At 55.0% G+C, this 50,093-nt stretch carries 49 protein-coding genes; 34 read left to right on the top strand and 15 right to left on the bottom strand.

What is annotated here, in order from left to right:
- A partial coding sequence (locus tag IMQ56_RS00725; RefSeq protein ID WP_196063547.1) for a LysR family transcriptional regulator occupies window positions 1–358 on the bottom strand: 358 nt, incomplete at its 3' end.
- A gap of 175 nt (window positions 359–533) precedes the next feature.
- Between IMQ56_RS00725 and IMQ56_RS00720 the strand changes: the two genes are divergently transcribed.
- The 6 genes from IMQ56_RS00720 to uspE all read left to right on the top strand — a co-directional run bounded on the left by IMQ56_RS00720 (window position 534) and on the right by uspE (window position 7,409).
- A complete protein-coding gene (locus IMQ56_RS00720; protein WP_048220130.1) occupies window positions 534–1,844 on the top strand; it encodes a M20 family metallo-hydrolase in 1,311 nt (436 codons plus the stop codon).
- Complete coding sequence (locus IMQ56_RS00715) at window positions 1,844–3,289, top strand: M20 family metallopeptidase (protein WP_017384571.1); 1,446 nt, start codon at window positions 1,844–1,846, stop codon at window positions 3,287–3,289. Before IMQ56_RS00720 ends, IMQ56_RS00715 begins: the two co-directional genes overlap by 1 nt.
- 44 nt (window positions 3,290–3,333) lie before the next feature.
- Window positions 3,334–4,860, top strand: a complete 1,527-nt coding sequence (gene abgT / locus IMQ56_RS00710; protein ID WP_032104209.1) for a p-aminobenzoyl-glutamate transporter — start codon at window positions 3,334–3,336, stop codon at window positions 4,858–4,860.
- A 9-nt stretch (window positions 4,861–4,869) separates the two neighbouring features.
- Window positions 4,870–5,385: a methylated-DNA--[protein]-cysteine S-methyltransferase gene (gene ogt, locus IMQ56_RS00705; protein WP_015570643.1), complete on the top strand. Its 516-nt coding sequence runs from the start codon at window positions 4,870–4,872 to the stop codon at window positions 5,383–5,385.
- Window positions 5,386–5,568: 183 nt separating this feature from the next.
- Complete coding sequence (fnr, locus tag IMQ56_RS00700; RefSeq protein WP_000611906.1) at window positions 5,569–6,321, top strand: fumarate/nitrate reduction transcriptional regulator Fnr; 753 nt, start codon at window positions 5,569–5,571, stop codon at window positions 6,319–6,321.
- A gap of 137 nt (window positions 6,322–6,458) precedes the next feature.
- Entirely contained in the window at window positions 6,459–7,409 is a 951-nt protein-coding gene (gene uspE, locus IMQ56_RS00695; RefSeq protein ID WP_006808916.1) for a universal stress protein UspE, read from the top strand.
- A 40-nt stretch (window positions 7,410–7,449) separates the two neighbouring features.
- Here the strand turns inward: uspE and IMQ56_RS00690 are convergent, their stop codons facing one another.
- The 3 genes from IMQ56_RS00690 to pntA all read right to left on the bottom strand — a co-directional run bounded on the left by IMQ56_RS00690 (window position 7,450) and on the right by pntA (window position 11,594).
- The gene (locus IMQ56_RS00690) at window positions 7,450–8,559 is read right to left on the bottom strand and encodes a mechanosensitive ion channel family protein (protein ID WP_017694101.1); all 1,110 of its coding nucleotides are present in this window, start codon (window positions 8,557–8,559) and stop codon (window positions 7,450–7,452) included.
- 106 nt (window positions 8,560–8,665) lie between these two features.
- A complete protein-coding gene (gene pntB, locus IMQ56_RS00685; protein ID WP_003857541.1) occupies window positions 8,666–10,054 on the bottom strand; it encodes a Re/Si-specific NAD(P)(+) transhydrogenase subunit beta in 1,389 nt (462 codons plus the stop codon).
- Between the two features lie 10 nt (window positions 10,055–10,064).
- Window positions 10,065–11,594 (bottom strand): Re/Si-specific NAD(P)(+) transhydrogenase subunit alpha, encoded by a 1,530-nt coding sequence (gene pntA / locus IMQ56_RS00680; protein WP_045329760.1) that lies wholly within the window; start codon window positions 11,592–11,594, stop codon window positions 10,065–10,067.
- A gap of 535 nt (window positions 11,595–12,129) precedes the next feature.
- Here pntA and ydgH point away from each other — a divergent pair.
- The 3 genes from ydgH to folM all read left to right on the top strand — a co-directional run bounded on the left by ydgH (window position 12,130) and on the right by folM (window position 15,404).
- Window positions 12,130–13,074 (top strand): DUF1471 family protein YdgH, encoded by a 945-nt coding sequence (gene ydgH / locus IMQ56_RS00675; RefSeq protein ID WP_000769339.1) that lies wholly within the window; start codon window positions 12,130–12,132, stop codon window positions 13,072–13,074.
- Window positions 13,075–13,259: 185 nt separating this feature from the next.
- Window positions 13,260–14,642: an amino acid permease gene (locus IMQ56_RS00670; RefSeq protein WP_003857548.1), complete on the top strand. Its 1,383-nt coding sequence runs from the start codon at window positions 13,260–13,262 to the stop codon at window positions 14,640–14,642.
- A gap of 39 nt (window positions 14,643–14,681) precedes the next feature.
- Entirely contained in the window at window positions 14,682–15,404 is a 723-nt protein-coding gene (folM, locus tag IMQ56_RS00665) for a dihydromonapterin reductase (RefSeq protein WP_003857550.1), read from the top strand.
- On the opposite strand, the gene IMQ56_RS00660 is transcribed toward folM, so the two are convergent.
- Complete coding sequence (locus IMQ56_RS00660) at window positions 15,401–15,736, bottom strand: GlpM family protein (protein ID WP_015570648.1); 336 nt, start codon at window positions 15,734–15,736, stop codon at window positions 15,401–15,403. The genes folM and IMQ56_RS00660 overlap by 4 nt on opposite strands.
- A 127-nt stretch (window positions 15,737–15,863) precedes the next feature.
- Here IMQ56_RS00660 and rstA point away from each other — a divergent pair, with 127 nt between their 5' ends.
- The 3 genes from rstA (at window position 15,864) to IMQ56_RS00645 (ending at window position 17,996) form a co-directional block, all read left to right on the top strand.
- A complete protein-coding gene (rstA, locus tag IMQ56_RS00655; protein ID WP_015570649.1) occupies window positions 15,864–16,580 on the top strand; it encodes a two-component system response regulator RstA in 717 nt (238 codons plus the stop codon).
- 390 nt (window positions 16,581–16,970) lie between these two features.
- Window positions 16,971–17,390, top strand: coding sequence for an anti-adapter protein IraM (iraM, locus tag IMQ56_RS00650; protein WP_015570651.1), 420 nt, complete (start codon window positions 16,971–16,973; stop codon window positions 17,388–17,390).
- A gap of 387 nt (window positions 17,391–17,777) precedes the next feature.
- Window positions 17,778–17,996 carry a cold shock domain-containing protein gene (locus IMQ56_RS00645; protein WP_017384577.1) on the top strand — a complete coding sequence of 73 codons (219 nt, stop codon included), beginning with the start codon at window positions 17,778–17,780 and terminating at the stop codon, window positions 17,994–17,996.
- Window positions 17,997–18,157: 161 nt separating this feature from the next.
- Here IMQ56_RS00645 and IMQ56_RS22955 read toward each other — a convergent pair whose 3' ends face one another.
- Window positions 18,158–18,322, bottom strand: a complete 165-nt coding sequence (locus IMQ56_RS22955) for a YnfU family zinc-binding protein (RefSeq protein ID WP_213083756.1) — start codon at window positions 18,320–18,322, stop codon at window positions 18,158–18,160.
- Between the two features lie 151 nt (window positions 18,323–18,473).
- Here IMQ56_RS22955 and IMQ56_RS00640 point away from each other — a divergent pair, with 151 nt between their 5' ends.
- The 3 genes from IMQ56_RS00640 (at window position 18,474) to tus (ending at window position 21,285) form a co-directional block, all read left to right on the top strand.
- Complete coding sequence (locus IMQ56_RS00640) at window positions 18,474–18,701, top strand: hypothetical protein (protein ID WP_017384578.1); 228 nt, start codon at window positions 18,474–18,476, stop codon at window positions 18,699–18,701.
- A gap of 281 nt (window positions 18,702–18,982) precedes the next feature.
- Complete coding sequence (gene rstB / locus IMQ56_RS00635) at window positions 18,983–20,281, top strand: two-component system sensor histidine kinase RstB (RefSeq protein ID WP_023303638.1); 1,299 nt, start codon at window positions 18,983–18,985, stop codon at window positions 20,279–20,281.
- 74 nt (window positions 20,282–20,355) lie between these two features.
- Complete coding sequence (gene tus / locus IMQ56_RS00630) at window positions 20,356–21,285, top strand: DNA replication terminus site-binding protein (protein WP_045911672.1); 930 nt, start codon at window positions 20,356–20,358, stop codon at window positions 21,283–21,285.
- Here tus and fumC read toward each other — a convergent pair whose 3' ends face one another.
- Both fumC and fumA read right to left on the bottom strand, forming a co-directional pair.
- A complete protein-coding gene (gene fumC, locus IMQ56_RS00625) occupies window positions 21,286–22,680 on the bottom strand; it encodes a class II fumarate hydratase (protein ID WP_017693543.1) in 1,395 nt (464 codons plus the stop codon).
- 182 nt (window positions 22,681–22,862) lie between these two features.
- On the bottom strand, window positions 22,863–24,509 hold the full coding sequence (gene fumA, locus IMQ56_RS00620) for a class I fumarate hydratase FumA (RefSeq protein WP_196063546.1): 1,647 nt from the start codon (window positions 24,507–24,509) through the stop codon (window positions 22,863–22,865).
- Window positions 24,510–24,708: 199 nt separating this feature from the next.
- Here fumA and manA point away from each other — a divergent pair, with 199 nt between their 5' ends.
- Both manA and IMQ56_RS00610 read left to right on the top strand, forming a co-directional pair.
- Entirely contained in the window at window positions 24,709–25,884 is a 1,176-nt protein-coding gene (manA, locus tag IMQ56_RS00615; protein WP_032648147.1) for a mannose-6-phosphate isomerase, read from the top strand.
- 99 nt (window positions 25,885–25,983) lie between these two features.
- A complete protein-coding gene (locus tag IMQ56_RS00610; RefSeq protein WP_023296462.1) occupies window positions 25,984–27,510 on the top strand; it encodes a YdgA family protein in 1,527 nt (508 codons plus the stop codon).
- 100 nt (window positions 27,511–27,610) lie between these two features.
- On the opposite strand, the gene IMQ56_RS00605 is transcribed toward IMQ56_RS00610, so the two are convergent.
- Complete coding sequence (locus tag IMQ56_RS00605; protein WP_017384586.1) at window positions 27,611–28,639, bottom strand: Mal regulon transcriptional regulator MalI; 1,029 nt, start codon at window positions 28,637–28,639, stop codon at window positions 27,611–27,613.
- A gap of 179 nt (window positions 28,640–28,818) precedes the next feature.
- On the opposite strand from IMQ56_RS00605, the gene malX reads away from it, so the two are divergent.
- The 3 genes from malX (at window position 28,819) to add (ending at window position 32,728) form a co-directional block, all read left to right on the top strand.
- Window positions 28,819–30,411: a maltose/glucose-specific PTS transporter subunit IIBC gene (gene malX, locus IMQ56_RS00600; RefSeq protein WP_015570659.1), complete on the top strand. Its 1,593-nt coding sequence runs from the start codon at window positions 28,819–28,821 to the stop codon at window positions 30,409–30,411.
- A gap of 49 nt (window positions 30,412–30,460) precedes the next feature.
- On the top strand, window positions 30,461–31,633 hold the full coding sequence (locus tag IMQ56_RS00595) for a MalY/PatB family protein (protein WP_033487087.1): 1,173 nt from the start codon (window positions 30,461–30,463) through the stop codon (window positions 31,631–31,633).
- 96 nt (window positions 31,634–31,729) lie between these two features.
- Entirely contained in the window at window positions 31,730–32,728 is a 999-nt protein-coding gene (gene add, locus IMQ56_RS00590) for an adenosine deaminase (protein WP_033487089.1), read from the top strand.
- A gap of 56 nt (window positions 32,729–32,784) precedes the next feature.
- Here add and IMQ56_RS00585 read toward each other — a convergent pair whose 3' ends face one another.
- Entirely contained in the window at window positions 32,785–33,825 is a 1,041-nt protein-coding gene (locus tag IMQ56_RS00585) for an oxidoreductase (protein ID WP_032648137.1), read from the bottom strand.
- Between the two features lie 239 nt (window positions 33,826–34,064).
- On the opposite strand from IMQ56_RS00585, the gene blr reads away from it, so the two are divergent.
- The 12 genes from blr to gstA all read left to right on the top strand — a co-directional run bounded on the left by blr (window position 34,065) and on the right by gstA (window position 44,249).
- Window positions 34,065–34,190 carry a division septum protein Blr gene (gene blr / locus IMQ56_RS00580; RefSeq protein WP_151884424.1) on the top strand — a complete coding sequence of 42 codons (126 nt, stop codon included), beginning with the start codon at window positions 34,065–34,067 and terminating at the stop codon, window positions 34,188–34,190.
- Between the two features lie 229 nt (window positions 34,191–34,419).
- Window positions 34,420–34,635, top strand: a complete 216-nt coding sequence (gene ydgT, locus IMQ56_RS00575; protein ID WP_000217941.1) for a transcription modulator YdgT — start codon at window positions 34,420–34,422, stop codon at window positions 34,633–34,635.
- A gap of 85 nt (window positions 34,636–34,720) precedes the next feature.
- A complete protein-coding gene (locus tag IMQ56_RS00570; protein WP_033487090.1) occupies window positions 34,721–35,161 on the top strand; it encodes a DUF2569 domain-containing protein in 441 nt (146 codons plus the stop codon).
- A 76-nt stretch (window positions 35,162–35,237) separates the two neighbouring features.
- Window positions 35,238–35,819, top strand: coding sequence for an electron transport complex subunit RsxA (gene rsxA, locus IMQ56_RS00565; RefSeq protein WP_000133206.1), 582 nt, complete (start codon window positions 35,238–35,240; stop codon window positions 35,817–35,819).
- Complete coding sequence (rsxB, locus tag IMQ56_RS00560; protein WP_015570664.1) at window positions 35,819–36,397, top strand: electron transport complex subunit RsxB; 579 nt, start codon at window positions 35,819–35,821, stop codon at window positions 36,395–36,397. The genes rsxA and rsxB overlap by 1 nt, the downstream gene beginning before the upstream one ends.
- Complete coding sequence (gene rsxC / locus IMQ56_RS00555; RefSeq protein ID WP_015570665.1) at window positions 36,390–38,411, top strand: electron transport complex subunit RsxC; 2,022 nt, start codon at window positions 36,390–36,392, stop codon at window positions 38,409–38,411. The genes rsxB and rsxC overlap by 8 nt, the downstream gene beginning before the upstream one ends.
- Window positions 38,412–39,464, top strand: coding sequence for an electron transport complex subunit RsxD (gene rsxD, locus IMQ56_RS00550; protein ID WP_015570666.1), 1,053 nt, complete (start codon window positions 38,412–38,414; stop codon window positions 39,462–39,464).
- Window positions 39,465–39,474: 10 nt separating this feature from the next.
- Entirely contained in the window at window positions 39,475–40,095 is a 621-nt protein-coding gene (gene rsxG / locus IMQ56_RS00545) for an electron transport complex subunit RsxG (protein WP_196063545.1), read from the top strand.
- Between the two features lie 2 nt (window positions 40,096–40,097).
- On the top strand, window positions 40,098–40,784 hold the full coding sequence (locus tag IMQ56_RS00540) for an electron transport complex subunit E (protein ID WP_003857592.1): 687 nt from the start codon (window positions 40,098–40,100) through the stop codon (window positions 40,782–40,784).
- Window positions 40,781–41,416, top strand: coding sequence for an endonuclease III (nth, locus tag IMQ56_RS00535; RefSeq protein ID WP_015570668.1), 636 nt, complete (start codon window positions 40,781–40,783; stop codon window positions 41,414–41,416). The genes IMQ56_RS00540 and nth overlap by 4 nt, the downstream gene beginning before the upstream one ends.
- A 613-nt stretch (window positions 41,417–42,029) precedes the next feature.
- Complete coding sequence (dtpA, locus tag IMQ56_RS00530) at window positions 42,030–43,538, top strand: dipeptide/tripeptide permease DtpA (protein WP_003857596.1); 1,509 nt, start codon at window positions 42,030–42,032, stop codon at window positions 43,536–43,538.
- A gap of 105 nt (window positions 43,539–43,643) precedes the next feature.
- Window positions 43,644–44,249, top strand: a complete 606-nt coding sequence (gene gstA / locus IMQ56_RS00525; protein WP_003857598.1) for a glutathione transferase GstA — start codon at window positions 43,644–43,646, stop codon at window positions 44,247–44,249.
- A 90-nt stretch (window positions 44,250–44,339) separates the two neighbouring features.
- Here the strand turns inward: gstA and pdxY are convergent, their stop codons facing one another.
- The 5 genes from pdxY to anmK form a co-directional block, all read right to left on the bottom strand.
- A complete protein-coding gene (gene pdxY / locus IMQ56_RS00520) occupies window positions 44,340–45,200 on the bottom strand; it encodes a pyridoxal kinase PdxY (protein WP_032670041.1) in 861 nt (286 codons plus the stop codon).
- Between the two features lie 66 nt (window positions 45,201–45,266).
- Window positions 45,267–46,541 (bottom strand): tyrosine--tRNA ligase, encoded by a 1,275-nt coding sequence (tyrS, locus tag IMQ56_RS00515; protein ID WP_017384594.1) that lies wholly within the window; start codon window positions 46,539–46,541, stop codon window positions 45,267–45,269.
- A 125-nt stretch (window positions 46,542–46,666) separates the two neighbouring features.
- Window positions 46,667–47,323 (bottom strand): pyridoxamine 5'-phosphate oxidase, encoded by a 657-nt coding sequence (gene pdxH / locus IMQ56_RS00510; RefSeq protein WP_003857601.1) that lies wholly within the window; start codon window positions 47,321–47,323, stop codon window positions 46,667–46,669.
- Between the two features lie 57 nt (window positions 47,324–47,380).
- Window positions 47,381–47,710: a C-type lysozyme inhibitor gene (mliC, locus tag IMQ56_RS00505; RefSeq protein ID WP_085929692.1), complete on the bottom strand. Its 330-nt coding sequence runs from the start codon at window positions 47,708–47,710 to the stop codon at window positions 47,381–47,383.
- An 87-nt stretch (window positions 47,711–47,797) separates the two neighbouring features.
- On the bottom strand, window positions 47,798–48,922 hold the full coding sequence (gene anmK, locus IMQ56_RS00500; RefSeq protein ID WP_047726945.1) for an anhydro-N-acetylmuramic acid kinase: 1,125 nt from the start codon (window positions 48,920–48,922) through the stop codon (window positions 47,798–47,800).
- Between the two features lie 255 nt (window positions 48,923–49,177).
- Here anmK and slyB point away from each other — a divergent pair, with 255 nt between their 5' ends.
- Both slyB and IMQ56_RS00490 read left to right on the top strand, forming a co-directional pair.
- The gene (gene slyB / locus IMQ56_RS00495; RefSeq protein WP_003857604.1) at window positions 49,178–49,645 is read left to right on the top strand and encodes an outer membrane lipoprotein SlyB; all 468 of its coding nucleotides are present in this window, start codon (window positions 49,178–49,180) and stop codon (window positions 49,643–49,645) included.
- 192 nt (window positions 49,646–49,837) lie between these two features.
- Window positions 49,838–50,093 (top strand): MASE4 domain-containing protein (locus tag IMQ56_RS00490; RefSeq protein WP_196063544.1); only part of this gene is annotated, 256 nt, incomplete at its 3' end.

Raw genomic sequence — 50,093 nt, 5'->3', positions numbered from 1 at the left:
GCGCATGAAAACGCGTAATAACGGCTGGCATCAGGCTGCGTGAAATACTGGCCCCCATCCCAATATTGATCTGCCCGGCAAGTTCGCCCTGCCGCTGGCGGATGTCATCCTGCGCTGCACGCAGCTCTTCCAGAATCAAATTAGCGCGGTGATAAAACCCTTCCCCGCACTCGGTCAGCGCGACGCCTTTACTCCGGCGCACAAATAGCTGGGCCGCCATACCCTCCTCCAGCTCTTTAATGGATTTGGTCAGCGCGGGCTGCGAAAGATTAAGCGTCCGGCTGGCGCCGCGAATGCTGCCCTGACGCGCCACTTCGACAAACGCCCTGATTTGATGAAATTTAATCTGAAATGACATAACGCGACCGATAACCGTTGTTTATCAGAGTAAAGAAACTGTCATCTACTTTAATGGAAACGGATGTGCGAGGGTAATTCCTGAACGGTTAAAACTGTGAAAAAACGATTAGTGATAAGTAAAAACTATCACAGCGTGAAGCAGTTCACATATTTTAATGATGACAGGAAAAGATATGAACGCACTGGCGCAGTACATCCAGACATTAGCCCCACAACTGAGCGCATGGCGTCGCGATTTCCACCATTTCGCGGAATCCGGCTGGGTGGAGTTTCGAACAGCTGCGAAAGTCGCGGAGATCCTCGACTCGCTGGGCTACGAACTGGCGATGGGGCGCGACGTGGTCGATGCCGAAAGCCGTATGGGACTGCCCGATGACGCCACCCTTTCACGAGAGTTTGCCCGCGCCCGGGCACAGGGCGCGCCGGAGAAATGGCTGGCGCCGTTTGAGGGCGGGTTCACCGGCATTGTCGCGACCCTGAATACCGGACGTCCGGGCCCAACGCTGGCGTTTCGGGTAGACATGGATGCACTTGATTTAAGCGAAGCGCTTGACGACAGCCACCGACCGTACCGCGACGGGTTTGCCTCCTGCAACCCGGGCATGATGCACGCCTGTGGCCACGACGGGCATACCACCATTGGTCTGGGGCTCGCGCAGGTGCTTAAGCAGCATGAAGCGCAGCTCAACGGCACCATCAAACTGATCTTCCAGCCTGCCGAAGAGGGTACGCGCGGCGCGCGGGCTATGGTCGCCGCAGGCGCGCTGGACGGCGTGGACTACTTTACCGCCATTCATATCGGGACCGGCGTTCCGGAAGGGACGGTGATCTGCGGCAGCGATAACTTCATGGCGACCACCAAATTTGACGTGCGCTTTACCGGGGTCGCCGCACACGCTGGCGGTAAACCAGAAGAGGGCCGTAACGCCCTACTCGCGGCTGCCCAGGCCGCCATCGCGCTGCATGGCATCGCACCACACAGCGAAGGCGCGTCCCGGGTTAACGTCGGGGTCATGCAGGCGGGCAGCGGACGCAACGTGGTTCCGGCTGGTGCGTTGCTTAAGGTTGAAACCCGCGGCGAAAGCGAGGCTATTAATCAGTATGTCTTTGAGCGCGCACAGGCGGTAATTACCGGCGCGGCGGCGCTCTACGGCGTAACAGCCGGGGTAAACCTGATGGGGGCGGCGACCTCCAGCGCCCCTTCCCCGGCCTGGGTCGATTATCTGCGCGAACAGGCAAGCCAGGTGCCCGGCGTGACTCATGCCATTGATAAGGTCAAAGCGCCTGCGGGCTCCGAAGATGCCACGCTAATGATGGCCCGCGTACAGCAGAACGGCGGCATGGCCTCGTATATGGTCTTCGGCACCGAGCTGAGCGCCGGACATCACAACGAAAAATTCGATTTTGATGAGCAGGTGATGAACGTTGCCATCGAAACGCTGGCGCGAACTGCGCTTAATTTCCCGTGGACGCGAGGTGTGTAATGCAGGAGAACTACGCTTTTATCGCCGATGCCATCGACACGCGATGTCAGACGTTTACCGATATTGCCGACGACATCTGGGATCATCCCGAAACGCGCTTCGAAGAGTTCTGGTCCGCCGAACGGCTCGCCAGTGCGCTGGAAGCCGAGGGCTTTGCCCTGACGCGGGAAGCCGGAGGCATTCCCAATGCCTTTATTGCCAGCTACGGCAGCGGCAAGCCCGTTATCGCCCTTCTGGGCGAATACGATGCCCTGGCCGGGCTAAGCCAGCAGGCGCACTGCGCGACGGCGCAATCCGCCACCCCGGGGGCGAACGGCCACGGCTGCGGGCATAACCTGTTAGGCACTGCTGCCTTCGCCGGGGCGGTGGCGGTGAAAAGCTGGCTGGAACAACACGGCGGCAGCGGAACGGTACGATTTTACGGCTGCCCCGGCGAGGAAGGCGGCTCCGGTAAAACCTTTATGGTACGTGAAGGGCTGTTTGACGACGTGGACGCTGCCGTGACATGGCACCCGGAGGCCTTTGCCGGGATGTTTAACGTCAGCACGCTGGCCAATATTCAGGCCGCCTGGCGGTTTAAGGGGATCGCCGCTCATGCCGCAAACTCCCCACATCTGGGGCGCAGCGCGCTGGATGCCGTGACGCTGATGACCACCGGTACAAACTTCCTCAACGAACACATCATTGAAAAAGCGCGCGTTCATTACGCCATCACCGATACCGGCGGGATTTCGCCCAACGTGGTACAGGCCCAGGCCGAGGTGCTGTACCTGATCCGCGCCCCGGAGATGGCCGATGCGCAGCAGATCTACGCGCGCATCGAGAAAATCGCCCAGGGTGCGGCGATGATGACCGAAACCACCGTCGAGTGCCGCTTTGATAAAGCCTGCTCCAGCTATCTGCCGAACCGTACGCTCGAAGCGGCGATGTACCGCGCATTGCAGCATTATGGCACGCCGGCCTGGACGGAAGAGGAACGCGAATTTGCCCGTGAAATCCGCGCCACGCTCACGGCAAACGACCTGCAAAACAGCCTGAAAAACATTGCCGCAACGGGGGCCGAAGAGGGAAAAGCGTTTGCCCGACGCCATCAGGAGACGCTGCTGGTGGATGAAGTTGCCCCTTACGCCATCACCGATAACGTGCTGGCAGGCTCCACCGATGTGGGGGATGTCAGCTGGAAGATGCCTGTTGCACAGTGCTTTAGCCCCTGTTTTACCGTCGGCACCCCACTGCATACCTGGCAACTAGTGGCGCAGGGGCGTACCTCAATTGCCCATAAAGGCATGTTGCTGGCCGGAAAAGTGATGGGCGCGACCGCGCTGCATCTGCTTCAGGATGCCGACCTGTTGCGAAAATGCCGGGAAGAGTTCGAACAACACATAACAGAAAAACCGTACGAGTGTCCGATCCCGCAGGGCGTGACGCCGTCACCTTTAAAATAAAAAAACACAACACAACAACACAACAACAGTCCCGAGGAACGCCCATGAGTATGTCTTCCATACCTTCGCATTCCCCATCCGGTAAGCTCTATGGCTGGGTTGAAAGGATCGGCAATAAAGTGCCGCACCCTTTCCTGCTTTTTATCTATTTAATTGTCATCCTGATGGTCGCGACGGCCGTGCTGTCCGCCTTTGAGGTGAGCGTGCGCAGCCCGGCCGACGGCAGTATGGTAGCAGTGAAAAACCTGCTCAGCGTTGAAGGGTTGCACTGGTTTTTGCCGAACGTGATTAAAAACTTCAGCGGTTTTGCGCCGCTGGGCGCCATCCTGGCGCTGGTGTTAGGCGCGGGACTGGCCGAACGCGTGGGTCTGCTGCCCGCGCTGATGGTGAAAATGGCCTCGCACGTCAGCGCGCGTTATGCCAGCTATATGGTGCTGTTTATTGCCTTCTTCAGCCATATCTCGTCCGACGCGGCGCTGGTGATCATGCCGCCGATGGGGGCGCTGATTTTCCTCGCCGTTGGCCGTCATCCTGTTGCGGGCCTGCTGTCGGCGATTGCGGGCGTCGGCTGTGGGTTTACCGCTAACCTGCTTATCGTGACCACCGATGTGCTGCTCTCCGGCATCAGTACGGAGGCAGCCAGCACCATCGATGCGACTATGCACGTCAGCGTGATCGACAACTGGTACTTTATGGCCAGTTCGGTGATTGTCCTGACGATTGTCGGGGGGCTGATTACCGATAAGATCATTGAGCCGCGCCTGGGTAAATGGGAAGGCCGGAGCGATGAAAAGCTGGAGACGCTGAGCAAAGAGCAGCAGTTCGGCCTGCGCGTAGCCGGGATCGTCTCGCTGGCGTTCATTGCGGTGGTGGCGCTGATGGTGGTGCCGGAAAATGGCGTGCTGCGCGATCCGATCAAACACACCGTACTGCCCTCGCCGTTTATTCAGGGCATTGTGCCGCTGATAATTCTCTTCTTCTTCGTCGTTTCGCTCGCGTTCGGCATCGCCACCGGCAAAATCCGCCGTCAGGGAGATCTGCCGCACCTGATGATCGAGCCGATGAAGGAGATGGCGGGTTTTATCGTGATGGTGTTCCCGCTGGCGCAGTTTGTCGCCATGTTTAACTGGAGCAATATGGGCAAGTTTATGGCCGTGAGCCTGACGGACGCGCTGGAGGCGGCGGGGTTGAGCGGTGTTCCGGCGTTTGTCGGCCTGGCGCTGCTGTCGTCCCTGCTGTGCATGTTTATTGCCAGCGGGTCGGCCATCTGGTCGATTCTGGCGCCCATCTTTGTCCCCATGTTTATGATGCTCGGCTTCCATCCTGCGTTCGCCCAGATCCTGTTCCGTGTCGCCGATTCCTCGGTGATCCCGCTGGCGCCCGTGTCACCCTTCGTTCCGCTGTTTTTAGGCTTCCTGCAACGCTACAGACCGGAGGCTAAGCTGGGTACCTATTATTCGCTGGTTCTGCCCTATCCGCTTATCTTCTTAGGGGTATGGCTGGTGATGCTGGTGGCGTGGTATCTTGTCGGCCTGCCGATTGGACCGGGTGTTTACCCGAGGCTGAACTAAGGAGTACTGATGCTGAGATTACTCGAAGATAAGATTGCGACGCCGCTGGGGCCGCTGTGGGTTATCGCGGATGAAGCGTTCAATCTGCGCGCGGTTGAATGGGAAGAGCACAGCGACCGGATGGTAGAGCTGCTCAACATCCATTATCGCGCCGAGGGTTACGAGCGTATTACTGCCCGTAATCCTGGCGGGCTGAGCGATAAACTGACGGCCTACTTCGAGGGCGATCTCAGCATTATTAATACCCTGCCAACCGCCACGGCGGGCACCCCTTTCCAGCGCGAGGTGTGGCAGGCGCTGCGTAATATTCCCTGCGGGCAGGTGATGCACTACGGTCAGCTGGCAGAACAGCTTGGCCGTGCCGGCGCGGCGCGCGCGGTCGGTGCGGCAAATGGCTCTAACCCCGTCAGCATTGTGGTGCCTTGCCATCGCGTGATCGGGCGCAACGGCACCCTCACCGGCTATGCCGGGGGCGTACAGCGCAAAGAGTGGCTGCTGCGTCACGAAGGGTATTTTCTGTTGTAATTCCCAGGCTTTTTGTGCTTAATTTTCTTCCTGTTAGGTTCATAATCCTTAATCATTCTGTGGAATTTCAAGGAGATGGCAACACGCTGCCGTCTCTTGTCTTTATTGGGGGTTTGCCAGACTTACGTCCTTACCAAAAAGATGTTAAAATTGACCAATATCAATTAAGGCTTGAGCAAACCTATGATCCCGGAAAAGCGAATTATACGACGCATTCAGTCTGGCGGTTGTGCTATCCATTGCCAGGATTGCAGCATCAGCCAGCTCTGTATCCCGTTTACTCTGAATGAGCACGAACTCGATCAGCTTGACAATATCATCGAGCGCAAAAAGCCTATTCAGAAAGGGCAGACGCTGTTTAAGGCGGGAGACGAACTGAAATCGCTCTATGCTATCCGTTCTGGCACCATCAAAAGCTACACCATTACCGAACAGGGCGACGAGCAGATCACCGGCTTCCATCTGGCAGGCGATTTAGTCGGCTTTGACGCCATCGGCAGTGGCCATCACCCGAGCTTTGCTCAGGCGCTGGAAACCTCTATGGTCTGCGAAATCCCGTTTGAGACGCTGGACGATCTGTCCGGTAAGATGCCGAACCTGCGTCAGCAGATGATGCGTCTGATGAGCGGTGAGATCAAAGGCGATCAGGATATGATCCTGCTGCTTTCCAAAAAGAATGCCGAAGAGCGTCTGGCCGCCTTTATCTATAACCTCTCCCGCCGTTTCGCGGAGCGTGGCTTCTCCCCGCGTGAATTCCGTCTGACCATGACGCGCGGTGATATTGGTAACTATCTGGGCCTGACCGTGGAAACCATCAGCCGTCTGCTGGGTCGCTTCCAGAAGAGCGGAATGCTGGCGGTTAAAGGTAAGTACATCACCATCGAAAACGGTGAAGCGCTGGCCATTCTGGCGGGTCACTCACGTAACGTGGCATAACTCTCCCGGATATCTTATGCCAGGTCGATAAATTTTCATGATTATTGATCTGGCAAAAACTTCCCCCCTGTTTCATTCAAGATATATAGGTTACTCTTTTACTTACAGACTGTGGTGACAGTAGTAAGGAGACCTGTATGGCAAAGTATCAAAACATGCTGGTGGCTATCGATCCTAACCAGGACGATCAGCCGGCATTACGACGTGCTGTGTATTTACATCAACGGATTGGTGGCAAAATTAAAGCCTTTTTGCCGATTTATGACTTCTCATACGAGATGACCACCCTTCTGTCGCCTGACGAGCGCACCGCTATGCGTCAGGGAGTGATCAGCCAGCGTACCGCGTGGATCCGCGAGCAGGCGAAATATTACCTGGAAGCGGGCGTACCGATTGATATCAAAGTGGTCTGGCACAACCGACCTTTCGAAGCCATTATTCAGGAAGTGGTGGCCGGTGGGCATGACCTGCTGCTGAAAATGGCGCACCAGCATGACAAACTGGAATCCGTGATTTTCACTCCAACCGACTGGCACCTGCTGCGCAAATGCCCTTGCCCGGTATGGATGGTGAAAGATCAGCCATGGCCTGAGGGCGGGAAAGCCGTCGTGGCGGTGAATCTGGCCAGCGAAGAGGATTATCACAATTCGCTGAACGAGAAGCTGGTGAAGGAAACCATCCAGCTTGCCGACCAGGTTAACCACACCGAAGTCCATCTGGTGGGCGCCTATCCGGTTACGCCAATCAATATCGCCATCGAGCTGCCTGAATTTGACCCGAGCGTGTATAACGACGCGATTCGCGGTCAGCATCTGCTGGCCATGAAAGCGCTGCGCCAGAAATTCAGTATCGATGAGAATATGACGCACGTAGAAAAAGGGTTACCGGAAGAGGTTATTCCGGATCTGGCGGAGCATTTGCAGGCCGGGATTGTGGTGCTGGGCACCATTGGCCGGACCGGTATCTCTGCCGCGTTCCTGGGAAATACCGCCGAGCAGGTGATCGACCACCTGCGCTGCGACCTTCTGGTCATCAAACCGGATCAGTATCAAACGCCGGTTGAACTGGACGATGAGGAAGACGATTGACCCCAAAATGAAAGCCCGCCGGTAACGGCGGGCTTTTTTATTACGCTTCGCTCAACCGCTGCGTCGGTGCCTCGTCGCCGGCATTCATCCAGGGCGCGTGCAGAACCATGCTCGGCAGCGCCAGCTTGATCTCCTGCTGGTTCAGCCCCTCCAGAATACGGATATTGATCTCCTGCTGAATATCCATGTACTTGTTGTAGTCCGCCGTATTAACGATATGGACCACCTCGAAGGTCAGGCGATCGCGATCGAAGCCCAGGAAATGGGCGCGGTCAAACTTCGTTTCCCCGACGTCGGTAATGATCTGTTTGACCATATCACCCACTGAACGCAGTTTGTCCGGCGCCGTGTCGCTGGCAACCCCGAAGGTAAAGACGATCCGGCGCGTTTGCATCCGTTTGTAGTTATGCAGCGTCTGTTGCAGCAGAATGGCGTTCCCGCAGACAATCTGCTCCCCGCTCAGGCTGCGGATACGGGTGGTTTTCAGGCCAATGTGCTCTACCGTCCCGGCGACATCGTTAAACACCACAAAATCGCCAATTTCGAACGGCTTATCAAAACCGATGGAAAGCGATGCAAACACGTCGCTCAGGATCGTTTGCACCGCGAGGGCGATTGCAATACCCCCTACCCCAAGGCTGGCAACCAGAGCAGTGATGTTGACGCCCGCGTTAGCAAGAATAGACAGCAGCATCACTGACCAGACTATGGCACGGAGGATAAGCCCCGTGATCACCAGCGTCACCGGGTTTTTATGGCTTCCCGGCGCCAGCATGACGTGACGAAGCCACGACACCACCCCCTGATCCATCCACAGCGCCACCTGGATAGCGAAGACCAGGAACCAGGCGTGGCTCACGGTACCAAAGAGATGATCCGGTAAGTCGACGAAACGCAGGCTGAATAACAGCGCCACGACAAAAAGCAGGAAGCGGCTGGTGCGGTTAAGCATATCCGTCAGGATAAAACGCATCCGGTTGGTGGTGGGGTGCTTGTCGCCCCAGGTAGTGATCCCTTTCTTAACGAAGGCGATCAGACGCGTCAGCAGCCAGTACACCAGCAGAGTCACAAAAACCACCGTGGCGACGCCGATCCAGAAAGACGGCGTCATCATCAGCTCGATGATGTCGAAGCGGGACAAAAATCGCATTACACCTCCTCGTATTACACAAAGGGTAAAGTATAGACAGAGGAGAAAAGCTGGCCGCAGAAATAAGAAAACCGCCCCAGGGGCGGTTTGTCAGGATGAAGCGCAATTACAGCGCTTTCAGGATCGCATCCACGCTGGCCTTGGCGTCGCCAAACAGCATGTGGGTGTTATCTTTAAAGAACAGCGGGTTCTGCACGCCAGCATAGCCGGTGTTCATAGAGCGTTTGAAGACAATGACGTTCTGCGCCTTCCACACTTCGAGAACAGGCATACCCGCAATCGGACTACGCGGGTCGTCCTGCGCCGCCGGGTTAACGGTGTCGTTGGCGCCAATCACCAACACGGTGTCGGTGTCGGCGAAATCATCGTTGATCTCGTCCATTTCCAGCACAATGTCGTAAGGCACCTTCGCTTCCGCCAGCAGCACGTTCATGTGGCCTGGCAGACGCCCCGCCACCGGGTGAATACCAAAGCGAACCTTGATGCCGCGCGCGCGGAGTTTCTCGGTGATTTCCGCCACCGGATACTGCGCCTGCGCCACCGCCATGCCATAGCCTGGGGTGATGATGACGGAATGCGAGTTTTTCAGCATCTCTGCGGTGTCTTCCGCGCTGATTTCACGGTGTTCACCCACTTCCTCATCAGAACCGGTTGATGAGCCGTCAGAACCGAAGCCACCCGCGATGACGCTGATAAACGAACGGTTCATCGCCTTACACATGATGTAAGACAGGATCGCACCGGAAGAACCGACCAGCGCACCGGTGACAATCAGCAGGTCGTTGCTCAGCATAAAGCCTGCCGCCGCCGCCGCCCAACCGGAGTAGGAGTTCAGCATGGAAACCACCACCGGCATATCTGCTCCGCCGATAGACGCCACCAGATGCCAGCCGAAGGCCAGCGCGATGATGGTCATCACCAGTAACGCCAGCACCTGCAAGCCTACGCTTTCGGTACGCACGAAGACCACCAGCAGCACAAAGGAAACGACCAGCGCCGCCAGGTTCAGCTTGTGGCGGTTAGGCAGCATCAGCGGTTTGGAAGAGATCTTCCCGCGCAGCTTGCCGAACGCCACAATCGACCCGGTGAAGGTCACCGCACCGATGAAGATGCCGAGGAACACTTCGGTCAGGTGGATGTTCACCAGAATCGGCTCCAGGCCCGGTTCGTGGTACAGGTAGCTGTTGAAGCCCACCAGCACCGCCGCCAGACCCACGAAGCTGTGCAGAATGGCAACCAGCTCCGGCATCTCGGTCATTTCAACGCGTTTCGCCAGACGAATACCAATCGCGCCGCCGATGATCATCGCCACCAGGATCCACGCCACGTTGCCGGTGTCCGGCCCAAAGATAGTGGCAATCAGTGCAATCGCCATCCCGGCGATACCAAAGTTATTTCCCTGCTGAGACGTTTCGTGTTTGGAAAGCCCCGCCAGACTGAAAATAAACAGGATTGCAGCAACAATGTATGCGGCTGTAACTAATCCTCCAGACATATGCTACCCCTTAGCCTTTACGAAACATTTTCAGCATGCGCTGAGTCACGGTGAAACCACCGAAAATATTGATACTGGCGATCAGCACTGCGATGAAGCTCAGGAAGCTGATCCAGCCGCCATGACCAATTTGCAGCAATGCCCCAACCACGATAATCCCGGAGATGGCATTGGTGACCGACATCAGCGGGGTATGCAGCGCATGGGAGACGTTCCACACGACGTAGTAACCCACCACGCAGGAGAGCGCGAAGACGGTGAAGTGGCCAAGGAACTCTTTTGGCGCGACGTCCGCCAGCCAGCCAAACAGGATAATAACCAGCGCCATGATGGCGTATTTGCGCCACGGCGACGCAGGTTTTGCTGGCTCCGCGGGCTCTGGCGCCGCTTTCGGCGCAGCCTGAGGTTGAGCGGAAACCTGAATCGGCGGTGCAGGCCAGGTGATTTCCCCTTCCCGCACCACGGTAACGCCACGCACCACCACATCATCAAAATCAACGGTAATGTTGCCGTCTTTCTCTTTGCAGAGCAGCTTCAGCAGGTTAACGAGGTTCGTGCCGTACAGCTGAGAGGACTGGGTTGGCAGACGCCCTGGCAGGTCGGTATAACCGATCACCTTCACGCCGTTCGAGGTCGTCGTGACCTGGTTTGGCACGGTATACTCACAGTTACCGCCGTTTTGCGCCGCCAGATCGACAATAACGCTGCCCGGCTGCATGGAATCCACCATCTCACGGGTGATCAGCTTCGGCGCCGGTTTACCCGGAATAAGCGCGGTGGTGACAATGATGTCCACCTCTTTTGCCTGCGCCGCAAAGAGCGCCATTTCCGCCTTAATAAAGGCTTCAGACATGACCTTCGCGTAACCATCACCGCTGCCCGCTTCTTCCTTGAAGTCCAGCTCAAGGAATTCGGCGCCCATACTCTGCACCTGCTCCTTCACTTCCGGCCGGGTATCAAACGCGCGAACAATAGCGCCCAGGCTGTTTGCGGCCCCGATAGCGGCAAGACCTGCCACACCGGCACCAATCACCATCACCTTCGCGGGTGGTACTTTACCTGCCGCCGTAATCTGACCGGTAAAGAAGCGACCAAACTCATGCGCAGCTTCGACAATGGCGCGATAGCCGGCAATGTTCGCCATGGAGCTCAGCGCGTCCAGAGACTGCGCGCGCGATATACGCGGCACGGAGTCCATCGCCATCACGGTGACACCGCGTGCTGCCAGCTTCTCCATCAGCTCCGGGTTTTGGGCTGGCCAGACAAAGCTCACAAGCGTCGTGCCCGCGTTCAGCAGTTCAATTTCACTCTCTTCCGGTGCGTTGACCTTCAGAATGATGGGTGATTGCCAGACCTCAGCACCGTCCACTATTTCCGCGCCAGCCTGAGTAAAGGCCTCGTCATCGAAACTCGCCAGTTTGCCCGCGCCGCTTTCAATCGCGACGGTAAAACCCAGTTTAAGCAGTTGCTCCACCGTTTTTGGTGTCGCCGCTACGCGGGTTTCATTGGCTAACCGTTCTTTTGGTACCCCAATACGCATAGTTTTCCCTTCCATCGGTTTTTGATGATGGTTTGTCGATAATTGCCCACGGTTTGTATCAATTTTCACCATCGAGATATCGACGGAGAATGATTAACCCCGGAAAATAAAACAGTAACAAACTTTCTATAACCTACTGAAAATAGCGCCCGTGATCTACCGCCAGAAAACACTATTTCTTACTTTATCTGTGAAAAATAAGCGATCGGGGTCACTGACAGAGATATTTACCTTAAATTCGCCTTCAGGACCGATAAATCGCGCAAGCGAAGCGGTAAAAACATGATATAGCGCCATAAAAGAACAACTCATTAACATTAAATTAACTTGTAAAAGTCATATGCTTAATCAGTTTTGCTTGTGAAACGCCTGTTTTTTCCACATATCACAAAATGTTATCGAATCAGGTCCTTTGGTGAGCACAGGCTGTGAAAAATGCCGCAGACAGCGACGGGTGTTAAATGCCATAATCGGGACCGTCTCAAATTAACAACAACACCAGTACATGGTTTGCGCAAGGCGAAGGATTATTTTTATGAAGCTTAAGAACACACTCCTGGCGTCCGCACTTCTTTCCGCGACCGCCCTGTCTGCGAATGCCGCGACAGAGTTGACGCCGGAGCAAGCGGCAGCGTTAAAACCTTTTGACCATACGGTCATTGTGGGTCGCTATAACTCTATTGGCGATGCCGTCGCCGCCGCATCAAAAGCCGCCGATAAAAACGGCGCTGCCTCGTTTTACGTTGTTGACCAGTCCGATCAGGGCAACAGCGGCAACCAGCGCGTGACGATTGCGCTGTACAAAGAGAATGCCCCAAAAGCAGATGAACAGAAAAACCGCGTGATTAACGGCATTGTTGAACTGCCGAAAGATCAGGCTGTTCAGCTGGAACCGTATGACACCGTGACCGTTCAGGGCTTCTACCGCAGCCAGCCTGAAGTTAACGATGCCATCACCAAAGCCGCGAGAGAAAAAGGCGCTTACGCGTTCTATATCGTGCGTCAGGTTGATGCCAACCAGGGCGGAAACCAGCGCATCACCGCCTTCATCTATAAGCAAGATGCGAAAAAACGCGTAGTACAAAGCCCGGATGCCATTCCAGCGGATTCAGATGCGGGACGTGCCGCGTTAGCGAAAGGCGGTGAAGAAGCGAAGAAAGTGGAAATTCCGGGCGTTGCAACCTCGGCGGCACCAAGCGCTGAAGTGGGTCGTTTCTTTGAAACCCAATCCACCAAAGGCGGTCGTTATACCGTTACGTTACCAGACGGCACGAAAATTGAAGAGCTGAACAAAGCCACTGCCGCGCAGATGGTGCCGTTCGACAGCATCAAGTTTACGGGCAACTATGGCAACATGACGGAAATCTCCTATCAGGTGGCGAAGCGTGCTGCGAAGAAAGGCGCGAAGTATTACCACATCACCCGCCAGTGGCAGGAACGTGGTAACAACCTGACCATCAGCGCCGATCTGTACAAGTAACAAAACGGTTTCATAAAGGCGGCGCAGTGCCGCCTTTTTTGTTACTTTTTTTCTGATTTCTGCCACACGTCATTGCATGCATCCTTCACACTCCGTAAAATCCCGCGCCTTAGCGTGATCCACCATTTTTATGCGCCTTAGCGAAATAATTATTCTGGATTTGGACTTTTCATAACAGGAAGCCAATGGAAAAGAAACTTGGCCTGAGTGCTTTAACTGCACTTGTATTGAGCTCAATGCTGGGCGCGGGCGTATTCAGTTTGCCGCAGAACATGGCGGCCGTCGCCAGCCCGGCCGCATTACTGATTGGCTGGGGCATTACCGGTGTCGGGATTTTGCTGCTGGCGTTCGCCATGCTGCTGCTGACCCGTATCCGACCGGATCTGGACGGCGGAATATTCACTTACGCCCGGGAAGGTTTCGGCGAGCTGATCGGCTTCTGCTCCGCCTGGGGTTACTGGCTGTGCGCGGTGATCGCCAACGTCTCCTATCTGGTTATCGTCTTCTCGGCGCTCAGCTTCTTTACCGATACGCCCGAACTGCGCCTGTTTGGCGACGGCAATACCTGGCAGTCCATCGTCGGCGCCTCGGTCCTGCTGTGGATAGTTCACTGGCTGATTTTGCGTGGCGTCCAGACCGCAGCCAGCATTAACCTGGTGGCGACGCTGGCCAAGCTGGTGCCGCTTGGCCTGTTCGTCGTGCTGGCCTTCCTCGCCTTCCGTCTCGATGTCTTTACGCTCGATTTCAGCGGCATTGCGCTGGGCGTCCCCGTCTGGGAACAGGTGAAAAATACCATGCTGATCACCCTGTGGGTGTTCATCGGCGTTGAAGGTGCCGTCGTGGTCTCTGCCCGCGCGCGTAACAAGCGCGATGTGGGACGCGCCACGCTGCTGGCCGTACTGGCGGCGCTGGGCGTTTATCTGCTGGTGACGCTGCTGTCGCTCGGCGTGGTAGCTCGCCCTGAACTTGCGGAAATGCGTAACCCGTCCATGGCCGGGCTGATGGTGAAAATGTTGGGTCCCTGGGGGGACGTGATTATCGCGGCGGGTCTGATTGTTTCCGTTTGCGGCGCCTATCTGAGCTGGACCATTATGGCAGCGGAAGTCCCGTTCCTGGCCGCCACGCACAAAGCGTTCCCGCGCCTGTTTGCCCGTCAGAACAAAAACAGTGCGCCATCGGCCTCTCTGTGGCTCACCAACATCAGCGTGCAGGTCTGTCTGGTGCTGATCTGGCTCACAGGATCGGACTATAACACGCTGCTGACCATCGCCTCCGAGATGATTCTGGTACCCTATTTCTTAGTGGGCGCATATCTGTTAAAAATTGCGACCCGCCCGGCACACTATGCGGTAGGCGTCGGCGCCTGTATTTACGGTCTATGGTTGTTGTATGCTTCCGGACCGATGCATCTGCTGCTGTCCGTGGTGCTCTACGCGCCGGGCCTGCTGGTGTTTATCTACGCTCGCCGTACACATCAGCTTGATAATGCCCTTAAGCGCCGCGAAATGGCATTGATAGGTTTGCTGTTAGTCGCTGCCGTACCGGCAACGTGGATGTTAATGGGATAGCGCCGCCTGTCCCATTGTTGAACTGAAAAGGAGATTACGATGGGACACACGCAGCAACGCCCAATATTGATCACTGGCGCAGGCCGTCGCATTGGCCTCGCCCTCGCCCATCACTTTCTCAATCTTCGCCATCCGGTTATCGTCAGTTACCGCACGGAATATCCCTCCATTGAAGGGCTACGAAATGCCGGAGCAGTCTGCATTCAGGCGGATTTCTCCACAGATGAAGGTATTCTCGCCTTCGCGGACAAAGTGAAGTCGACCACCCACGGACTGCGGGCGGTTATTCACAACGCCAGTACCTGGCTTCCCGAAAAAGCAGGACATTCACTCAGCGAAACGCTCGCCTGCATGATGCAGATCCACGTTAATGCGCCTTATCTGCTCAACCATGCCCTACAGGATTTGCTGCGCGGACACGGCCATGCCGCAGGCGACATTATCCATTTCACCGATTACGTGGTGGAGCGAGGAAGCGACAAACACATCGCCTATGCGGCCAGCAAAGCCGCGCTGGATAATATGACCCGCTCTTTCGCACGCAAGCTGGCGCCCGAGGTAAAGGTCAACGCGATTGCTCCGGCGATGATTTTATTTAACGAAGGCGATGATGCCGAGTATCGTCAGCAGGCGCTCAACAAGTCGTTAATGAAAATTGCGCCCGGCGAGAAAGAGGTGATCGACCTGATCGATTATCTGCTGACCAGCTGTTACGTCACGGGCCGAACGTTTGCCGTGGACGGTGGCCGCCCCCTGCGCTAGTGAAAGCGGCTCCAGAAGAAGATGAGCACCCAGGCGCTGAGGCTCCAGCAGACCACCGCCCCGCCCAGCGCCATGGGCAGACGCAGAAAACCGGTGAAGTACCACAGCGACAGCAGGTAAATAAAATACGGGATGATCGACCACATCCCGAACACAATGGTGGCGCGCAGCGCCTCAATACCCCGCTCAGAGGCCACAATATAGTGCGCGATTAACGCAAAGGTGGGAAACAGCGGGATCAGCCCGGCAATATAGTAGTTCTTCGTTTTAGCCAGCACCCCAATCAGCAGCACGACCAGCGCACCTAGCGCGGCTTTTATCACCAGCCCCATTCTTTTCCCTTAACAATCAAATAACATTCCCGTGCAGGATAACGGAACTCCGGCTAATTTTGAAAGATTAATGGAAGGTTAAGGTTGCGCGGTGTATGTTGACGTTTTTCGCGATGACAGACGTTGTATGAATAAGATTGTTTATGTTGAAGATGAACCCGAGGTGGGGCAATTAATCGCCGCTTATCTGGGTAAACATGATATGGAAGTGGTTGTCGAGCCTCGTGGCGATCGCGCTGAAGACGTCGTCAACCGCGAAAATCCGGATCTGGTGTTGCTGGACATCATGCTGCCCGGGAAAGATGGTATGACGCTCTGCCGGGATCTGCGCGCGAAATGGGACGGCCCGATCGTGCTGCTGACCTCTCTCGACAGCGATATGAATCATATTCTGTCGCTTGAGATGGGCGCAAACGACTACATCCTGAAAACCACGCCGCCGGCGGTTCTGCTAGCCCGTTTACGCCTCCATCTGCGTCAGCGTGCCAGCGCTGAGCGTGAAGCGCCTGCGCCCTCCTTAACGCCGCATAAAGCGATGCGTTTCGGCACACTTTCTATCGACCCGGTCAACCGACAGGTTATGCTTTCCGGGGAGCTGATTGCGCTCTCAACCGCAGATTTTGACCTGCTGTGGGAGCTTGCAACCCATGCCGGACAAATTATGGACCGGGATGCATTGCTGAAAAATCTGCGCGGCGTAAGTTACGACGGAATGGATCGTAGCGTTGATGTGGCGATTTCACGACTGCGTAAAAAACTGTTGGATAACGCCACGGAACCTTACCGCATCAAAACCGTACGCAACAAGGGCTATCTGTTTGCACCGCACGCCTGGGAAACCTGAAAAAGGAGCAAACAGGAATATTCGAAAAATAACTGACGATGCATCGGAATTGTTATCGATATTCGTCGAAAGTTATCGATTATATGCATCGTCAGTTACGACATATCCTCTGGTCTGATTCCTCTCTCCAGTTCTATTTCGATGTGCATTTTTCGCGTAAACAAAAGTAGCGCTAATGTATTTGATTGCTATAGTACAATATATATTCAGCAGAGCAGGCACCATCATCGATCAAAAATCCGTCACTTAAATGCACATTAGGCTAAAAATGATCTTTACAATTGACTTAATCATTATCTTATCCTTATGAAAACAAAGGGGATAATGGCGAACATATAAATAATATCGATCTTTTTCAATAGCTTACGTGTTTGCAGAAATCTAATTCTCATGCTAAACCTTATACTCTCTCAATTATTTAATGAAAGAGGTATAGCAATGTCATGGAGAGTCATTAGCTCGGTAATTTGTCCTAACACGGGAATCGTTTATTCAAGCATCTTGGGACTCAAGTTCTTGAAACTCATCATTTGGTATGAAAGCGATGTCTATTTGTACCCCGGTGACAGGATATATCCGACAAAAAATGGCGTCTTCATAAATGGTGTTTTCAAGCCTATATCGATATACAACATATCACCTTACAACGAAATGTTGTGGAGTGAAATTAAAAACAAGATGGCCTGCCCATACAATCGAAACCAGCACGAGGAGATATGCACTTACGCGGTGCATTGCAACGCGCGGAAATGCCCGCATGGGTTTGCCACCAACCCACTGATTGTCAGCACAGGTAAATCCAGACATTAGCGAAAATCGGAAATATTGAGATCAAGATAATTAATATTTCTGCTGCACCGCCTTTGTCCGGATAAATCTCCGTGACTACAGCCCAAATGCTCCTGTGGGGACATTTGGGCTGTAGTCACGCCTGGCAACTCTGGCTTCTTGTACCAAATTAATTTTTATTGTGCAATTTTAAGCAAGCCATCCGGAAGGCTAAAATAAAAATTGCTAATTAACCCTGCCCGTGCATTAATGGTCTCGTTAGTCCGATCCAATAATAGTTGGACAAGTTGCATGACAATTCTCATAACCAGGCGCTATCGCTGATATCCCCTCCTTTTGAGTCCACACCTTAGCATTATATGTTTATTAGCTTTTATATCACTTCGGAAATGTTCAAATGGAGTCTTTATGTCATCAAAAATTTTAGGTCTGGTTAAGTGGTTTAAGGAAGATAAAGGCTTTGGTTTTATCTCCCCTGTAGATGGCAGCAAAGATGTTTTCGTGCATTTCTCTGCCCTTCAGGGAGAGAACTTCAAAACACTTTTTGAAGGTCAGAAAGTCGAATTTATCATCGTAAGCGGCGATAAAGGCCCTGCTGCTGCGAATGTAACGCTTTGCGATAAATAATATCAGCACACAGCCGCGTTGACGATGATGTTGCTTCTGGCTCGTGGACTGCACAAGCAGTCTACAATCCGATGCTAACTGCTTGTAAATCAGTAAAGTGTTATTGAGGTCAGGCGGCCGCGAAAAACATCGTCTCTTCCACTTCTTGTATGAGTATTTCTTCAGAGACGCTGAGAGGATTTAAACAAAGCGCTACAGTAGGGACAGACAAGCTGGGCCCCCTTTTGTATGCGAGTGAAACTGTGCTCTGACTCTTTAGCGCAGTTTGGACATGAACATTTGACTAAATAATTGCGACGAAGTTGCGAGTTTTTACGTCCCGACATAGGCTGCTCCTGAATGAAAAGGATTGCCACCATACACGTTAAGGCAGGATATTGCTTGCTTTTATTTCCCAAAGAGAGCAAAAAAAGGAAAGGAGCCACGCTTCTGGAACATTCTTACCTTGCACAATCACAAAGAGATATAGAGTGATATATGAAAAAGGTGATCATTTTTTTTAATGCCAACCCCAGCAAAGTCATTATCGTGCTTAAGGGCATAACGTCTGTACGCCAGACATATCCGGATGGTGAAGAAATAAATCTTCAGATCATGACTGCAAGCTTTCCGTCGTTGACGGGAGATCATAATTCTATCTATGTTGCTTCAGACAGGGAACTTACCTCTCAGGAAATATCTGATGCTGCCAAACAATATTTATAATATTTTCTGTCACTAGTCCGGTTAACAACACAGCATTTATTTCACTCAGAATGAGAAAAATTACAATCCATCATTATTAATGCCTGCAAAATGCAGGCTTTTTTACGACATTGCCCTTTAAATTTAACTATTCCGCATAATCGTGCTGCTCACTTTGCTCCCTCTGTTTCCGAAGAAAGTGTATCATCAACCTTCTTCGTTCCTGTGGTGATATGGATGTCCACGCAGGGCTGACGAAGTAAAGCCGGGTTCTTAATTGATTGATTTAGCGGTGCTATCCAATGAAAAAGCTGTTTGTGCAGTTTTATCTCCTGCTGTTTGTCTGCTTTCTGGTGATGACCATGCTGGTCGGGCTGGTCTACAAATTCACCGCAGAGCGCGCGGGCAGGCAATCCCTGGACGATCTGATGAAAAGCTCGCTCTATCTGATGCGTAGCGAGCTGCGAGAAATTCCTCCTCATGACTGGGCGCGCACGTTAAAAGAGCTGGATCTGAATCTGTCGTTTGATTTGCGTATCGAACCCATGAAGGATTTTGACTTAGCGCCGCCTGCGATGCAGCGTCTGCGCGACGGAGACATCGTCGCACTGGACGAGAAATATACCTTCATTCAGCGTATTCCGCGCAGCCATTATGTTCTGGCCGTCGGGCCAGTGCCCTATCTCTATTACCTGCACCAGATGCGCCTGCTGGATCTCGCTCTGCTGGGCTTTATTGCCATTTCGCTAGCTTTACCTGTGTTCATCTGGATGCGACCGCACTGGCAGGACATGCTGAAACTGGAATCCGCCGCACAGCGTTTTGGGGAGGGTCATTTAACTGAACGCATACATTTCGACAGCGGTTCCAGTTTTGACCGGCTCGGTATTGCCTTCAACCAGATGGCCGATAACATCAACGCACTGATTGCCAGCAAGAAGCAGCTGATCGATGGTATTGCGCATGAACTGCGCACTCCGCTGGTACGCCTGCGTTATCGCCTGGAGATGAGCGAGAACCTCACCGGGGCGGAATCGCAGGCGCTCAATCGGGATATTGGCCAGCTTGAAGCGCTGATTGAAGAGCTGCTGACCTATGCCCGCCTCGATCGGCCTCAGACGGAGTTGCACCTCAGTACACCGGATCTCCCCGTCTGGCTACAGACGCATATTAACGATGTGCAGAGCGTTAACCCTCAGCGAAAACTGCTGACAGCCATTACCCCCGGCGCGTACGGCGCACTGGACATGCGCCTGATGGAACGCGTGCTGGATAATCTGATGAACAACGCCATGCGCTACAGCGAAACGACGCTGCGCATAGGTTTAGATTTGCAGGGAAGCCAGGCGATTCTGTGTGTGGAAGACGATGGCCCCGGCATTGAGCCGGCGGAGCGTGAAAAAGTTTTTGAGCCGTTTGTGCGCCTCGATCCCAGCCGCGACCGGGCTACCGGCGGCTGTGGTCTGGGGCTGGCTATTGTCCGTTCTATTGCCCAGGCGATGGGCGGTTCGGTTCGCTGCGAAGCGAGCGAGCTGGGTGGAGCCCGGTTCGTCTTTAGCTGGCCGATCTATCACAATCTTCCCCTTCCCGTACCTGCCTGACCTAAACCGCACGCTGGCCTGACCCCGCGTGTTATGCTATATCAGTAGTATGTTGTAACTAATTAAGGGCTGCCATGGCAACTTACGATCTCATCGAAAGGCTTAACACCACATTTCGGGAAATAGAGCAGGCGTTACTGACCCTCACGGGGCAACTTCATGACTGCCGCCTGCTGGCCGCCCGCGTCTTTTCTCTGCCCGAGGTGGCGAAAGGCGCGGAGCACGACCCGCTGAACACCATTGAGGTGACGCAGCATGTTGGCAAGGCGGCGCTGGAAATGACGTTGCAGCACTTTCGTCGCCTTTTCATCCAGCAGCAGTCCGAAAATCGCAGCAGTAAGGCCGCCGTTCGCCTGCCCGGCGTCATCTGTCTGCAAACGGATGCCGCAACGCGTGAAGGAATTGAGGCGCAGATTACGCATATCAATACGCTGAAAGCCGCGTTTGAGAAGATTGTAACCGTTGAGTCCGGGCTGGTGCCGGCTGCCCGTTTTGAATGGGTGCATCGCCAGCTTCCGGGGCTTATCACCCTGAATGCTTACCGCACGCTGACGGTACTGCGCCATCCCGCCACGCTGCGCTTCGGCTGGGCCAACAAGCACATCATTAAAAATTTCACGCGCGATGAGATCCTGGCTCAGCTGGAGAAAAGCCTGAAATCGCCGCGAACGGTCGCCCCGTGGTCGCGGGAACAGTGGATTGAACGGCTGGAGCAGGAGTACCACAGCATTGCCTCCCTGCCAGCTGATACTCGTCTTAAAATAAAGCGTCCGGTGAAGGTGCAGCCTATCGCCCGCGTCTGGTACGCCGGACAACAAAAGCAGGTGCAATACGCCTGCCCGACGCCGCTGATTGCGCTCTACGATGCCGATCAGGGTGCGGTGGTGCCGGATATCGGGGAACTGCTGAATTACGATGCTGAAAACGTTCAGCATCGCTATAAACCCCAGGCGCAGCCGCTACAGCTGATTATTCCGCGGCTGCACCTGTATGTGGCGCAGTGATTATCTGAGGCTGCCCACCATCGCTTCCGGGCGGACCCAGGCATCAAACTCGGCGTCCGTCAGGTAGCCCAGCGCCAGCGCAGAGGCTTTCAGGGTAAGCCCCTCTTTGTGCGCTTTTTTAGCGATTTCGGCCGCTTTGTCATAACCAATATGGGTGTTCAGCGCCGTTACCAGCATCAGAGACTCATTCAGCAGCTGGCTGATTCGCTCGCGATTAGGCTCAATGCCCACCGCGCAGTGCTCGTTAAAGCTCTCCATGCCATCGGCCAGCAGACGAATCGATTGCAGTACGTTGTGGATCACCATCGGGCGATAGACGTTAAGCTCGAAGTTACCCGACGCGCCGCCCATGTTAACCGCCACGTCATTACCCATCACCTGACAGCACAGCATGGTCATGGCTTCGCACTGGGTCGGGTTCACTTTACCCGGCATAATGGAGCTGCCCGGCTCGTTTTCCGGAATGCTGATTTCGCCGATGCCGCAGCGCGGGCCGGAGGCCAGCCAGCGCACGTCGTTGGCAATTTTCATCAGCGAGGCCGCCAGCCCTTTCAGCGCGCCATGGGTATGCACCAGGGCATCACAGGTCGCGAGCGCTTCGAATTTATTCGGAGCGGTAACAAACGGCTGCCCGGTGATCTTCGCCAGCTCTTCGGCCACACGCACCGCGTACTCGGGATGGGTGTTTAAGCCAGTGCCCACCGCCGTTCCGCCGAGCGCCAGCTCCGCCAGATGCGGCAGGCTGTTGTCGATATGCTTAAGATTGTGCTCCAGCATCGCCACCCAGCCGGAGATCTCCTGGCCGAGCGTCAGCGGCGTCGCGTCCTGAAGGTGCGTACGACCAATCTTAACGATGTCGCGGAAGGCCTGCGCTTTCTCGTTAAGCGTAGATTTAAGCACGTTGAGCTGCGGGATAAGCTGCTCGCGGATAGCGATGACGGCCGCCACGTGCATGGCCGTCGGGAACACGTCGTTGGAACTCTGGCTTTTGTTCACGTCATCGTTCGGGTGGACCTTGCGCTCCATGCCGCGCACGCCGCCAAGCAGCTCGCTTGCGCGGTTCGCCAGCACCTCGTTCATGTTCATGTTGCTCTGGGTGCCTGAGCCGGTCTGCCAGATGGCAAGGGGGAATTCGTCGGGATGTTTGCCCGCCAGCACTTCGTCGGCGGCATTGATGATGGCGGTGGCTTTATCGGCATCCAGCAGGCCCAGATCCTGATTGACTTTGGCGGCAGCGCGTTTGGTCAACGCCAGCGCCTGGATTAGCGAGACGGGCATTTTCTCTGTCGAAATGCGGAAATGCTCCAGCGAACGCTGGGTTTGTGCGCCCCATAGCTTGTCGGCCGGGACGTCGATGGCGCCCATGGAGTCTTTCTCGCGGCGATGCATTGTCATTACTTACTCCTTGATAACAAAGATGGGATTGCTCACATGCTTAAGAGATAAGTATTGATGACTTCTGAGAAACGTTATGGCGCTTTGTGCGCTCTTTTTGATTTCGGGTGGTGGCTGCGCCTTACCCGACCTACGAGAATGCAGGCCGGGTAAGCGTCAGCGCCACCCGGCAATTTACAGAATTACTTCACACACGCCGAACACTGGGAAGACTGGATCTGTTTGAAGAAGTCGTTACCTTTGTCATCCACGAGGATGAACGCCGGGAAGTCTTCCACTTCAATTTTCCAGATCGCTTCCATACCCAGTTCCGGGTACTCCACGCACTCAAGGCTCTTGATACTGCCCTGCGCCAGCACCGCTGCCGGGCCACCGATGCTACCGAGGTAGAAGCCGCCGTGCTTGTGGCACGCGTCCGTCACCTGCTGGCTGCGGTTGCCTTTCGCCAGCATGATCATGCTGCCGCCGTTTGCCTGCAACTGGTCGACGTAGGAGTCCATACGGCCCGCCGTGGTTGGGCCTAACGAGCCGGAAGCATATCCATCAGGCGTTTTTGCCGGGCCTGCGTAGTAGATCGGGTGATCTTTAATGTACTGCGGCAGCCCTTCGCCGTTGTCCAGGCGCTCTTTCAGCTTCGCATGGGCGATGTCGCGACCCACGATAATCGTCCCGTTCAGGGAAAGGCGCGTTGAAACCGGATACTGCGAAAGCTGCGCGAGGATCTCTTTCATCGGACGATTCAGGTCTACGCGAACCGCTTCCCCCTCGCCCGCTTTACGCAGTTCTTCAGGAATATATTTGCCCGGGTTGTTCTCCAGCTTCTCGATCCAGATGCCGTCGCGGTTGATCTTCGCCTTGATGTTGCGATCCGCCGAGCATGAGACGCCCATGCCCACCGGACAGGAAGCACCGTGGCGCGGCAGGCGGATCACGCGAATGTCATGCGCGAAGTATTTGCCGCCAAACTGCGCGCCCAGGCCCAGATTCTGCGCTTCGGCCAGCAGTTCCTGCTCAAGCTGCACGTCCCGGAACGCCTGACCATGTTCGTTACCTTCCGCTGGCAGGCCATCGAAGTATTTGGTTGAGGCCAGCTTAACGGTTTTCAGGGTGCTTTCGGCAGACGTACCGCCAATCACAAACGCGATATGGTACGGCGGGCAGGCCGCGGTGCCGAGGGTGCGCATCTTCTCGACCAGATAATTCTTCAGCTTGCCCGGGGTAAGCAGCGCTTTGGTTTCCTGGTAAAGATAGGTTTTGTTGGCTGAACCGCCGCCTTTGGCGATGCAGAGGAATTTGTACTCGTCACCGTCGACGCTGTAGAGGTCAATCTGCGCAGGCAGGTTGGTGCCGGTGTTCACCTCTTTGTACATATTCAGCGCCGCGTTTTGCGAATAGCGCAGGTTGTCTTCGGTGTAGGTATTGTAAACGCCGCGCGCCAGCGCCGCTTCGTCACCGCCGCCGGTCCAGACGCGCTGGCCTTTTTTACCGGTGATAATCGCCGTGCCGGTGTCCTGGCAGGTCGGCAGAATGCCTTTCGCGGCGATATCAGAGTTACGCAGGAATTGCAGGGCAACGTACTTATCGTTCTCGCTGGCTTCCGGATCGCTAAGGATATCAGCAACCTGCCGCTGATGCGCCGGACGGAGCATAAAGGAAGCATCGTGGAAGGCTTGCTGCGCCAGCAGCGTCAGCGCCTGCGGGTCAACTTTGAGGATCTCCTGCCCTTCAAACTCAGAGACAGAAACGTAATCGCGGGTTAACAGGTAATACTCGGTCTGATCCTGACTGAGGGGGAAAGGATCCTGATAATGGAAGGGTTTATTCGACATTGTTCTCTCACTTACTGCTTCGGTCTGTTTATTCAGGGCAGATGTTCCGCTGCCCGGCTTAAAAGCGAGTCAGCTTATCCTACACAATTTTTTAACAAAAACTGAGACTAGTACGACTTTTTACATCCGCAGGTTACTTCCATTCGGTTTATTGCTTTAATACGCGGAGTTAATTCCACATATGAATCAGGGCTTGATAATGCAAAAACTCATCAACTCAGTGCAAAACTACGCCTGGGGAAGTAAAACTGCGTTAACGGATCTCTACGGTATCGCCAACCCGGACAACCTGCCGATGGCAGAGCTGTGGATGGGCGCGCATCCGAAGAGCAGCTCAAAAATTGAAGATGCCAGCGGCCAGGTTCGCAGCCTGCGTGACGTCATCGACGCCGACAAAGCCGCACTGCTCGGCGATAAAGTGGCGAATCGTTTTGGTGAGCTGCCGTTTCTCTTCAAGGTATTGTGCGCCGACCAGCCGCTCTCCATTCAGGTTCACCCGAACAAAAAAGCCTCTGAGCTGGGCTTTGCCAAAGAAAATGCCGCCGGTATTCCGTTAGACGCCGCAGAGCGTAACTACAAAGATCCTAACCACAAGCCGGAACTGGTTTTCGCCCTTACCCCTTTCCTGGCGATGAATGCCTTCCGCGAGTTTTCCGAGATCATCTCCCTGCTGCAACCGGTCGCCGGGGCTCACAACGCGATCGCCCATTTCCTGGAAAACCCGAACGCAGAAGCCTTGAGCGAGCTGTTTGCCAGCCTGCTGAATATGCAGGGCGAGGAAAAATCCCACGCGCTGGCGGTGCTGAAAGCCGCGCTGAACAGCCAGCAGGGTGAGCCATGGGACACCATTCGCGTAATTTCCGTGTTTTATCCGGACGACAGCGGCCTCTTCTCTCCGCTGCTGCTGAACGTGGTGAAGCTCAACCCGGGCGAAGCAATGTTCCTGTTCGCTGAAACCCCGCACGCCTACCTGAACGGCGTGGCGCTGGAGGTGATGGCTAACTCCGATAACGTACTGCGCGCGGGCCTGACGCCAAAATACATCGACATCCCTGAGCTGGTTGCCAACGTGAAGTTCGTGGCAAAACCTGCTGCGGAGCTGCTTACGCAGCCGGTGAAAAACGGCGCAGAGCTGGACTTCCCGATTCCGGTTGACGATTTTGCCTTCTCGCTGCATGACCTCAGCGCAGACGAAACCGCCATTGCACAGGAGAGCGCCGCGATCCTGTTCTGTGTGGAAGGCGAAGCGACGTTGCATAAAGATAGCGAGCGTCTGGTGCTCAAACCGGGTGAATCCGCCTTTGTCGCGGCCAACGAGTCGCCTGTCCGGGTGAGCGGCACCGGTCGCCTGGCGCGTGTTTTTAATAAGCTTTAGGGACTTACTGAATTTTTTAACAACTCTTGCTAAGCTAGTAACAGGCGTTGTAACACCAGGCGGTTTTAACCGCCTGGTTTCATTTTAGGGATAATCGCAATGAAAAAATCGGTCGTAGCGGTAGGAGTGATTGTTGCTTTAGGCGTGATCTGGACGGGTGCTTCCTGGTATACCGGGAAACAGCTGGAAAGCCGTCTGGCAGAGATGATGACGCAGGCAAACAGCGAGATTAAGCGCAGCGCGCCTGAAGCAGGTCTGGAGCTGAGCTACCAGAACTACCAGCGTGGCGTGTTTACCAGCCATATGCAGGTGGTGGTGAAGCCGGTTGCGGGTAATCAGAACGCCTGGCTGAAACCGGGCCAGAGCGTGGTGCTGGATGAAGTGGTCAGCCACGGTCCGTTCCCGCTGGCGCAGTTGAAAAAGTTTAACCTGATCCCCTCCATGGCATCCGCCAGAACCGTACTGGTGAATAACGAGGTGACGAAGCCGATTTTCGATATGGCGAAAAATGAGTCGCCGTTTGAGATCAATACCCGCATCAGCTATGCCGGTGATACGCATTCCGACATCGACCTGAAAGCCCTGAATTACGAACAAGGCACCGATAAAGTCGCCTTCAGCGGCGGTAATTTCCAGCTTGATGCCGATCGCGACGGCAAGAATGTCTCCCTTACCGGCGATGCCGCCAGCGGCCTGGTGAATTCAGTCAATGAATATAACCAGAAGGTTCAGCTTACCTTCAACAACCTTAAAGCCAGCGGCAATAGCCGTATGACCGATTTTGATGAGCGTATCGGCGACCAGAAACTGAGCCTCGATAAGATCGCCATTGCGATCGAAGGCAAAGAGATGGCGGTGCTGGAAGGCATGGATCTGGACGGTAAGTCTGACGTCTCCAAAGACGGTAAAAGCATCAACACCCAGCTGGATTACAGCCTGAAAAGCCTGAAAGTACAGAATCAGGATCTGGGTACCGGTAAGCTGTCTCTGAAAATCGGCAACATTGACGGCCAGGCGTGGCATGAATTCAGTCAGAAATACAGTAAAGAGAGCCAGGCTCTGCTGACCGATGCCGCCCTGCAACAGAACCCGCAGGCGTACCAGCAGCAGGCGATGACGGTGCTGTTTAATAACCTGCCGATCCTGCTGAAGGGCGAGCCGGTGATTACCGTTGCGCCACTGAGCTGGAAAAACGGCAAAGGCGAAACCAACTTCAACCTGTCGCTGTTCCTGAAGGATCCGGCCGCTGCGACCGGCGAACCTCAGACCCTTGCCCAGGAAGTTGATCGCAGCGTGAAGTCGCTCGACAGCAAGCTGACTATCCCGATGGATATGGCGACCGAGTTCATGACGCAGATTGCGAAGCTGGAAGGTTATGGTGAAGATGATGCAGGCAAACTGGCAAACCAGCAGGTGAAAGGCCTGGCGGCGATGGGCCAGATGTTCCGCATCACGAAGGTGGAAGACAACACCATTTCCACCAGCCTGCAATATGCTAATGGCCAGGTGACGCTCAACGGCGACAAAATGCCGCTGGAAGAGTTTGTCGGTATGTTTGGTATGCCGACGCTGGGCATGCCGGCACCGGCTGAACCGGCAGCGCCGCCGGCAGTACCGCAGCAGTAAACGAAAACCCCTCGCATGAGGGGTTTTTTATTGCCGGGTGGCGCTGACGCTTACCCGGCCTCCGATCCTGAGTCGTTGCAGGCCCGTGCAAGCAAAGCGTTTACTTCACCGTCACTAACCGTGCAGCCACAATCTGATGCCCGGCCTGCACGTCCGTATTTTCAATGCGCTGCATGATCCTGTCTGCCAGGGTGTACCCCATCTCACGAGCCGGCGTCGTCGCCCAGACGATGGGGAGATCGTCTAACGCATTTTCACCGACATCCGCAAATGCCCCCAGCGCCACCTGATGGCCGAAGAACGTTTCTACCCCGCCCTCACCGCTCTGGCGTCCGGCTCGGATCAAACCGAACCACGCCCCCATCGCAATGACGTCGTTATAGCAAATCACCGCGCTGATCGTCGGGCTGTTGCGAAGCAGCGTGCCGATGGCTTCCGCGGCTTTTTTCTGGCTGGATTCACACTCCACCACCCATTCGCTGTGAAACGGCAGGCCGTATTTGATGAGCGTGGAGCAGTAACCGCCCACCCGCTCGGCACGCGTCAGGGACGAGCTTTTACCGCCGAGCCAGGCGATGCGCTGATGGCCGCGATGAATAAGATGCTCGGTCAGCATTTGCGCGGCCTGCATGTTATCTGGCCGAAGGGTATCGGCTTCGTCGAGATAGCTGGCGCGCGAGGCAAACACCAGCGGTACGCCTTTCTGCGCCGCGCGCTCACACAATTCACTGCCCACGCCGGACGCGCCGGCCACGATCACCCCATCCACCCCTTGCGTCAGCAGCATATCCAGCCTGGAGAGCAGCTGCTCCGGTTCGCGCCCACCGTGGAGCAGGAAAACCATTCGCCCCTGCGCTTCAAGCGCCTCGGTAAGCCCGGCGGTCAGTTCTGCATAAAACGGCGACGTGAGGTCGCGAACGATCAGCCCTATCACCCCGCTTTGCCCACCGCGCAGCGCCGACGCCTGGCGATTACGCACAAAGCCTAACTGCTCAACGGCCTCGTTGACGCGCTGACCCGTTGCAGGAGAGATGCGCCCCTTCCCGCTCAATACCAGCGAAACGGTGCTGACGGAAACCCCCGCCGCCAGCGCGACATCGTTGATGGTGATCTTTTTCGCTACAGCCATGTGGTGGCGTGACTCCTTGATAATGAGATCGCTAAAACGTTTTATCAATACGTTATCTTTATACTACCAGTAAAAGCCTGAGAATGTGATTTAGCGCGCACTAAAGTTTGATAAAACGTTTTATCTTCTCGCCCCATCGAGGTCGTTAAATCTCTTTCTACCATTTAAGGAGTCGTTTTATGACGACGAAAGCAGCACAAAAAATATCGCTGTGGGAGTTTTTCCAGCAACTGGGTAAAACCTTTATGCTGCCCGTGGCGCTTCTCTCTTTTTGCGGGATCATGCTGGGGATCGGCAGCTCGTTAAGCAGCCACGACGTCATTACCCTGATCCCTTTCCTCGGAAATCCGGTACTTCAGGCGATCTTCATCTGGATGAGCAAGGTCGGCTCTTTTGCCTTTAGCTTCCTGCCGGTAATGTTCTGTATCGCCATTCCTCTGGGTCTGGCGCGCGAAAATAAAGGCGTGGCGGCGTTTGCGGGCTTCGTTGGCTATGCGGTCATGAACCTTGCGGTTAACTTCTGGCTGACTGCCAAAGGGATCCTGCCCACGACCGACGCGGCGGTACTGAAAGCCAATAACATTCAGAGCGTGATTGGTATTCAGTCCATCGATACCGGGATCCTTGGAGCCGTGATCGCGGGGGTGATTATCTGGATGCTGCACGAGCGCTTCCACAACATCCGCCTGCCCGATGCGCTGGCCTTCTTCGGCGGGACCCGCTTTGTGCCAATCATTACGCTGGTTGTGATGGGTCTGTTTGGTCTGATCATCCCTCTGATTTGGCCGATTTTTGCCATGGGGATCACCGGTATCGGCCGCATTATCAACGGCGCGGGTGATTTCGGCCCGATGATTTTCGGTACGGGTGAACGTCTGCTGCTGCCATTTGGTTTACAGCACATCCTGGTTGCCCTGATCCGCTTTACCGAAGCCGGCGGTACCATGGACGTTTGCGGTCATTCCGTTAGCGGTGCGCTGACCATCTTCCAGGCCCAGCTGAGCTGCCCGACCACTCACGGCTTCTCTGAAAGTGCGACGCGTTTCCTCTCTCAGGGTAAAATGCCTGCCTTCCTCGGCGGCCTGCCGGGCGCAGCGCTGGCGATGTACCACTGTGCCCGTCCGGAAAATCGTCATAAAATTAAAGGTCTGCTGATCTCCGGCGTTATTGCCTGCGTGGTGGGCGGTACGACAGAACCTATCGAGTTCCTGTTCCTGTTCGTAGCGCCGGTACTGTACCTCATCCACGCCGTACTGACGGGCCTGGGCTTTACCGTGATGGCTGTGCTCGGTGTGACCATCGGTAACACCGACGGTAACGTGATTGACTTCGTGGTCTTCGGTATCCTGCACGGTCTGTCCACCAAGTGGTATCTGGTGCCGGTTGTGGCCGCCATCTGGTTCGCGGTTTACTACGGGATCTTCCGCTTCGCCATCACCCGCTTTAACCTGAAAACGCCTGGCCGCGATACCGATACGGCCACCAGCGTTGAACAGGCGGTAGCCGGCACCATTGGGAAATCCGGATATAACACGCCGGCTATTCTGGCGGCGCTGGGCGGTGCGGATAATATTACCTCTCTGGATAACTGCATCACCCGCCTGCGTTTGTCGGTGGCGGACATGTCCAAAGTGGATACCAACGCACTTAAAGCTAACCGGGCTATTGGCGTAGTACAGTTAAATCAACACAATTTGCAGGTCGTCATTGGCCCGCAGGTACAGTCAGTGAAGGATGAGCTGGCAACCCTGATGCGAACCGTCGAAGCCTGATGCCTCGCCCCCCTCGTCATGAGGGGGTTTTACTTTACGGAGCACCGTCATGTTTGATTTTTCTACCGTCGTGGATCGACACGGCACCTGGTGTACCCAGTGGGATTATGTCGCTGACCGTTTTGGCGCTGCCGACCTGCTGCCCTTCACCATCTCTGATATGGATTTCGCCACCGCCCCCTGCATTACCGATGCGCTGCACCAGCGAATAAACCACGGGGTGTTTGGCTACAGTCGCTGGAAAAATGACGAATTTCTGGCCGCCGTGGCGCACTGGTTCCGCCAACGCTTTAACAGTCAGATTGATACCGAAACCGTGGTGTATGGGCCGTCGGTCATTTATATGGTCTCGGAGCTGATCCGCCTCTGGTCCTCGCCTGGCGACGGCGTGGTGGTCCATACCCCGGCTTACGATGCCTTTTATAAAGCCATCGAAGGCAACCAGCGTACCGTTGTTTCCGTGCCGATGCAGAAAACAGCGCATGGCTGGGAGGGCAATATGGCCGCGCTGGAAGCGGCGCTGTCAAAACCGGAAAACAAGGTGCTGCTGCTGTGTAGCCCGCAAAACCCGACCGGCAAAGTCTGGACGCGGGAAGAGCTGACCACAATGGCGGCCCTGTGTGAACGTTATGACGTAGCGGTGATCAGCGACGAAATTCATATGGACATGGTATGGGGCACGCATCGTCATACCCCGTGGAATGAGGTTGCGCGCGATAAATGGGCGCTGCTGACCTCGGGTTCCAAAAGCTTCAATATTCCGGCTCTGACGGGTGCCTGGGGGCTTATCGCCGATGACGCCAGCCGTAACGCCTATCTGAATGCATTAAAAGGTCGGGACGGACTCTCTTCCCCTTCCGTGCTGGCGCTGACCGCGCACATTGCTGCCTACCGACATGGAGAACCCTGGCTGGACGCGCTGCGGACCTATCTCGAAGAAAACCTGTGCTACATTGCTGACGAACTGAATACTGCATTTCCGACACTCAACTGGCAACCGCCCGAGGCCACCTATCTGGCATGGATCGATCTCAGCCCGCTTGGCATTGATGACAATACGCTGCAAAACGTGCTAATTGATCAGCAAAAAGTGGCCATCATGCCGGGATATACCTATGGGGATGAAGGTAAAGGCTATGTGCGTCTGAACGCTGGCTGTCCGCGTAGTAAGCTTGAACAGGGCGTTCAACGCCTTATCGCTGGCATCAACACTCTGCTGTAAATCATTTGCGCAACGGAATATTCCCTTGCGCAAATAGCTTTTTACCCCGTTTTGTTTTTATAATATGGCGCACTTTAACCAGCAAAGAGTGCGACCATGATTGATACACGCCTGCCTTTAACTGATATTCATCGCCACCTCGACGGAAACATTCGTGCCCAAACCATTCTCGATCTTGGTCGCCAGTTCAATTTAACCCTCCCTGCCGAAACGCTTGAAACCCTGATCCCGCATGTTCAGGTCACGTCGAACGAACCGGATCTGGTGAGTTTTCTGAGCAAGCTCGACTGGGGCGTGAAGATGCTGGCCTCGGTCGATGCCTGTCGCCGTGTCGCCTTTGAAAACATCGAAGATGCCGCGCGTAACGGCCTGCACTATGTCGAACTGCGTTTCTCCCCGGGCTATATGGCGATGACCCACAACCTCCCCGTAGCGGGCGTGGTTGAAGCGGTCATTGAAGGCGTGCGTGAAGGCTGTAAAACCTTTGACGTTCAGGCGCGTTTGATCGGCATTATGAGCCGTACCTTCGGTGAAGCGGCCTGTCTTCAGGAACTGGAAGCATTACTGGCGCATCGCGACCAGATCACCGCCATTGACCTGGCCGGTGACGAGCTGGGCTTCCCGGGCAGTCTGTTCCTGTCTCATTTCAACCGCGCACGTGATGCAGGATGGCATATTACCGTTCATGCGGGCGAAGCTGCGGGGCCGGAAAGCATCTGGCAGGCCATTCGTGAACTGGGTGCGGAACGTATAGGTCATGGCGTGAAAGCCATTGAAGATCGCGCGCTGATGGATTTCCTCGCCGAACAACGTATTGGAATCGAATCCTGCCTGACCTCCAATATTCAGACCAGTACAGTAGCGTCGCTGGCGCAACACCCGCTGAAAACCTTCCTCGAACACGGGGTGCTGGCTTCGCTGAACACGGACGATCCGGCGGTTCAGGGCGTGGATATTATTCACGAATACAACATCGCCGCACCACAGGCCGGGCTGAGCCGCGAGCAGATCCGTCAGGCGCAAATCAACGGGCTGGAGATCGCCTTCCTGACGCCTGAAGAGAAACAGGCGCTGCGCGATAAAGTTGTTCAGTAGTCCTCTTTACTGCCGGGTGGCGCTGCGCTTACCCGGCCTACGAAAGCGTTTGGCACTTATGCCAGACAGAGCGTTGCGCGATGTTTGGCAGATTCGATCCCGAGCTCGATCAGCTCCATAATCTGGATTGCCTGGCTTGCGGGAACCGGATTTTCACCTGAACCGTTCAGCGCGTCACGAATGGCGGCGTAATACGCTGGATAGTTCCCCGGCAGGGTCAATACCGTCTCTTCAACCAGTACCTCACCCTCCGCACGCGTCACCACCCCGTCGCGCATGTCGTAGCCCCAGTCCTCCTGCGGTAAGCGTTCGCCATTTTTGAGGCGCTCTTCCTGCGGATCCAGGCCGAACTTCACATAGCTGCCGCGCGCCCCGTGAATGATATAGCGGGCCGATTCCGCCGCCGCAAGCATTGTCCCGTGCAGCACAATGCGCCGCTGCGGATAACTCAAAATGGCATGGAAATAGTCGGTGGTCTGCGCCCCCGGCCTGAGCTGCGCTAAATCGACCGTCATGCTCACGGGCAAACCAAACAGATGAACGGCCTGATCGAGAAGATGCGGCGCTAAGTCATACCAGATGCCGCTACCCGGTCCCGCCTGCTCGCGCCAGCGATCTCGCACCTGCGGACGATAACGATCGAAATGCGACTCAAAAAAAGCAATTTCGCCGAGCGTGCCTTCGTTTATCAGCGCCTTAACCGTCAGGAAATCGCTGTCCCAGCGCCGATTGTGAAAGACCGATAATAACCGACCCAGACTTCGCGCCAGCGCATCCAGCTCGCGCGCCTGTGACAACGTCACGGTGAAGGGCTTATCGACAACAACATGTTTCCCTGCCTCCAGCGCCGCTTTCGCCAGGGGGAAATGAGTGTCGTTAGGAGTTGGAATGATAATAAGGTCAATATTAGGATCGTTAAACAGATGCTTAGGCTCCGTTACCACCGGCACGGCTGGCCAGTCGGCGCGGACCTTAGTCTCATCGCTGCTTGTGATAGCCGCCAGTTCCATTCCCGGCGTGCCGGCAACCAGCGGAGCATGAAAGGTTTTGCTTGCGTACCCGTAGCCAATAAGACCGACGCGTATGTTTTCACTCATCGTTTGCCCCCTCGCTGTGCGCTTATTTATCACTGGCCTTGTGCTTAACGCACAGATTAATAATGTGCCCTGTGAGTTAAAATAGCATCTCGCGACAGCGTTTTTTGTTACCTCGCATTAAAGTGTGTATATGGGTTCGAGGAATCGTTCCCAAAGCGCTTGCTCTGGCGAAAAGGGCGCTGTAACATTTGTAATCTGTATTTATGGATAAATTACAAACACAAATTATGTCGTCAATAATTAATCGAATCATTGAATTAGCGGGATGGATTGTCCTTGGGGTTTCAGTCGTGTTGCTCGGCATTGCCAGCCATATCGATAACTACCAGCCGCCGGAGCCTGTTACTGTCGCACAACAAAAGTAAGCCGTGTCGTCATAAAGCGTGACACATTACGTCATGGAACGTATTGCCAGCCGTAATGAACGGGGTTACCCTTCTCTTCCAGGCATCTGCTGATGCCTGATTCTTCGCAAAGAAAACTCCTAATTTCGTCGCGTTACCCGAGTGGACAGTTTACGTCTTTATTAATCCGTTTATTATTCGAACGCATTACCTTTATGGGTATTACCCTTTTATATGGAAACTTATTAATATGACAGTTCAGGACTATTTATTAAAATTTCGCAAGATCAATTCCCTTGAAAGCCTGGAAAAACTGTTTGACCATCTGAACTACACGCTGTCGGATAATCAGGACATCATCAATATGTACCGCGCTGCTGACCATCGTCGCGCCGAACTGGTCTCTGGCGGTCGTCTGTTCAATGTGGGGGAAGTGCCTAAATCCGTATGGCGTTACGTTGTATAAGAAAGTAGCCTTCGGCGTGAAATGTTATATACTCTCCGCCCTGCAAATTTCTGTATAACATTTCGCGCAGACTATGGGAGAGCGTATGACCGCATTGCCTGGAGAGAGAATTGGGGGCTGGTTAATCGCCCCGCTGGCATGGCTGCTGGTGGCATTATTAAGCGCTTCGCTGGCGCTGTTGCTATACACCACCGCACTGGTTACGCCTCATGCTATCCAGGCACTGATGTCCCAGAGTGCGCTCAATATTGCAACGTGGTTTGTGTCGTTCGTTTTCGCGATCGCGATGTGGTACTACACGCTGTGGCTGACTATCGCCTTCTTCAAACGCCGCAAAAACGTGCCAAAACATTACATTATCTGGCTGCTGGTCTCCGTGCTGCTGGCTGTCAAAGCATTCGCTTTCTCGCCAGTGTCTGACGCGCTGGCGGTTCGCCAGTTACTGTTTCCGCTACTGGCGACGGCGCTTATGGTCCCTTATTTCAAGCGTTCGACGCGCGTTAAGAAGACCTTTGTCAACCCGTAATAACCTTACAGTTAACCTGTTGTGGCCTGTTGTCGTTTATCCGATAATAGGCGGCTATTTTATTTCAGGCTAAATAATGACCGATTACTTACTGCTCTTTGTCGGAACTGTGCTGGTTAATAACTTCGTACTGGTGAAGTTCCTTGGCCTGTGCCCGTTTATGGGCGTCTCCAAAAAGCTGGAGACGGCAATGGGCATGGGGCTGGCGACCACCTTCGTGATGACGATGGCCTCCATTTGCGCATGGCTGATTGATACCTGGATCCTGATCCCACTGGACATGCTCTACCTGCGCACCTTGTCCTTTATTCTGGTCATTGCGGTTGTGGTGCAATTTACCGAGATGGTGGTGCGGAAAACCAGCCCTGCCCTGTATCGCCTGCTGGGCATTTTCCTGCCTCTCATCACCACCAACTGCGCGGTGCTGGGCGTGGCGCTGCTCAATATCAACCTTGGGCATAATTTCCTGCAATCGGCGCTGTACGGTTTTTCCGCGGCGGTCGGTTTCTCTTTTGTTATGGTCCTGTTCGCCTCGATTCGCGAGCGTCTGGCCGCGGCGGATATTCCCGCGCCGTTTCGCGGTAACGCCATCGCTCTGGTGACCGCAGGTTTAATGTCTCTGGCCTTTATGGGCTTTAGTGGTCTGGTGAAGTTGTAATGAGTGCTATCTGGATTGCCATCGCGTCCATCAGCGTACTGGGACTCGTCTTTGGCATCATTCTGGGTTATGCCTCCCGCCGGTTTGCGGTGGAGGACGATCCGGTGGTTGAAAAAATTGATGAACTTTTACCGCAGAGCCAGTGCGGGCAGTGCGGCTACCCTGGCTGCCGCCCTTACGCTGAGGCGGTGGGCGTGCAGGGCGAAAAGATCAACCGCTGCGCACCGGGTGGCGAAGCGGTCATGCTTAAAATAGCTGCCCTGCTGAACGTCGATCCCCAGCCTGTCGACGGCGATGAACAGGCCCAGGAGCCCGTTCGTGCCCTTGCTGTCATCGACGAAGCCAACTGCATTGGCTGCACCAAATGTATTCAGGCGTGTCCTGTTGACGCCATTGTGGGCGCAACGCGCGCGATGCACACCGTTGTGGCGGATCTGTGCACCGGCTGTAATCTCTGCGTGGCGCCCTGCCCGACGCAGTGTATAGAACTACGCCCGGTTGAAACGACTACTGAAAGCTGGAAGTGGGACCTTCAGACCATTCCGGTTCGCAATATTCCTGTGGAACAACATGCTTAAGTTATTTTCTGCCTTCAGAAAAGAGAAGATCTGGGATTTCGACGGCGGCATTCATCCGCCTGAGATGAAATCGCAGTCTAACGGCACGCCGCTGCGCCAGATCCCGCTGGCGACCCGTTACGTTATGCCCCTTAAACAGCATATCGGCGCGGAAGGTGAACTGTGCGTGAAAGAAGGCGATAGCGTTCTTCGCGGCCAGCCGCTGACCTTTGGTCGCGGACGGATGTTGCCGATACATGCCCCGACTTCCGGTAAGGTGGTGGCTGTTGCCCCCCATACCGTTGCCCATCCGTCGGCGTTGTCTGAGCTGAGCGTGATCATTGAAGCCGATGGTGAAGACCGCTGGATCGATCGTGACGGCTGGAGCGACTACCGTTCCCACAGCCGTGAAGCGCTGATTGAACGCATTCATCAGTTCGGCGTGGCGGGTCTGGGAGGCGCAGGCTTCCCGACCGGCGCTAAGCTTCACGGCGGCGGCGATAAAATCGAAACGCTGATCATCAACGCCGCCGAGTGCGAACCGTACATCACCGCCGATGACCGTCTGATGCAGGACTGTGCCGCGCAGGTGGTGGAAGGGATTCGCATTCTTGCGCATATTCTGCAACCCCGCGAAGTGCTGATCGGTATTGAGGACAATAAACCGCAGGCCATTTCGATGCTGCGTGCGGTACTGGCAGACAGCCACGATATCGCCCTGCGAGTGATCCCGACCAAATACCCGTCCGGCGGGGCAAAACAGCTGACGCAGATCCTGACCGGCAAACAGGTCCCCCACGGGGGCCGTTCGTCCGACATCGGCGTGCTGATGCAAAACGTGGGAACCGCCTACGCGGTGAAACGTGCGGTGATTGACGGCGAGCCATTGACCGAGCGCGTCGTCACGCTGACCGGCGAGTCCGTCTCCCGTCCCGGCAACGTCTGGGCGCGTCTGGGTACGCCGGTGCGTCATCTGCTGGAACAGGCTGGCTTCTGCCCGGGTAGCGATCAACTGGTCATTATGGGTGGCCCGCTGATGGGCTTTACCCTGCCGTGGCTGGATGTGCCGGTGGTGAAGATTACCAACTGCCTGCTCGCCCCTTCCCCAACGGAGATGGGCGAAACGCAGGAAGAGAAAGGCTGCATACGCTGTAGCGCCTGTGCGGACGCATGCCCGGCAGATTTACTGCCGCAGCAGTTGTACTGGTACAGCAAAGGCCAGCTGCACGATAAAGCCCAGGCGCATAACCTGGCTGACTGTATTGAATGCGGTGCCTGCGCCTGGGTCTGCCCAAGCAATATTCCGCTGGTGCAATACTTCCGTCAGGAGAAAGCCGAAATCTACGCCATCTCCATGGAAGAAAAACGTGCCGCTGAAGCGAAGGCCCGCTTTGAAGCGCGTCAGGCGCGACTGGAGCGCGAGAAACAAGCCCGTCAGGAACGCCATAAGCAGGCTGCCGTCCAGCCTGCGGCGAAAGATCAGGATGCCATTAACGCAGCCCTGGCCCGCGTGCGCGAGAAGAAAGCCACCGCCGCCCAGACGGTTGTGATCGCTCCGGGAGAAAGACCGGACAACAGCGAAGCGATTGCGGCCCGCGAAGCGCGTAAAGCCGAAGCTCGCGCGCGTCAGGCGGAGAAAGCGCAACACGCCAAACCGGAAGCTGATATCGACCCGCGTAAAGCGGCAGTGGAAGCGGCTATCGCCAGGGCAAAAGCCCGTAAGGCCGGTCAGCAGACAGTGGTGGTTGAACAGGAAGCGACGGATCCGCGCAAGGCGGCCGTTGAAGCCGCTATCGCCCGTGCCAAAGCACGAAAAGCGGCACAGGTTCAGCCAGCCGAAGAGAGTGAAGCGCCTGTCGACCCGCGTAAAGCCGCCGTTGAAGCGGCCATCGCCCGTGCCAAAGCACGAAAAGCGGCACAGCAGGACGAACGGCCTGCGGCCGCCAACGACGATCCACGCAAAGCCGCAGTCGCCGCCGCGATTGCGCGCGTTCAGGCAAAGAAAGCCGCGCAGCAAGCCGTTAACGAGGATTAAATGGTTTTCAGAATTGCAAGTTCCCCTTATACCCATAACCAGCGCCAGACATCGCGTATTATGATGCTGGTGTGCCTGGCCGCGCTGCCAGGTATTGCCGTACAGTGTTGGTTTTTCGGCTGGGGTACGCTTTTCCAGTTAGTTCTGGGTTGCGCCAGTGCCGTCGCAGCGGAAGCTGCGATCCTGAAGCTGCGCAAAATGGAAGTGACTCGCATCCTGAGCGATAACTCCGCCCTGTTGACCGGCCTGTTGCTGGCCATCAGCATTCCCCCGTTCGCCCCGTGGTGGATGGTGGTATTGGGAACGGTGTTTGCGGTGATCATCGCCAAGCAGCTGTACGGCGGGCTGGGCCATAACCCGTTTAACCCGGCGATGATTGGCTACGTGGTACTGCTGATCTCCTTCCCGGTACAGATGACCAGTTGGCTGCCGCCGCATGAGATCGCCGCCACCGTCCCCGGCTTTATGGATGCCCTGCACGTTATCTTTACCGGCCACACCGCGCTGGGCGCAGATATGAACGCGCTTCGCATGGGCGTGGACGGCATCAGCCAGGCCACCCCGCTCGATACCTTCAAAACCTCCCTGCGTGCCGGACACAGCGTGGAGCAGGTGATGAAATCGTCTATTTACAGCGGCGTACTGGCGGGTGCTGGCTGGCAGTGGGTCAATCTGGCCTATTTGTTGGGCGGCGCGTTCCTGCTGCAACAGAAGGCGATCCGCTGGCATATTCCGGTGAGCTTCCTGGTGACGCTGGCCGTCTGCTCGACGCTCGGCTGGGTCATCTCACCTGAGTCACTGGCCAGCCCGCAGCTCCATCTGCTCTCCGGCGCGACCATGCTCGGGGCATTCTTTATTCTGACCGATCCGGTCACCGCGTCTACCACCAACCGTGGTCGTCTGATTTTCGGCGCGCTGGCGGGCTTGCTGGTCTGGCTTATTCGCAGCTTTGGCGGTTATCCGGACGGTGTGGCATTTGCCGTGCTGCTGGCTAACATCACCGTTCCGCTCATCGACTACTACACGCGGCCACGCGTGTACGGTCATCGCTAAGGGTCACGCCATGCTAAAAACAATGCAAAAACACGGCGTTACGCTGGCGATCTTCGCTGCCGCCCTCACCGGGCTGACCGCGCTGGTAAATGAACTGACGAAAACTACCATTGCAGAGCAGGCAATGAAGCAGCAAAAGACGCTGTTCGATCAGGTGATCCCATCCGACCTCTACGATAATGACCTGCAAAAAAGCTGCTTTGTCGTGCAGGCTCCGCAGCTCGGTAAAGGACCCCATAGCGTTTATATTGCCCGCAAGGGCGATAATCCCGTGGGTGCCGTCATGGAAGCCACCGCGCCGGACGGTTACTCCGGTGCGATTCAGCTGCTGGTTGGCAGCGATTTTTCCGGCACCGTGCTGGGCACGCGCGTGACGGAACATCACGAAACGCCGGGCCTTGGCGACAAAATTGAAACACGCTTAAGCGACTGGATCTTACACTTCGCCGGTAAGATGATTCATGGCGAAGACGATCCTGCTTTCGCGGTGAAAAAAGATGGCGGCGAGTTTGACCAGTTCACGGGTGCCACGATTACCCCGCGCGCGGTGGTCAACGCCGTCAAGCGCGCCGGGCTGTATGCCGAAACGCTGCCCGCGCAGATCAATCATCTTTCCACCTGTGAGGAGTGACCATGAGCCAGGTTAAAGAGGTTATCGTCCAGGGTCTCTGGAAGAACAACTCCGCGCTGGTACAGCTGCTGGGGCTGTGTCCGCTGCTGGCGGTGACGTCTACCGCCACCAACGCGCTCGGGCTGGGGCTGGCGACCACGCTGGTGCTGACCCTGACTAACTTTTCCATTTCTGTTTTGCGCCGCTGGACGCCGTCGGAAATCCGTATTCCGATCTATGTCATGATCATTGCGTCGGTGGTCAGCGTGGTGCAAATGCTGATTAACGCCTACGCATTTGGCCTGTACCAGTCGCTCGGGATTTTCATTCCGCTTATCGTGACTAACTGTATTGTCGTAGGCCGCGCTGAAGCCTTTGCGGTGAAAAACAATCCGGCCATATCCGCGCTGGATGGTTTTTCCATCGGCATGGGCGCGACTGCCGCCATGTTCGTTCTCGGTTCTCTGCGTGAAATTTTGGGCAACGGTACGCTCTTCGACGGTGCGGACGCGCTGCTTGGCGGCTGGGCGAAGTCGCTGCGTATTGAGGTGTTCCATACGGACACTCCGTTCCTGCTGGCCATGCTGCCGCCTGGCGCCTTCATTGGCCTTGGGATGATGCTGGCGTTAAAATACCTGATTGATGAAAAACGTAAACGCCGCGCCGCTGAGCGCAGCGTACAGGAAGGGATCCCCGAGAAAGCAGTATGAATAAAGAGAAACGCATTGCGATCCTGACGCGCCTGCGCGATGAGAATCCTCATCCTACGACAGAGCTGAACTTTAACTCGCCGTTTGAACTGTTGATCGCGGTGCTGCTCTCTGCACAGGCGACGGACGTGAGCGTCAACAAAGCCACGGCCCTGCTCTACCCTGTCGCCAATACGCCGCAGGCCATGCTGGAGCTGGGCGTTGAAGGTGTGAAATCCTATATCAAGACCATTGGCCTGTTTAACAGCAAGGCCGAAAACGTCATTAAGACCTGCCGGATCCTGCTGGAGCAGCACGGCGGTGAAGTCCCGGAAGACCGCGCTGCGCTGGAAGCGTTGCCGGGCGTCGGGCGTAAAACGGCAAATGTGGTGCTGAACACGGCGTTTGGCTGGCCGACCATCGCCGTAGATACCCATATCTTTCGCGTCTCTAACCGTACCCGGTTCGCGCCGGGTAAAAACGTGGAAGAGGTGGAAGAGAAGCTTTTAAAAGTGGTCCCGGCGGAATTTAAGGTGGACTGCCACCACTGGCTGATCCTGCACGGACGGTATACCTGTATTGCCCGTAAGCCACGCTGCGGTTCCTGCATTATCGAAGATCTCTGCGAATACAAAGAAAAAGTCTATCCCTGAGCGTAAACCACCTAACTTCTTACCTGTTCAAGCCCTTAATATTAACAAGGGCTCTGATATCTTCCCGATTGACCATAAATTGCCCTCTCTTTCTCCTTAACGCATTGTCGATTCTTCGGTCATTTAACACTCAAAGAGGTTAATAGTTTTTTCATCACCAAAAATTTCTATACATCTGTGATCGCGATCACTCTGATAACCTGATGTTGGATTTTTGTTGTTAAAACCCGCCCAACCCCTTTGTCAGACAAGATTTCATCGATTCCATACCGCACATAAGACCAGTCATTTTTCAGAATATGGGCTATATCACTGCCAATCACCCAAAATAGCAGAACATATCGCCATACAGCCGTTGAACAGGGTCGTTTACAGTGAAAAAAACCATCAATTTTGAACGGATGAGATTTAACGCTGTATAACATTTGCATGAACCGATGATTATACCGCCAGAGTTATATGTAACAGATTATTACAAACGTATTGCCAGATGGGGCTGGATAGTGAACATTACCCGCCGTTTCCCCTCCCAATATAACTATAAAGCGGATGGACTACGGTCATCACGCTATGAACACCCCCGTTAATATGGGATGTAAAAAAAGAGGTATATGTGTCTACTGCAAACAATAAACCAACAGATGAGAGCGTAAGTCTTAACGCTTTCAAACAGCCTAAAGCGTTCTATCTCATTTTCTCGATCGAATTATGGGAACGTTTTGGCTACTACGGCCTGCAAGGGATCATGGCGGTTTACCTGGTTAAACAGCTGGGTATGTCTGAAGCCGATTCCATCACGCTGTTCTCTTCCTTCAGCGCCCTGGTGTATGGCCTGGTCGCTATCGGCGGCTGGTTAGGCGATAAAGTCCTCGGTACTAAACGAGTCATTATGCTGGGCGCCGTTGTTCTGGCGATTGGCTATGGGCTGGTTGCCTGGTCCGGGCACGATGCAGGTGTGGTTTACATGGGTATGGCTACCATCGCGGTAGGTAACGGCCTCTTCAAGGCGAACCCGTCTTCCCTGCTCTCTACCTGCTACAGCAAAGATGACCCGCGTCTGGACGGTGCATTTACCATGTACTACATGTCCATCAACATCGGTTCCTTCTTCTCTATGCTGGCAACCCCATGGCTGGCCGCCAAATTCGGCTGGAGCGTAGCGTTTGCGCTGAGCTTCGTGGGTATGCTGATCACCGTTGTGAACTTCCTGTTCTGCCGTAGCTGGGTTAAAGACTATGGTTCAAAACCAGACTTCGAACCCGTGCACATGGGCAAACTGCTGGCAACCATCGTCGGCATCGTGATCCTGGCCGCTGTTGCCACCTGGCTGCTGCATAACCAGGGCGTAGCACGTGCCGTACTGGGCGTGGTTGCGCTGGGTATCGTGATTATCTTTGCGAAAGAAGCCTTCGCGATGCAGGGTGCGGCACGTCGTAAGATGATTGTGGCGTTCATTCTGATGCTGGAAGCGATCATCTTCTTCGTTCTGTACAGCCAGATGCCAACGTCTCTGAACTTCTTCGCTATCCGCAACGTTGAGCACTCCATCCTCGGTATCGCGTTCGAGCCGGAGCAGTATCAGGCCCTGAACCCGTTCTGGATCATGATTGGTAGCCCGATTCTGGCCGCTATCTATAACAAGATGGGCGACCGTCTGCCTATGCCGCACAAGTTCGCTATCGGTATGGTGCTGTGCTCTGGCGCATTCCTGGTGCTGCCGCTGGGGACGAAATTCGCGACCGACGCGGGTATCGTGTCTGTTAACTGGCTGATCCTGAGCTATGCGCTGCAATCTATCGGTGAACTGATGATCTCCGGTCTGGGCCTGGCGATGGTTGCGCAGCTGGTCCCTCAGCGTCTGATGGGCTTCATCATGGGTAGCTGGTTCCTGACCACCGCTGGCGCGGCTATCATCGCAGGTAAGATTGCGAACCTGATGGCGGTACCAGACAACGTTACCGACCCGCTGGTTTCCCTGAATGTCTACGGCACCGTATTCATGCAAATTGGTATCGCGACCGCCGTGATTGCCGTGCTGATGCTGCTGACCGCACCTAAACTGAATCGTATGACCCAGGACGACGACAAATCCGCTAAAGCGATCAAAACCGCGAACGCGTAATGTCATCGGGAAACGACTGAACAGAAGCCGCTAATTGATTAGCGGCTTTTTTTTTATCCGAACGCGCACTAACATAGCTGGAACCTCAGCAAAAAGGAGTTACCGATGAAACTGTTCTATAAACCGGGCGCCTGCTCTCTTGCTTCCCATATTACGCTTCGCGAGAGCGGTAAAGATTTCACGCTGGACGGCGTTGACCTGATGAAAAAGCGTCTGGAAAACGGGGATGACTTTTTTGCGATTAACCCAAAAGGCCAGGTTCCGGCCCTGCTGCTGGATGATGGCACCCTGCTGACCGAAGGGGTGGCGATTATGCAATTCCTGGCGGACAACGTACCGGATCGTCAGCTCCTTGCCCCCACCGGCAGCATTGCGCGTTATAAAACGCTGGAGTGGCTGAACTATATTGCCACCGAACTGCACAAAGGCTTTACGCCCCTGTTCCGCCCGGACACGCCGGAAGAGTACAAACCTACCGTGCGCGCGCTGCTGGAGAAAAAGTTGCAGTACGTTAACGACGCGCTGAAAGACGACCAGTGGATCTGTGGCTCGCGTTTCACCATCGCCGATGCCTATCTGTTTACCGTTCTGCGCTGGGCGCGCGCGGTTAAGCTGAACATGGAAGGATTAGACCATGTCGCATCGTATATGACGCGCGTGGCGGAGCGTCCTGCGGTGGCAGCGGCGCTGAAAGCGGAAGGGTTGAATTAACCGAGCGGCCTGGATTGCCGGGTGGCGCTGACGCTTACCCGGCCTATAAATTCCGTAGGCCCGTGCAAGCGCAGCGGCGCCGGGCGTTTTCTAAAGCTGCGTTGCGCTAAAATAGTGCTCCGGCTTCGCGATGCGATCCTGCGCCGCGACGACCTGGAGCTCATATTCCTGCATCGTCTTCGTCGCAATCATGATTTCATAAACGGCTGCGGTGACGTGCTCCAGCGCATCGCGCAGGCTCGCGCCCTGCAATAGCTTCACCAGCAGCAAACCGCTGGTCACATCCCCGACCCCGACAGGCTGACGTGCACCGAAATCCACCAGCGGTCGACTGATATGCCAGGCTTCATCCTTCGTCACCAGCAGCATTTCAAAACGGTCCTGGCTCAACCCTGCGCGTGCCAGGTGCTTAACCAGCACAATCTCTGGCCCCTGGGCGATCAGCTCGCGAGAGGCGCTTACAGCCTCTTCTACGCTGTTGACCGGATGCTCGCACAGGATCTCAAGTTCAATCAGGTTGGGGGCAATAATATCGCTGGCGGGCAATGCATGACGGACATGAAACTCCGCAACACCCGGCGCTACGATGCAGCCTTTTTCAGGATGTCCCATTACCGGATCGCAGAAATATTTCGCCGCGGGGTTTGCCGCTTTCACCTGGCGCACAATGCCGAGGATATGTTCCCCCTGCTCCGCCGAACCCAGATAGCCGCTGAGTACGGCATCGCAGCGTTTAAGCTGGTCGATATCCGCAATCCCCTGAACGATTTCCGACAGATGCGACGGCGGCATCACGCAGCCGGTCCATTTACCGTACTGGGTGTGATTCGAGAACTGGACGGTATTGAGGGGCCAGACGTTAACGCCGAGGCGGCGCATCGGGAATTCCGCAGCGCTGTTGCCAGCATGTCCAAACACAACGTGGGACTGAATGGCGAGGATGTTCTTCATGTTGTACTTACCAAACCCTGTCAAAACAAAAGGGGCGTGGTTTCCCACGCCCCTGCATACTTTTAATTACTTCCAGCAGACCAGGCAGTAATTTTTCTTACCGCGACGCAGCAGCGTGTAGCGACCATAGAGACGGTCGTTCTCGGTAAAGGTGTATTCCGGATCGGCCTGTTTTTCGCCATTAATGGTGATCGCGTTAGAGGCGATGGTTTTACGCGCCTGACCGCGAGACGGCTGGAGCTCGGAGTCCACCAGCGCCTGCATCAGATCGGCGCCTTTTTCCATCTCAACCATCGGCACGCCATCCTGCGCCAGCTGTTCGAAATCCGCTTCGCTTAAATCGCTCAGGGTTCCGTTGAACAGGCTAGCCGTAATGCGCTTCGCCGCCGCCAGACCTTCTTCGCCGTGAACCAGTTTAGTCACTTCGTCCGCCAGCACGTACTGGGCGCGTGGTGCTTTACCGCTGTTCTTGTCTTCTTCTTCCAGCGCATTGATTTCTTCGATATCCATAAAGGTGAAGAACTTCAGGAAGCGATAAACGTCGGCATCCGCCGTGTTGATCCAGAACTGGTAGAACTTGTACGGGCTGGTTTTCTTCGGATCCAGCCATACCGCGCCGCCTTCGGTCTTACCGAACTTGGTACCGTCGGCTTTGGTGATCAACGGCACGGTCAGACCAAACACCTGATTCTGGTGGAGGCGACGGGTCAGATCGATACCGGAGGTGATGTTACCCCACTGGTCGGAACCGCCAATTTGCAGAGAGACGCCGTGCAGTTTGTTCAGGCAGGCGAAGTCATACCCCTGCAACAGGTTATAGGAGAACTCCGTGAAAGAGATACCCTGATCGTCACGGTTAAGACGCTGCTTTACTGCTTCTTTGTTAATCATCTGGTTAACAGAGAAGTGTTTGCCGATGTCACGCAGGAACGTCAGCACGTTCATGCCACCAAACCAGTCGTAGTTGTTCGCCGCAATCGCAGAGTTGTCACCGCAGTCGAAATCCAGGAACGGTGCAACCTGTTTACGGATCTTATCCACCCACTCCTGCACGGTGTCTTCGGTGTTCAGCTTACGCTCAGCGGCTTTGAAACTTGGGTCGCCAATCAGACCGGTCGCGCCGCCAACCAGTGCGACAGGCTTATGGCCGGCCATCTGGAAGCGTTTCAGGCATAACAATGGAACAAGATGCCCCAAATGCAAGCTGTCAGCGGTGGGATCGAAGCCGCAATAGAGCGCGATCGGGCCTTGCGCCAGTCGCTCTGCTAACGCTTCCTCGTCCGTCACCTGGGCCACGAGGCCCCGCTCTTGCAATTGTTTAATCAAGTTACTGCTTGCCATCAAATTCTCCATGTATAAACGACTGCACCTTTGCCGGTACACGACTTTTCGCCTGATGCGAAAGGACCATAGAATAAAGCGCCAGCGCGGTGTGCGCTAGCGCTTAAATCAACAAATTTTGGGGATTACGGGGCCAGTCTGTCGATTTTCCAGCCACCGTTGTCGCGCTGGTATAAAAAGCGGTCGTGCAGGCGGTGTTCACCGCCCTGCCAGAATTCCATCTGCTCAATGGGGATGCGGAACCCGCCCCAGAAACTCGGCAGCGGTACTTCACCCTGCTGAAACTTCTGTTTGAGTTCGAGGAATTTACTTTCCAGCACACCGCGGGCTGAGATTCGGCTGGACTGTTTAGAGACCCAGGCGCCGATCTGACTGTCGCGCGGGCGACTGTGGAAATATTTTACCACTTCGAGCGTAGAGAGGCGCTCCGCCTTGCCGGTGACCATCACCTGGCGCTCCAGCATATGCCACGGGAAGAGCAGGCTAATACGCGGATTATTTTCAAGGTGATGCGCTTTACGACTGCCAAGATTGGTGTAGAACACCAGCCCTTTCTCGTCATAATGCTTGAGAAGAACGATGCGTTGATACGGCTGACCATTTTCATCAACCGTGGCAACGACCATTGCCGTCGGGTCAGCCAGTTTCGCTTCGCAGGCCTGCTTCAGCCAGCGTTCAAAAAGCACCAGCGGTTCGGCGGGAAGATCCTGGCGGCGCAGACCGCCTTTGGTGTATTCACGGCGCAGATGCGCAATTTGCTGTAGTTCGTCGTTATCTGACATGGCGTTAGCTGAAAGTGAGATTGGGTGGCGCTATTGTGCGCGCCCCCTTCAAAAATCTCAACGCTTCGGATTTTCAAGCTGACAATTGTTCAGCACAATGCGGTCACGCTTGTAGACGGTGGCGCTGTCGCCTTTCGACCAGAAGACGTAGATCCCGTCTGAGTAGCGCGCACCGGAGGCCGACATTCCCTGCTTCAGCGTTAACAACTTATTGTCATAAACAAAGCTGGCTTCCTGATGCGGGTTGTTCAGCTTCACCGTCAGCGGTTTTTCATCACAACGATATTCCAGCGTATCGGTTTGCATACGCTCAACGAACTGGTTATAGACGCTGCATCCGGTCATAAGAAAAGGTACAGCAATGAGAAGAAGTTTTTTCATGGGCAGATTCCGAAGACTATCCTGGTCCTGGAGGGCCTAACCGCCCTCCTGTTTTTCCCTATTTTACGGGTTACGCCTCCCGCTGAATTTCAGTTAACTCTGATTATGGCGCGGGTTTGCGGGGAAAATGGCCCCAAGGACGCTCGCCTCCAGCGCACCGGTTACGGAGGGTAAATTCCCCGGCAGACCGGCAACCGTACGCCAGGCAAGCCAGGCGAAGGCCAGCGCTTCCATATCGTCTCCGCTGATCCCGGCTTCATCAGTGGTCGTGACTTCGGTGCCTGGCAGCAAGGCGGCGAGGCGTGCCATCACCAGCGGGTTGCGGCTTCCGCCTCCGCATACCAGCAAGCGCTCACATCCGCCGCTCAGCAACACCTGTTCAGAAATCGATACCGCGGTGAGCTCCGTCAGCGTAGCCTGCACATCCTGAGGCGCAAGGCCGGGGAAGCGCGCCAGCTGACGTTCAAGCCAGCCGTAGTTGAAATATTCCCGCCCCGTGCTTTTCGGCGCGGGCAGAGCAAAGAAAGGATCGCTTAACAGGGTTTGCAGCAAGGGAAGGATCACTTTCCCCTGGCTGGCCCACTGCGCGTCTTTGTCGTAGGCTTTGCCGCTCTGACGCCAGATCCAGGCATCCATCAGCATATTACCGGGTCCGGTATCGTACCCCCGCACGGGCTGCCCGGGAATAAGCATCGACAGGTTGGCGATCCCGCCGATGTTCAGGACCATCCTGCGCTCTACCGGGTGCGCCAGCAGCGCCTGATGAAATGCCGGAACCAGCGGCGCCCCCTGCCCGCCGAGGGCCATATCGCGACGACGGAAATCACCCACCACCGTCACGCCGGTTTTTGCCACAATCTGGTTGTTATCGCCAATTTGCATCGTGTGCGGCGCCTCGCCGACAGGTTCATGCCAGACGGTCTGCCCATGGCAACCTATTGCCACGATATCCTGCGGGTGGAGTCTTTCCTGCTGCATCAGGGCCAGTACCGCCTCAGCAAACAGCGCCCCCAGACGCACATCCAGTTGGCCCAGTTGGGAAAGCGTCAGCTGTTGTCCCTGGCAGATGTTCAGGATCTCTTCTTTTAACGAGACAGGAATAGGCCAGGTCAGGCTTGCCTGCTGCGCCACCATGTTTTCATCAATGGCGGCCAGAACGACATCCACACCGTCAAGACTGGTACCAGACATCACACCGATATAGCGACCCGATTTCATGCGCTTTCCTTACGTTACATGGGCTAAGTGCAAACACTCCATCATAAATAACGCGGCTTTGCTATGCGGTGATAATATTTTTTAACAATCTCAGACCTGTAGCACAGACGGTTTTTGTTTATGTCCCGTTAAGCCCTGTTGAAGTAAAATTTATCTATTCGGCATGCAAAGATATGAACTGTGGTCAGGAATGCCATATAATTTAGCCATAACGGATGCCCCAACCGGGCGTTTTTTGGTGAACAGGAGAGTCAAATGATTTTACGTGTACTGGGCGTTTCGCTGATTGGTTTAACACTGGCGGGTTGTGTGAATGACAGTTCACTCTCCGGCGACGTATATAGTGCTTCTGAAGCTAAACAGGTACAGAACGTGACATACGGTACTATCGTTAATGCCCGTCCTGTTCAGATTCAGGGTGGCGATGACACGAACGTGGTGGGCGCAATCGGTGGTGCTGTGCTGGGTGGTTTCCTGGGTAATACCATTGGCGGCGGCACCGGACGTTCTCTGGCTACCGCAGCGGGCGCAGTTGCAGGCGGCGTAGCGGGTCAGGGCGTTCAGGGTGCGATGAACAAAACTCAGGGCGTTGAGCTGGAAATCCGTAAAGACGATGGCAGCACCATTATGGTTGTGCAGAAACAGGGTAACACCCGCTTCTCTGCTGGCCAGCGTGTTGTACTGGCAAGCAACGGCAGCCAGGTTACCGTCTCCCCGCGCTAATATCCTGATGGATGTGGTCTGTTCAGACCGCATCCATTTAACAAAATCATCGTCTCCAACAATATATTTGCACAATACATTCACACAGTGAATTATTCATTTCATCTATTTTTGTCCGTGCGCAAAGTATTTTTTATTTCCCTCACTTAAACTCTTCGCAATCTCTTTTCTTTTTTAATTTTTAAATTCTCTATGCTTGCGATCTGTCGATTTGTAAAGAACCGCTTTGTGGCCTTCGCGCTTGGATGCATTGTTATCATTGCCGTATTACAAGCTTTTTTTATAAAACTTGTTGAATGGGTTCCTTCGTTTTCACCTTTGTTTTTCCCTACGCTGACGATATTTCTTCTGGTGTTTCATCTGTTTATTGCCTGTTTTATGGCAATGAAATACTGGTGCGACAGAAGGCGATTATATCTTGTTCCCATTGCCCTGGCCTTTGCCGGCT

The sequence above is a fragment of the Enterobacter sp. Res13-Sevr-PEC09-46 genome, from assembly GCF_015672585.1.
Classification (GTDB): Bacteria; Pseudomonadota; Gammaproteobacteria; order Enterobacterales; family Enterobacteriaceae; genus Enterobacter; species Enterobacter hormaechei_C.
Note: the sequence above shows the minus strand (reverse complement) of the source record. Positions and strands in the feature narration are given on the sequence as shown.

Excerpts from the sequence above, each read along its gene's own strand:
- IMQ56_RS00720 (WP_048220130.1), top strand. The coding sequence starts at position 534 with ATGAACGCACTGGCGCAGTACATCCAGACATTAGCCCCACAACTGAGC.
- IMQ56_RS00715 (WP_017384571.1), top strand. The coding sequence starts at position 1,844 with ATGCAGGAGAACTACGCTTTTATCGCCGATGCCATCGACACGCGATGT.
- abgT (WP_032104209.1), top strand. The coding sequence starts at position 3,334 with ATGAGTATGTCTTCCATACCTTCGCATTCCCCATCCGGTAAGCTCTAT.
- ogt (WP_015570643.1), top strand. The coding sequence starts at position 4,870 with ATGCTGAGATTACTCGAAGATAAGATTGCGACGCCGCTGGGGCCGCTG.
- fnr (WP_000611906.1), top strand. The coding sequence starts at position 5,569 with ATGATCCCGGAAAAGCGAATTATACGACGCATTCAGTCTGGCGGTTGT.
- uspE (WP_006808916.1), top strand. The coding sequence starts at position 6,459 with ATGGCAAAGTATCAAAACATGCTGGTGGCTATCGATCCTAACCAGGAC.
- IMQ56_RS00690 (WP_017694101.1), bottom strand. The coding sequence starts at position 8,559 with ATGCGATTTTTGTCCCGCTTCGACATCATCGAGCTGATGATGACGCCG.
- pntB (WP_003857541.1), bottom strand. The coding sequence starts at position 10,054 with ATGTCTGGAGGATTAGTTACAGCCGCATACATTGTTGCTGCAATCCTG.
- pntA (WP_045329760.1), bottom strand. The coding sequence starts at position 11,594 with ATGCGTATTGGGGTACCAAAAGAACGGTTAGCCAATGAAACCCGCGTA.
- ydgH (WP_000769339.1), top strand. The coding sequence starts at position 12,130 with ATGAAGCTTAAGAACACACTCCTGGCGTCCGCACTTCTTTCCGCGACC.
- IMQ56_RS00670 (WP_003857548.1), top strand. The coding sequence starts at position 13,260 with ATGGAAAAGAAACTTGGCCTGAGTGCTTTAACTGCACTTGTATTGAGC.
- folM (WP_003857550.1), top strand. The coding sequence starts at position 14,682 with ATGGGACACACGCAGCAACGCCCAATATTGATCACTGGCGCAGGCCGT.
- IMQ56_RS00660 (WP_015570648.1), bottom strand. The coding sequence starts at position 15,736 with ATGGGGCTGGTGATAAAAGCCGCGCTAGGTGCGCTGGTCGTGCTGCTG.
- rstA (WP_015570649.1), top strand. The coding sequence starts at position 15,864 with ATGAATAAGATTGTTTATGTTGAAGATGAACCCGAGGTGGGGCAATTA.
- iraM (WP_015570651.1), top strand. The coding sequence starts at position 16,971 with ATGCTAAACCTTATACTCTCTCAATTATTTAATGAAAGAGGTATAGCA.
- IMQ56_RS00645 (WP_017384577.1), top strand. The coding sequence starts at position 17,778 with ATGTCATCAAAAATTTTAGGTCTGGTTAAGTGGTTTAAGGAAGATAAA.
- IMQ56_RS22955 (WP_213083756.1), bottom strand. The coding sequence starts at position 18,322 with ATGTCGGGACGTAAAAACTCGCAACTTCGTCGCAATTATTTAGTCAAA.
- IMQ56_RS00640 (WP_017384578.1), top strand. The coding sequence starts at position 18,474 with ATGAAAAAGGTGATCATTTTTTTTAATGCCAACCCCAGCAAAGTCATT.
- rstB (WP_023303638.1), top strand. The coding sequence starts at position 18,983 with ATGAAAAAGCTGTTTGTGCAGTTTTATCTCCTGCTGTTTGTCTGCTTT.
- tus (WP_045911672.1), top strand. The coding sequence starts at position 20,356 with ATGGCAACTTACGATCTCATCGAAAGGCTTAACACCACATTTCGGGAA.
- fumC (WP_017693543.1), bottom strand. The coding sequence starts at position 22,680 with ATGACAATGCATCGCCGCGAGAAAGACTCCATGGGCGCCATCGACGTC.
- fumA (WP_196063546.1), bottom strand. The coding sequence starts at position 24,509 with ATGTCGAATAAACCCTTCCATTATCAGGATCCTTTCCCCCTCAGTCAG.
- manA (WP_032648147.1), top strand. The coding sequence starts at position 24,709 with ATGCAAAAACTCATCAACTCAGTGCAAAACTACGCCTGGGGAAGTAAA.
- IMQ56_RS00610 (WP_023296462.1), top strand. The coding sequence starts at position 25,984 with ATGAAAAAATCGGTCGTAGCGGTAGGAGTGATTGTTGCTTTAGGCGTG.
- IMQ56_RS00605 (WP_017384586.1), bottom strand. The coding sequence starts at position 28,639 with ATGGCTGTAGCGAAAAAGATCACCATCAACGATGTCGCGCTGGCGGCG.
- malX (WP_015570659.1), top strand. The coding sequence starts at position 28,819 with ATGACGACGAAAGCAGCACAAAAAATATCGCTGTGGGAGTTTTTCCAG.
- IMQ56_RS00595 (WP_033487087.1), top strand. The coding sequence starts at position 30,461 with ATGTTTGATTTTTCTACCGTCGTGGATCGACACGGCACCTGGTGTACC.
- add (WP_033487089.1), top strand. The coding sequence starts at position 31,730 with ATGATTGATACACGCCTGCCTTTAACTGATATTCATCGCCACCTCGAC.
- IMQ56_RS00585 (WP_032648137.1), bottom strand. The coding sequence starts at position 33,825 with ATGAGTGAAAACATACGCGTCGGTCTTATTGGCTACGGGTACGCAAGC.
- ydgT (WP_000217941.1), top strand. The coding sequence starts at position 34,420 with ATGACAGTTCAGGACTATTTATTAAAATTTCGCAAGATCAATTCCCTT.
- IMQ56_RS00570 (WP_033487090.1), top strand. The coding sequence starts at position 34,721 with ATGACCGCATTGCCTGGAGAGAGAATTGGGGGCTGGTTAATCGCCCCG.
- rsxA (WP_000133206.1), top strand. The coding sequence starts at position 35,238 with ATGACCGATTACTTACTGCTCTTTGTCGGAACTGTGCTGGTTAATAAC.
- rsxB (WP_015570664.1), top strand. The coding sequence starts at position 35,819 with ATGAGTGCTATCTGGATTGCCATCGCGTCCATCAGCGTACTGGGACTC.
- rsxC (WP_015570665.1), top strand. The coding sequence starts at position 36,390 with ATGCTTAAGTTATTTTCTGCCTTCAGAAAAGAGAAGATCTGGGATTTC.
- rsxD (WP_015570666.1), top strand. The coding sequence starts at position 38,412 with ATGGTTTTCAGAATTGCAAGTTCCCCTTATACCCATAACCAGCGCCAG.
- rsxG (WP_196063545.1), top strand. The coding sequence starts at position 39,475 with ATGCTAAAAACAATGCAAAAACACGGCGTTACGCTGGCGATCTTCGCT.
- IMQ56_RS00540 (WP_003857592.1), top strand. The coding sequence starts at position 40,098 with ATGAGCCAGGTTAAAGAGGTTATCGTCCAGGGTCTCTGGAAGAACAAC.
- nth (WP_015570668.1), top strand. The coding sequence starts at position 40,781 with ATGAATAAAGAGAAACGCATTGCGATCCTGACGCGCCTGCGCGATGAG.
- gstA (WP_003857598.1), top strand. The coding sequence starts at position 43,644 with ATGAAACTGTTCTATAAACCGGGCGCCTGCTCTCTTGCTTCCCATATT.
- pdxY (WP_032670041.1), bottom strand. The coding sequence starts at position 45,200 with ATGAAGAACATCCTCGCCATTCAGTCCCACGTTGTGTTTGGACATGCT.
- tyrS (WP_017384594.1), bottom strand. The coding sequence starts at position 46,541 with ATGGCAAGCAGTAACTTGATTAAACAATTGCAAGAGCGGGGCCTCGTG.
- pdxH (WP_003857601.1), bottom strand. The coding sequence starts at position 47,323 with ATGTCAGATAACGACGAACTACAGCAAATTGCGCATCTGCGCCGTGAA.
- anmK (WP_047726945.1), bottom strand. The coding sequence starts at position 48,922 with ATGAAATCGGGTCGCTATATCGGTGTGATGTCTGGTACCAGTCTTGAC.
- slyB (WP_003857604.1), top strand. The coding sequence starts at position 49,178 with ATGATTTTACGTGTACTGGGCGTTTCGCTGATTGGTTTAACACTGGCG.